The 57,671-nt window shown below is 68.2% G+C and carries 42 protein-coding genes, 2 tRNA genes and 3 rRNA genes (1 of these 47 running past the window's edge); 27 read left to right on the top strand and 20 right to left on the bottom strand.

Features of this window, described 5'->3' with window-relative positions:
• The 3 genes from HNQ52_RS04850 to HNQ52_RS04840 form a co-directional block, all read right to left on the bottom strand.
• On the bottom strand, nt 1-1,285 hold the 5' portion of the coding sequence (locus HNQ52_RS04850; protein ID WP_183960001.1) for an O-linked N-acetylglucosamine transferase, SPINDLY family protein. Its footprint begins 638 nt before the window's first position; only the first 1,285 of its 1,923 coding nucleotides appear in the window; the start codon lies at nt 1,283-1,285; its stop codon lies off the left edge, out of view.
• A gap of 63 nt (nt 1,286-1,348) precedes the next feature.
• Nucleotides 1,349-2,476, bottom strand: coding sequence for an anhydro-N-acetylmuramic acid kinase (locus tag HNQ52_RS04845; RefSeq protein ID WP_343059222.1), 1,128 nt, complete (start codon nt 2,474-2,476; stop codon nt 1,349-1,351).
• Nucleotide 2,477: 1 nt separating this feature from the next.
• Nucleotides 2,478-3,845: an OapA family protein gene (locus HNQ52_RS04840; protein WP_183960692.1), complete on the bottom strand. Its 1,368-nt coding sequence runs from the start codon at nt 3,843-3,845 to the stop codon at nt 2,478-2,480.
• Between the two features lie 286 nt (nt 3,846-4,131).
• Between HNQ52_RS04840 and tyrS the strand changes: the two genes are divergently transcribed.
• From tyrS to HNQ52_RS04800, 8 genes are all read left to right on the top strand, one after another.
• Nucleotides 4,132-5,343: a tyrosine--tRNA ligase gene (gene tyrS / locus HNQ52_RS04835; protein ID WP_183960000.1), complete on the top strand. Its 1,212-nt coding sequence runs from the start codon at nt 4,132-4,134 to the stop codon at nt 5,341-5,343.
• Between the two features lie 486 nt (nt 5,344-5,829).
• A 16S ribosomal RNA gene (locus tag HNQ52_RS04830) occupies nt 5,830-7,368 on the top strand.
• A gap of 99 nt (nt 7,369-7,467) precedes the next feature.
• Nucleotides 7,468-7,543, top strand: a tRNA-Ala gene (locus tag HNQ52_RS04825).
• 61 nt (nt 7,544-7,604) lie between these two features.
• Nucleotides 7,605-7,681: transfer RNA gene (locus HNQ52_RS04820), tRNA-Ile, on the top strand.
• Between the two features lie 205 nt (nt 7,682-7,886).
• Nucleotides 7,887-10,766, top strand: a 23S ribosomal RNA gene (locus HNQ52_RS04815).
• 171 nt (nt 10,767-10,937) lie between these two features.
• Nucleotides 10,938-11,050 (top strand): 5S ribosomal RNA (gene rrf, locus HNQ52_RS04810).
• Together the 16S, 23S and 5S rRNA genes with 2 tRNA genes alongside form the textbook arrangement of a ribosomal RNA operon.
• A gap of 185 nt (nt 11,051-11,235) precedes the next feature.
• A complete protein-coding gene (locus tag HNQ52_RS04805; protein ID WP_183959999.1) occupies nt 11,236-11,652 on the top strand; it encodes a hypothetical protein in 417 nt (138 codons plus the stop codon).
• A gap of 114 nt (nt 11,653-11,766) precedes the next feature.
• Nucleotides 11,767-12,825, top strand: coding sequence for a dienelactone hydrolase family protein (locus HNQ52_RS04800; RefSeq protein WP_183959998.1), 1,059 nt, complete (start codon nt 11,767-11,769; stop codon nt 12,823-12,825).
• A gap of 133 nt (nt 12,826-12,958) precedes the next feature.
• On the opposite strand, the gene HNQ52_RS04795 is transcribed toward HNQ52_RS04800, so the two are convergent.
• Entirely contained in the window at nt 12,959-13,894 is a 936-nt protein-coding gene (locus HNQ52_RS04795) for a carbohydrate kinase family protein (RefSeq protein WP_183959997.1), read from the bottom strand.
• 307 nt (nt 13,895-14,201) lie between these two features.
• On the opposite strand from HNQ52_RS04795, the gene HNQ52_RS04790 reads away from it, so the two are divergent.
• The 5 genes from HNQ52_RS04790 to rodA are packed head-to-tail and all read left to right on the top strand — an operon-like array spanning nt 14,202 to nt 19,724.
• Nucleotides 14,202-15,248, top strand: coding sequence for a rod shape-determining protein (locus HNQ52_RS04790; protein ID WP_183959996.1), 1,047 nt, complete (start codon nt 14,202-14,204; stop codon nt 15,246-15,248).
• 50 nt (nt 15,249-15,298) lie between these two features.
• Complete coding sequence (mreC, locus tag HNQ52_RS04785) at nt 15,299-16,225, top strand: rod shape-determining protein MreC (RefSeq protein WP_183959995.1); 927 nt, start codon at nt 15,299-15,301, stop codon at nt 16,223-16,225.
• Nucleotides 16,222-16,716 carry a rod shape-determining protein MreD gene (mreD, locus tag HNQ52_RS04780; RefSeq protein WP_183959994.1) on the top strand — a complete coding sequence of 165 codons (495 nt, stop codon included), beginning with the start codon at nt 16,222-16,224 and terminating at the stop codon, nt 16,714-16,716. Before mreC ends, mreD begins: the two co-directional genes overlap by 4 nt.
• A gap of 28 nt (nt 16,717-16,744) precedes the next feature.
• On the top strand, nt 16,745-18,598 hold the full coding sequence (gene mrdA, locus HNQ52_RS04775; protein WP_183959993.1) for a penicillin-binding protein 2: 1,854 nt from the start codon (nt 16,745-16,747) through the stop codon (nt 18,596-18,598).
• 25 nt (nt 18,599-18,623) lie between these two features.
• A complete protein-coding gene (gene rodA, locus HNQ52_RS04770) occupies nt 18,624-19,724 on the top strand; it encodes a rod shape-determining protein RodA (protein ID WP_183959992.1) in 1,101 nt (366 codons plus the stop codon).
• A 55-nt stretch (nt 19,725-19,779) separates the two neighbouring features.
• Here rodA and HNQ52_RS04765 read toward each other — a convergent pair whose 3' ends face one another.
• From HNQ52_RS04765 to HNQ52_RS04725, 9 genes are all read right to left on the bottom strand, one after another.
• Nucleotides 19,780-21,579, bottom strand: a complete 1,800-nt coding sequence (locus HNQ52_RS04765; RefSeq protein ID WP_183959991.1) for an ATP-binding protein — start codon at nt 21,577-21,579, stop codon at nt 19,780-19,782.
• 195 nt (nt 21,580-21,774) lie between these two features.
• On the bottom strand, nt 21,775-28,764 hold the full coding sequence (locus HNQ52_RS04760) for a DUF11 domain-containing protein (RefSeq protein ID WP_183959990.1): 6,990 nt from the start codon (nt 28,762-28,764) through the stop codon (nt 21,775-21,777).
• A 221-nt stretch (nt 28,765-28,985) separates the two neighbouring features.
• The gene (locus tag HNQ52_RS04755) at nt 28,986-29,720 is read right to left on the bottom strand and encodes a response regulator transcription factor (protein WP_183959989.1); all 735 of its coding nucleotides are present in this window, start codon (nt 29,718-29,720) and stop codon (nt 28,986-28,988) included.
• 53 nt (nt 29,721-29,773) lie between these two features.
• Nucleotides 29,774-31,651, bottom strand: a complete 1,878-nt coding sequence (locus HNQ52_RS04750; protein ID WP_183959988.1) for a diguanylate cyclase domain-containing protein — start codon at nt 31,649-31,651, stop codon at nt 29,774-29,776.
• Between the two features lie 95 nt (nt 31,652-31,746).
• Nucleotides 31,747-33,258: a RimK family protein gene (locus tag HNQ52_RS04745; RefSeq protein ID WP_183959987.1), complete on the bottom strand. Its 1,512-nt coding sequence runs from the start codon at nt 33,256-33,258 to the stop codon at nt 31,747-31,749.
• Nucleotides 33,255-33,899, bottom strand: a complete 645-nt coding sequence (locus tag HNQ52_RS04740) for a peptidase C39 family protein (RefSeq protein WP_183959986.1) — start codon at nt 33,897-33,899, stop codon at nt 33,255-33,257. The genes HNQ52_RS04745 and HNQ52_RS04740 overlap by 4 nt, the downstream gene beginning before the upstream one ends.
• Nucleotides 33,896-34,369 carry a GNAT family N-acetyltransferase gene (locus HNQ52_RS04735; RefSeq protein WP_183959985.1) on the bottom strand — a complete coding sequence of 158 codons (474 nt, stop codon included), beginning with the start codon at nt 34,367-34,369 and terminating at the stop codon, nt 33,896-33,898. Before HNQ52_RS04735 ends, HNQ52_RS04740 begins: the two co-directional genes overlap by 4 nt.
• Nucleotides 34,366-35,643 (bottom strand): hypothetical protein, encoded by a 1,278-nt coding sequence (locus HNQ52_RS04730; RefSeq protein ID WP_183959984.1) that lies wholly within the window; start codon nt 35,641-35,643, stop codon nt 34,366-34,368. The genes HNQ52_RS04735 and HNQ52_RS04730 overlap by 4 nt, the downstream gene beginning before the upstream one ends.
• Nucleotides 35,644-35,839: 196 nt before the next feature.
• Entirely contained in the window at nt 35,840-36,970 is a 1,131-nt protein-coding gene (locus tag HNQ52_RS04725) for a GGDEF domain-containing protein (RefSeq protein ID WP_183959983.1), read from the bottom strand.
• A gap of 183 nt (nt 36,971-37,153) precedes the next feature.
• On the opposite strand from HNQ52_RS04725, the gene HNQ52_RS04720 reads away from it, so the two are divergent.
• Nucleotides 37,154-39,295 (top strand): prolyl oligopeptidase family serine peptidase, encoded by a 2,142-nt coding sequence (locus HNQ52_RS04720; RefSeq protein ID WP_183959982.1) that lies wholly within the window; start codon nt 37,154-37,156, stop codon nt 39,293-39,295.
• A 125-nt stretch (nt 39,296-39,420) separates the two neighbouring features.
• Here HNQ52_RS04720 and HNQ52_RS04715 read toward each other — a convergent pair whose 3' ends face one another.
• Nucleotides 39,421-40,089: a hypothetical protein gene (locus HNQ52_RS04715; RefSeq protein WP_183959981.1), complete on the bottom strand. Its 669-nt coding sequence runs from the start codon at nt 40,087-40,089 to the stop codon at nt 39,421-39,423.
• Between the two features lie 41 nt (nt 40,090-40,130).
• Here HNQ52_RS04715 and lptM point away from each other — a divergent pair, with 41 nt between their 5' ends.
• The 8 genes from lptM (at nt 40,131) to HNQ52_RS04680 (ending at nt 45,593) form a co-directional block, all read left to right on the top strand.
• On the top strand, nt 40,131-40,253 hold the full coding sequence (gene lptM / locus HNQ52_RS16810) for an LPS translocon maturation chaperone LptM (RefSeq protein ID WP_221281946.1): 123 nt from the start codon (nt 40,131-40,133) through the stop codon (nt 40,251-40,253).
• A complete protein-coding gene (gene dapF, locus HNQ52_RS04710) occupies nt 40,250-41,089 on the top strand; it encodes a diaminopimelate epimerase (protein WP_246387616.1) in 840 nt (279 codons plus the stop codon). The genes lptM and dapF overlap by 4 nt, the downstream gene beginning before the upstream one ends.
• Nucleotides 41,086-41,760, top strand: a complete 675-nt coding sequence (locus HNQ52_RS04705) for a DUF484 family protein (protein WP_183959980.1) — start codon at nt 41,086-41,088, stop codon at nt 41,758-41,760. The genes dapF and HNQ52_RS04705 overlap by 4 nt, the downstream gene beginning before the upstream one ends.
• Nucleotides 41,761-41,784: 24 nt before the next feature.
• Entirely contained in the window at nt 41,785-42,681 is an 897-nt protein-coding gene (locus tag HNQ52_RS04700) for a tyrosine recombinase XerC (protein ID WP_183959979.1), read from the top strand.
• A gap of 7 nt (nt 42,682-42,688) precedes the next feature.
• Nucleotides 42,689-42,958, top strand: a complete 270-nt coding sequence (locus tag HNQ52_RS04695; RefSeq protein WP_183959978.1) for a DUF3253 domain-containing protein — start codon at nt 42,689-42,691, stop codon at nt 42,956-42,958.
• 69 nt (nt 42,959-43,027) lie between these two features.
• Nucleotides 43,028-43,567, top strand: a complete 540-nt coding sequence (gene hslV, locus HNQ52_RS04690) for an ATP-dependent protease subunit HslV (RefSeq protein ID WP_183959977.1) — start codon at nt 43,028-43,030, stop codon at nt 43,565-43,567.
• A 218-nt stretch (nt 43,568-43,785) separates the two neighbouring features.
• Nucleotides 43,786-45,117, top strand: coding sequence for an ATP-dependent protease ATPase subunit HslU (gene hslU / locus HNQ52_RS04685; RefSeq protein ID WP_183959976.1), 1,332 nt, complete (start codon nt 43,786-43,788; stop codon nt 45,115-45,117).
• A 113-nt stretch (nt 45,118-45,230) separates the two neighbouring features.
• Nucleotides 45,231-45,593: a gamma-butyrobetaine hydroxylase-like domain-containing protein gene (locus HNQ52_RS04680; protein WP_183959975.1), complete on the top strand. Its 363-nt coding sequence runs from the start codon at nt 45,231-45,233 to the stop codon at nt 45,591-45,593.
• A 6-nt stretch (nt 45,594-45,599) separates the two neighbouring features.
• On the opposite strand, the gene lpxL is transcribed toward HNQ52_RS04680, so the two are convergent.
• Nucleotides 45,600-46,523, bottom strand: a complete 924-nt coding sequence (lpxL, locus tag HNQ52_RS04675; protein WP_183959974.1) for an LpxL/LpxP family Kdo(2)-lipid IV(A) lauroyl/palmitoleoyl acyltransferase — start codon at nt 46,521-46,523, stop codon at nt 45,600-45,602.
• A 133-nt stretch (nt 46,524-46,656) separates the two neighbouring features.
• Between lpxL and hemB the strand changes: the two genes are divergently transcribed.
• The 4 genes from hemB to HNQ52_RS04655 all read left to right on the top strand — a co-directional run bounded on the left by hemB (nt 46,657) and on the right by HNQ52_RS04655 (nt 49,739).
• Nucleotides 46,657-47,646: a porphobilinogen synthase gene (gene hemB, locus HNQ52_RS04670; RefSeq protein ID WP_183959973.1), complete on the top strand. Its 990-nt coding sequence runs from the start codon at nt 46,657-46,659 to the stop codon at nt 47,644-47,646.
• A 255-nt stretch (nt 47,647-47,901) separates the two neighbouring features.
• Entirely contained in the window at nt 47,902-48,768 is an 867-nt protein-coding gene (gene aroE / locus HNQ52_RS04665; protein ID WP_183959972.1) for a shikimate dehydrogenase, read from the top strand.
• 19 nt (nt 48,769-48,787) lie between these two features.
• Nucleotides 48,788-49,066 (top strand): YkgJ family cysteine cluster protein, encoded by a 279-nt coding sequence (locus HNQ52_RS04660; protein ID WP_183959971.1) that lies wholly within the window; start codon nt 48,788-48,790, stop codon nt 49,064-49,066.
• 238 nt (nt 49,067-49,304) lie between these two features.
• Nucleotides 49,305-49,739 (top strand): hypothetical protein, encoded by a 435-nt coding sequence (locus HNQ52_RS04655; RefSeq protein WP_183959970.1) that lies wholly within the window; start codon nt 49,305-49,307, stop codon nt 49,737-49,739.
• A 13-nt stretch (nt 49,740-49,752) separates the two neighbouring features.
• On the opposite strand, the gene HNQ52_RS04650 is transcribed toward HNQ52_RS04655, so the two are convergent.
• Complete coding sequence (locus HNQ52_RS04650; RefSeq protein ID WP_183959969.1) at nt 49,753-50,286, bottom strand: gamma carbonic anhydrase family protein; 534 nt, start codon at nt 50,284-50,286, stop codon at nt 49,753-49,755.
• 98 nt (nt 50,287-50,384) lie between these two features.
• Between HNQ52_RS04650 and HNQ52_RS04645 the strand changes: the two genes are divergently transcribed.
• Complete coding sequence (locus HNQ52_RS04645; RefSeq protein ID WP_183959968.1) at nt 50,385-51,710, top strand: amidohydrolase family protein; 1,326 nt, start codon at nt 50,385-50,387, stop codon at nt 51,708-51,710.
• Between the two features lie 389 nt (nt 51,711-52,099).
• Here HNQ52_RS04645 and HNQ52_RS04640 read toward each other — a convergent pair whose 3' ends face one another.
• From HNQ52_RS04640 to HNQ52_RS04625, 4 genes are all read right to left on the bottom strand, one after another.
• Entirely contained in the window at nt 52,100-52,444 is a 345-nt protein-coding gene (locus HNQ52_RS04640; protein WP_183959967.1) for a hypothetical protein, read from the bottom strand.
• Nucleotides 52,423-53,148 (bottom strand): Dph6-related ATP pyrophosphatase, encoded by a 726-nt coding sequence (locus tag HNQ52_RS04635; RefSeq protein ID WP_183959966.1) that lies wholly within the window; start codon nt 53,146-53,148, stop codon nt 52,423-52,425. Before HNQ52_RS04635 ends, HNQ52_RS04640 begins: the two co-directional genes overlap by 22 nt.
• 229 nt (nt 53,149-53,377) lie before the next feature.
• Nucleotides 53,378-53,929 carry a response regulator gene (locus HNQ52_RS04630; RefSeq protein WP_183959965.1) on the bottom strand — a complete coding sequence of 184 codons (552 nt, stop codon included), beginning with the start codon at nt 53,927-53,929 and terminating at the stop codon, nt 53,378-53,380.
• Nucleotides 53,930-54,059: 130 nt separating this feature from the next.
• A complete protein-coding gene (locus HNQ52_RS04625) occupies nt 54,060-57,341 on the bottom strand; it encodes an amidohydrolase family protein (protein ID WP_183959964.1) in 3,282 nt (1,093 codons plus the stop codon).
• Between the last annotated feature and the right edge of the window lie 330 nt (nt 57,342-57,671).

The following is a 57,671-nucleotide window of genomic DNA, read 5'->3' as shown; positions in this document are numbered from 1 at the left end:
GTACGCGATGCGAGAAGATAGACGGATCCGGCGCCACCTCGGCGTCAAGCAGCAGCGCGTCGATCCACTCGGCGCCGTGGTCTTGGATGAAGCCCAGATACGAGACCTGCCGCGGCGCGGGCCGCAGTGCGAGCACACGGCCGTCGGCGCCCCGCGTGTAGCCGCCGAGGTCGATCAGCACGTCGAGGGCATCGGCGCCGATGGTCTGCGCGGTGGCGGCGGCGTCGTGGCCGGCGACGTCGCGGAAGACATCGCAGCCGGCGCGGATCGCGTCGGCGGTGTCGCCGCTGTGGCGCCGCTGCGAATATGCGTACACCTCGACGCGTCCGCGGTCGTGCGCCGCGAACACGTCGCGCATCAGCCCGCCGACGGCGTGGTGGCCGAGGTCGGGCGACAGGTAGCCGATGCGCAGCCGCGCGCGTGCGCCGCGGGGAGGCGACGGCACGATCGCCTGGCCGCGCACCGCGGCGCGCAGGTTGTGCTCGTAACGCGCGAGGCCGTTGCGCCGGGCCGCCGTCGACAGCGGCAGGAAGGTCAGCAGGAAGGGTTCGACGGTGTCGCCCGCGGCCGCACCGCCGAGCTCCCGCTCCAGCGCGGCGACGCTCGCGGCCTCGCCCGCAGTGTCGAACAGCCGCGCCTGCACCGCGGCCAGCCGTCCGAGCGCTTCGATCCGCTGCGGGGCGCGCCGCAGCGCGGCGTCGAAGCCCTCGCGCGCCAGTTCGAGATCGCCGGCGGCTTCCGCGCTCAGGCCCAGGTTGAAATGCAGCGCCGCGTCGTCCGGAGTGCGGCGCAGCGCCTCGCGATAGGCGGCGATCGCCTCGTTCCAGCGTCCGGCGCGATGACGGATCTGCCCGAGCACATGCCACGCCTCCGGCAGCGCCGGCTGGCGTTGCACCGCGCCCTGCAGCAACGGTTCCGCGGCCGCATCGTCGCCCGCGGCGGCGAGCAGGGTGCCGTGCAGCGCATCGAGGCCGGGGTCCGCCAGGCCTGCGGCGCGCGCCGCGGCGATGGCGGCCAGTGCCTCGCCGACGCGGCCCTGCCGCCGCCGCAGCTGCGCAAGCAACACCCACGCCGGCGGCACGTTCTGCATGCGCAGCAGGGCTTCGAGCCGTGTCTGCGCCTCGGCGTCGCGCCCGCTCTGCAGCAGCAGCACGCACAGCGCGTGCGTGATCGCGGCGTCGCCCGGTGTCTGTTGAAGCAGCGCGCGATACGCACGCTCCGCGTCGCCGAGACGGCCGGCCCGATGCAAGGCCAGCGCCTGCTCGCGCGTGGGCGTGCCGCTCATGGCGCACCGGCCGCTGGACGCGGCGCGTGCGCCGCGGGCGCCGCGCCGCGCGGAGGTTCGAATTCAGGCACCGGGGTACACCGCGCCGAGCACACGCGGCCCGCGCGCCCCCGTGACGCCGGGCAGATTGCCGGGCCGGCCGGCAAGCGTCTCGCGCGCAAGCCAGGCGAACCCCATCGCCTCCATGAAATCCGCGTCGATGCCGTAGGCCGCGGTGCCGCTCACCTCGACCTGCGGCAGCAGCGCCGCCAGCCGCGCCATCAGCGCGCCGTTGCGCACCCCGCCGCCGCACGCCAGCACGCGGCGCGTGCCCGGCAGCGCGCGCCGCACCGCGTCCGCCACGCTCACCGCCGACAGCTCCAGCAGCGTCGCCTGCACGTCGGCCGGGGCGAGGGTGTCGGGACGGTGCGCCAGCAGCCAGTCCAGATGAAACCGGTCGCGCCCGGTGCTCTTCGGCGCGGGCAGGGCAAAGTACGGATCGGCGAGCAGGCGCGCCAGCAGCGCCGCATCGACGCGACCTTCGGACGCGAACCGTCCGTCCGCATCGAAACCCGCGCCGCGGTGGCGCAGCGTCCACGCATCCATCAGTCCGTTCGCCGGTCCGGTGTCGAAGCCGGTCACGGTGCCGCTGCGCGGCAGCAGCGTCACGTTCGCGATGCCGCCCAGATTCAGCACCACGCGATCCTCGTCCGGCGACGCGAGCATCGCGGCATGGAACGCCGGCATCAGCGGCGCGCCCTGGCCGCCGGCGGCCATGTCGCGTCGACGGAAATCCGCCACGGTGGTGATGCCGGTGCGTTCGGCGATCAGGTTCGGATCGCCCACCTGCAGCGTGAACGGTGCGGCGCCGTGCGGCACGTGGCGCAGCGTCTGGCCGTGCGAACCGATGGCGCGAACCGCCTCGCGCGAAACGTCGGCGTGCTCGATCAGGCTCTGCGCGGCCTCCGCAAACGCGAGCCCGACGCGATGGTCGAGCCGGCCGAACGCATCGAGCGAGACCGTGTCCGCCGCCTGCGATACCGCAAGCAATTCGACACGCAACGCCGGTGCGTAGGGAACGATGCGCGCCGCGACCAATTCGGGCTGCGCCGCGCCGAACCGCACCAGCGCCGCGTCGATGCCGTCGGCACTCGTGCCCGAGATCAGGCCCAGGTAGAGGCCGTCGTCCACGCCCGCCCCGCGCGCAGGCACCTCAGCGCGCGGCGTAACGACGCTTGCCGTCGAGCAGATCGAGCTTGGCCAGCAGCGGCTGGGTCTGCATCTGGAAGCGCGCCAGCTCGCTGCGCGGCAGCGGTTCGGGCTTGGGCAGCGTCACCTTGAGCGGATCGCGGTGCGCGCCGTTGACGCGGAATTCGTAGTGCAGGTGCGGTCCGGTGGCCAGGCCGCTCATGCCCACGTAACCGATGGTGGCGTTCTGCGACACGCGCGTGCCGGTCTTGTATTTGCCGAACTTCGACAGATGGCCGTACAGCGTCGTGTAGCCGCGACCGTGGTCGACGATCACCGTGCGGCCGTAGCCGTTCTTCCAGCCGGCGAACGTCACGCGGCCGTCGCCGGCCGCGCGAATCGGGGTGCCGGACGGCGCGGCGTAGTCCACGCCCGCATGGCGACGCACCTTGCCCAGGATCGGGTGCTTGCGCCCGGTCGAGAACAGCGAGCTGATGCGGGTGAATTCCAGCGGCGTGCGCAGGAAGCTCTTCTTCAGCGGCCGGCCGTCGGCGTCGAAATACTCGACCCGGCCGTCCTCGAACACGTAGCGAAACGCGGTGTAGCGCTTGCCCTGGTTGACGAACGTCGCGGCCAGGATGTCGCCGCTGCGCAGGCGCTCGCCGTCGCGGTAGATGTCCTCGTACACCACGCTGAAGCTGTCGCCCACGCGCAGGTCCTGCGCGAAGTCGATGTCGTAGCCGAACACCGTGGCCATCGCCACGATGGTGCCGTTGCCCAGGCCCGCCTTCGCACCGTCGGCATACAGCGAACCGCGGATCTCCCCGCCGGTCATCTGGATGCGCGACTGCACATCGCGCTGCAGCACCGATTCGACGATCTCGTCGCCGACCAGCGTCAGCGTGACGCGCGCGCTCTCGCCGCGATCGAAGCGCAGGCCGCGCAGCGTGCCGTCGGCGGCGATGTCGAAATCGAAGGTGTTGCCCGGGCGGATCTTCGTCAGCGCCTCGCCGGCGCCGGGGCGGTCGAGCAGGCGGTGCAGTGTCGCGCCGGGCAGCGACAGCGACGCGAAGATGTCGCCCATCGTCTGTCCCGGCTGCACCGTCACCGTGCGCCAGGCCGGCGCATCGGCTGCGACGTTTTCGGCCGCGATTGCGTCATCGATGAGACCGGCGGCGGCTTCCACCGGCGCCACCGGCTCGGGCAGCGGCAGCGGCAGCGGCTGCGTCAGCACTTCGGCCTCGTAGGGCTTGAGCGTGGCGTTGGCGAAGCCCGGCACGATGGCCGCCACCAGCGTCAATGTCGTCGCGACGAGGCTGGCCAGCACCCAGTGCTCGCGCCGGATCAGTACCGGGCGGGCAACTGTTCCCACGCTTGCCTGTTCGGGCGGCATGACCGTGCCCGCATGTTGCCGCAGTACCTTGCGAATCGCCTGACGCCGGGACGCGCGCGCGGCGCGATCGAACCAACCTTTGTTGTCCACACACACTCCGGGCGCCGATCGCGCGTCACAGTCGGTGGTACAATAACCACACTCAAAAGGATGCGTCAAACCCTTGGGAATGCTGGATTTTTCCGGTCGGCGCGTTTAACGTGAGGTTAACAGTGTTCAGCCTGGGTTTAGCGCGTTGCGCCCACGCAACACACCAGCACCGGCGCGGCCCTCAGGACATTTCCACGTGACCCTACTGCAGAATGCAATCGACCAGATCGCCCGCGGCGCGGACGAACTCCTCAAGCGCGAGGAGCTGGAAGCCCGCCTCGCGGCCGGCCGCCCGCTCCGGATCAAGGCCGGCTTCGATCCGACCGCGCCGGACCTGCACCTGGGCCACACGGTCCTGCTCAACAAGATGCGGCAGTTCCAGGATCTCGGCCATCAGGTCATCTTCCTGATCGGCGACTTCACCGGGATGATCGGTGACCCCACCGGCAAGAACGTCACGCGCAAGCCGCTCACGCGCGAGGACGTCGCCGCCAATGCCCGCACCTACGAGGCCCAGGTGTTCAAGGTGCTGGACCGCGAACGCACCGAAGTGCGCTTCAACTCCGAATGGTTCGGCGCCATGTCCGCGGCCGACATGATCCGGCTCGCCGGCCAGCACACGGTCGCGCGCATGCTCGAGCGCGACGACTTCGCCAAGCGTTATGCCGCGCAGCAGTCGATCGCCATCCACGAGTTCCTGTATCCGCTGGTGCAGGGCTACGACTCGGTTGCGCTGCGCGCCGACGTCGAACTCGGCGGCACCGACCAGAAGTTCAACCTGCTCATGGGGCGCGGGCTGCAGGAGCACCACGGCCAGCCGCCGCAGATCGTGCTCACGATGCCGCTGCTCGAAGGCCTGGACGGCGTCAACAAGATGAGCAAGTCGCTCGGCAACTACATCGGCATCGACGAGCCGGCCATCGACATCGTCAGCAAGACGATGAAGATCGGCGACGACCTGCTGTGGCGCTGGATCGAGCTGCTCAGCTTCGACATTTCCCTGGCCGAGGCCGCCACGCTGCGCGCGGATGTTGCCGCGGGCGCACTCAACCCGCGCGACCTCAAGCTGCGCCTCGCGCGCGAACTGGCCGCGCGCTTCCAGGGCGGCGCCGCGGCCGAGCAGGCGATCGCGGGCTGGCAGGCGGTCGTGCGCGGCGAAGGCGACACCTCCGCGCTGGAACTTGCCGACGTGCCGGTGCCGCCCGACGGTCTGCGTCTGCCCGCACTGCTCACCGCCGCCGGCCTCACGCCCAGCAACTCCGAAGCGAACCGCAAGCTGAAGGAGCGTTCCGTGCGCATCGACGGCGAGGTGGTGGAAGACGCGCAGCGTGTCTTCGGACCCGGCTTCGAAGGCGTGCTGCAGATCGGCAAGCGCACCTTCGCCCGCGTGCGCCTGATCGCAGCGTAAGACGCCGCTTCGGCCGCGCGAGCCTGCGCCGCCCGCGCAGCGGGCGCCGACGTGCGGCCGCGAGCGAATCCATCCGGGGCCGTGCTGTGCCCCGCGAAGAATGTTCCGACCTCCCGCCTCGCCGGGGCTTGTGGGCCACGCCGAGCCCATGCATAATGGTCGGCCCACGCGACAGGGTTGAGGCGAAATGCCCGACCGCTGTTGGGAGGGGACCGAAAGAAAGTCCGTGCCGAGGTGTTGACGGACGTGAAATTCGATGTAAGATGTGCGGCTCGGTTGGACGAAACGTCCGGCTGTCGCGGATGGAGGCGAAGGCCTCTCCGCACCGTTCGAAGATCTTTGACAGTGTGCGCAGGTAATTTGTGTGGACGCCTGTGATGCGACGACGAGTCCATTGCAGAGAGTTCACGAACCAAGAGTCAGCAATGAAGCTTGGGATCGGAACGACTCGCTCAGAAGATTGAAGGTTTCGGCCTTCTGCAATTTTAAGTGAAGAGTTTGATCCTGGCTCAGATTGAACGCTGGCGGCATGCCTAACACATGCAAGTCGAACGGCAGCGCGGGGGCAACCCTGGCGGCGAGTGGCGGACGGGTGAGGAATGCATCGGAATCTGCCCAGTCGTGGGGGATAACGTAGGGAAACTTACGCTAATACCGCATACGACCTACGGGTGAAAGTGGGGGACCGCAAGGCCTCACGCGATTGGAGGAGCCGATGTCGGATTAGCTAGTTGGCGGGGTAAAGGCCCACCAAGGCGACGATCCGTAGCTGGTCTGAGAGGATGATCAGCCACACTGGAACTGAGACACGGTCCAGACTCCTACGGGAGGCAGCAGTGGGGAATATTGGACAATGGGCGCAAGCCTGATCCAGCAATGCCGCGTGGGTGAAGAAGGCCTTCGGGTTGTAAAGCCCTTTTGTACGGGAAGAAAAGCCTGGGGTGAATATCCCCGGGTCATGACGGTACCGTAAGAATAAGCACCGGCTAACTTCGTGCCAGCAGCCGCGGTAATACGAAGGGTGCAAGCGTTAATCGGAATTACTGGGCGTAAAGCGTGCGTAGGCGGTTTGTTAAGTCCGATGTGAAAGCCCTGGGCTCAACCTGGGAATGGCATTGGATACTGGCGAGCTAGAGTCAGGTAGAGGGTGGTGGAATTCCCGGTGTAGCGGTGAAATGCGTAGAGATCGGGAGGAACATCCGTGGCGAAGGCGGCCACCTGGACCATGACTGACGCTGAGGCACGAAAGCGTGGGGAGCAAACAGGATTAGATACCCTGGTAGTCCACGCCCTAAACGATGCGAACTGGATGTTGGGCTCAACTCGGAGCTCAGTGTCGAAGCTAACGCGTTAAGTTCGCCGCCTGGGGAGTACGGTCGCAAGACTGAAACTCAAAGGAATTGACGGGGGCCCGCACAAGCGGTGGAGTATGTGGTTTAATTCGATGCAACGCGAAGAACCTTACCTGGCCTTGACATGTCCGGAATCCTGCGGAGACGCGGGAGTGCCTTCGGGAATCGGAACACAGGTGCTGCATGGCTGTCGTCAGCTCGTGTCGTGAGATGTTGGGTTAAGTCCCGCAACGAGCGCAACCCTTGTCCTTAGTTGCCAGCACGTAAAGGTGGGAACTCTAAGGAGACTGCCGGTGACAAACCGGAGGAAGGTGGGGATGACGTCAAGTCATCATGGCCCTTACGGCCAGGGCTACACACGTACTACAATGGTCGGGACAGAGGGCAGCAAGACCGCGAGGTGGAGCCAATCCCAGAAACCCGATCTCAGTCCGGATCGCAGTCTGCAACTCGACTGCGTGAAGTCGGAATCGCTAGTAATCGCGAATCAGCAATGTCGCGGTGAATACGTTCCCGGGCCTTGTACACACCGCCCGTCACACCATGGGAGTGGGCTGCTCCAGAAGCAGGTAGTCTAACCGCAAGGGGGACGCTTGCCACGGAGTGGTTCATGACTGGGGTGAAGTCGTAACAAGGTAGCCGTATCGGAAGGTGCGGCTGGATCACCTCCTTTAGAGCATGAAGGCTTGGCCGTTCGTCACGGGCGTCCTCACAAGTTACCTGCATCCAGAAACAGGCTGCGACGCTGCGCGTCGTGGCCGCCTCGTTTGACGGGGCCATAGCTCAGCTGGGAGAGCACCTGCTTTGCAAGCAGGGGGTCGTCGGTTCGATCCCGACTGGCTCCACCACTGTGCGAATCCCTTCAAGACAACCGTGTACACGGTTGCCTGTCGAAGCGATCAACACATTGGGTCTGTAGCTCAGGTGGTTAGAGCGCACCCCTGATAAGGGTGAGGCCGGTGGTTCGAGTCCTCCCAGACCCACCATCTTGCGGAATGCAAGAGCGACGAAGAGCGTTCTGGATGCTGCGCACACACACGATTTTGAATCGGACAGGCGTTGAGGCCTGGCTCGAGTTCTTTGAAAATTTGGGACGTAACAAGCGTTTGAGACAACTGTCTTGAATGTGTCGTTGAGGCAAGTAAGCAAACTTGTTGTTTGACGTGATCCCGAGGCAACTTGGGGTTATATGATCAAGCGACTAAGCGCATACGGTGGATGCCTTGGCAGTCAGAGGCGATGAAGGACGTGGCAGCCTGCGAAAAGTGTCGGGGAGCTGGCAACAAGCTTTGATCCGGCAATGTCCGAATGGGGAAACCCACCCGCAAGGGTATCGTGCAGTGAATCCATAGCTGTACGAGGCGAACCCGGGGAACTGAAATATCTAAGTACCCGGAGGAAAAGAAATCAACCGAGATTCCCTGAGTAGTGACGAGCGAACGGGGAATAGCCCAAAAGTTGGCATTGATCTAGCAAAACGGTCTGGAAAGTCCGGCCATAGCAGGTGATAGCCCTGTATGCGAAAGGTCTTTGTCGATGATAAGTGAGTAGGGCGGGGCACGTGAAACCCTGTCTGAACATGGGGGGACCATCCTCCAAGGCTAAATACTCCTGACTGACCGATAGTGAACCAGTACCGTGAGGGAAAGGCGAAAAGAACCCCGGCGAGGGGAGTGAAATAGAACCTGAAACCGTATGCGTACAAGCAGTGGAAGCCCTTCGGGGTGACTGCGTACCTTTTGTATAATGGGTCAGCGACTTACATTACGTGGCGAGCTTAACCGAATAGGGGAGGCGAAGCGAAAGCGAGTCTGAATAGGGCGAATAGTCGCGTGGTGTAGACCCGAAACCGAGTGATCTATCCATGACCAGGGTGAAGGTGCGGTAACACGCACTGGAGGCCCGAACCCACTCCCGTTGAAAAGGTAGGGGATGAGTTGTGGATAGGAGTGAAAGGCTAATCAAACTCGGAGATAGCTGGTTCTCCTCGAAAGCTATTTAGGTAGCGCCTCGTGTATCACTGCTGGGGGTAGAGCACTGTTATGGCTAGCGGGACATCGCGTCTTAGCAACCCATGGCAAACTCCGAATACCAGCAAGTGCGAGCACGGGAGACACACGGCGGGTGCTAACGTCCGTCGTGAAAAGGGAAACAACCCAGACCTACAGCTAAGGTCCCAAAATTACCGCTCAGTGGGAAACGATGTGGGAAGGCACAGACAGCCAGGAGGTTGGCTTAGAAGCAGCCATCCTTTAAAGAAAGCGTAATAGCTCACTGGTCGAGTCGGCCTGCGCGGAAGATTTAACGGGGCTAAGCGGTATACCGAAGCTTAGGGTGTACACCTTTGGTGTGCGCGGTAGAGGAGCGTTCCGTACGCCTGTGAAGGTGCGTCGTAAGGCGTGCTGGAGGTATCGGAAGTGCGAATGCTGACATGAGTAACGATAAGGGGGGTGAAAAGCCCCCCCGCCGAAAGCCCAAGGTTTCCTCGCGCAACGTTCATCGGCGCAGGGTGAGTCGGTCCCTAAGGCGAGGGCGAAAGCCGTAGTCGATGGAAAGCTGGTTAATATTCCAGCACCTCGCGTGACTGCGATGGAGAGACGGAGAAGGGTAGGTGTACCGGGCGTTGGTTGTCCCGGAGAAAGGAGGTAGGCGGGGATCTTAGGCAAATCCGGGATCCTGTTAACGCCGAGCACCGAGACGAGTCCATCTGGACGAAGTCACTGATCCCACGCTTCCAGGAAAATCTTCTAAGCTTCAGGTCACGCAGACCGTACCGTAATCCGACACAGGTAGGCAGGGTGAGAATCCTCAGGCGCTTGAGAGAACTCGGGTGAAGGAACTAGGCAACATAGCACCGTAACTTCGGGAGAAGGTGCACCCTCGATCGTGGCACGTGCGTGCTACAGCGATCGGGGGTCGCAGTGACCAGGCCGCTGCGACTGTTTATCAAAAACACAGCACTCTGCAAACACGAAAGTGGACGTATAGGGTGTGACGCCTGCCCGGTGCTGGAAGGTTAATTGATGGGGTCAGCCGCAAGGCGAAGCTCTTGATCGAAGCCCCAGTAAACGGCGGCCGTAACTATAACGGTCCTAAGGTAGCGAAATTCCTTGTCGGGTAAGTTCCGACCTGCACGAATGGCGTAACGACAGCGGCGCTGTCTCCACCCGAGACTCAGTGAAATTGAAATCGCTGTGAAGATGCAGCGTTCCCGTGGCAAGACGGAAAGACCCCGTGAACCTTTACTATAGCTTTACACTGAACGTTGAGTTCGTCTGTGTAGGATAGGTGGGAGGCGTCGAAACCTGGTCGCCAGATCAGGTGGAGCCAACCTTGAAATACCACCCTGATGTGCTTGACGTTCTAACCTCGGCCCGTAATCCGGGTCAGGGACCGTGTATGGTGGGTAGTTTGACTGGGGCGGTCTCCTCCCAAAGAGTAACGGAGGAGCTCGAAGGTACGCTCAGCGCGGTCGGACATCGCGCACTGTGTGCAAAGGCATAAGCGTGCTTGACTGCGAGATCGACGGATCAAGCAGGTACGAAAGTAGGACTTAGTGATCCGGTGGTTCTGTATGGAAGGGCCATCGCTCAACGGATAAAAGGTACTCCGGGGATAACAGGCTGATACCGCCCAAGAGTTCATATCGACGGCGGTGTTTGGCACCTCGATGTCGGCTCATCACATCCTGGGGCTGTAGTCGGTCCCAAGGGTATGGCTGTTCGCCATTTAAAGTGGTACGCGAGCTGGGTTCAGAACGTCGTGAGACAGTTCGGTCCCTATCTGCCATGGGCGTTGGAGATTTGAGAGGGGCTGCTCCTAGTACGAGAGGACCGGAGTGGACGAACCCCTGGTGTTCCGGTTGTCACGCCAGTGGCATTGCCGGGTAGCTACGTTCGGAAGCGATAACCGCTGAAAGCATCTAAGCGGGAAGCGCGCCTCAAGATGAGATCTCCCGGGAGCTCGACTCCCCTAAAGGAACGATGTAGACCACGTCGTTGATAGGCTGGGTGTGTAAGTGGGGCAACCCATTGAGCTTACCAGTACTAATGATCCGTGCGGCTTGATCATATAACCTCAAGTTGTCTTGTCCTCGATGGCACATCGAGACAGTAAACCTCAGACAATACCTTGTTACGTCCCAACCCCATGAGAGCGTGAGCGCGAGTGCGTGCATGCGATCGACCATCCGGCGTCTCCGATGGCATCGATCCCACACACGACGCGACCCTCCACCCTCTCCCTGGTGAACATAGCGCTGTGGCACCACCCGATCCCATCCCGAACTCGGAAGTGAAACGCAGCTGCGCCGATGGTAGTGTGCATGCGCATGCAAGAGTAGGTCATCGCCAGGGTCTTCTCCCGCAAACGCCCCGATCCCACGATCGGGGCGTTTGTCTGTGCGGACGATAAAATCTACGACACACCGCCGAGGCCGCAGCGCCGGCTGGCGGCGGCGCTGCGTGAAAATCGGCGATGCTCTGAACTTATAATCCCCGGACGGGTCTACCAACGCTACGCCCACCACGAGACAGAATCCATGAACTTCACTGCCACCACCCTTGCACTGATTTTGCTCGCCGGTTCCGGGTCGGCGCTCGCGCAGGGCGTCCCGACGCCGTCGACCGGCGCGCCGCTCTCCACCACGTATCGCTGCGGCGCCGATCTGAGCGCCGACGTCGCGCTGCGCCCCGCCGCCCAGAACAAGGGCGCGAGCATCGCGGTCCTGAAGGTGAACGGGCGCGACGTCGATCCGGCCGTGATGCGCTACGTGAATTCCGTGGCGGCGGAGCGGATCATCGCAAACGTGGAATCCGCGTGCGAGGACGACAAGATCCTGCGCGTAACGGTGGCGTTGCCGGCAAGCGGCAACCTGCAGAAGGACGACATCGTCCTGACGGTGCGCGGTACCACGCTGAAAGTGGAGCTGGCAAGCGCCGCCAAGGCTGCACAGTAACGAGGACCGCGGCCCGGCGCGGGCCCACCGCGCCACCGGCAGCGATACCCGGCGGACTGCGCCGCGATTGCCCGTCTCGCCGTATGCAAGGCAACCAGCAACGGTCGCCATTGCATGCCCCACAGCCCGATCCGTCGCACCGCGATCTCCCTGCTCCTCGCAGCGCTCGCCGCGAGCTGCGTGTCGATGCCTGCATCCGCGGCATCGACCGGCTTCCGGGACGATTTCGAAGGCGCGCGGCGTATCCTGCTCCCGTCGTCCGATGCGGCAGCGCCGCTCGAAGCCTGGCTGTGGCACAGCACGGTCGCCGCAGCGCCGGCCGCCGCGCCCGCGGTGATCCTGCTGCACGGCTGCAGCGGCGTCTACGGCAGCAACGGCTACGGCGACGAATCGCACATCTCGTCGCGTTTCACCGACTGGGCGCGCCGGCTCAACGCCGCCGGCATCCACGCCATGCTGGTCGACGCGTTCTCGACCCGCGACGCGACGCATCCCCCCGCGACCGCCCGCCAGAACTACTGCAGCGACCGCGCCGCGATCCTCGCCATCCACGCCACGGAAGAGAATGATCGTCCGCGCGACGCACTTGCCGCCCATGAAGCGCTGACGAGTCTGAAAAACCCCGACGGCAGCGCAGTCGTCGATCCGGCGCGCGTGGCCGTCATGGGCTGGTCGCACGGCGGCAGTGCGGCGCTCGCCGCCATCGCCGCAGGCACGCTGCCGTACCAGCCATTCGTCGCCGCGCAGAGTTTCTATCCGGGATGCGGACTGTACGGGGCGTTCGGTGCGCCGGAGCAGGGGCAGTCGACGTACCGCGCCACGGCACCGGTGGACGTGTACCTCGGCTCGGCCGACACCATCAGTCGGTTCGACGCCTGCGACGGGCACCGCCAGCACTCGGATGCGGCCGCAGGCGCGCCGTTCACGGTGACGCTGTTCGACGGCGTCGGGCACAGCTTCGACGGGGCGCGCTGCGTCCAGGCCGCCGAAGGCGCGCAGGTGTCACCGTGGACCGGCGTCCGCTACGACTGCAGCGGCAGCTACGACGGCCATGCCTTCGATCTCCACGACTGGCGCGCCAAGCTCGAGGCCGACCGGCTCGCGCTGTGTGCGCTGACGTCGGCCCTGGACGTCGCATCGCCCGCGTGCGCGGCGGAGCCGATCGTTCCCTGAATTCGCGCCTGCGCCGCGGCACAGGCGCGAACATCAAGTTATCGGCCGCCCATGGGGTCGCATGACGCGCCACGCCGCATGCCAGCGGATGACCCGTACACGGCGAGGCGCACGCGCCCCACCGGCCGGCGCCTCAGCGCAGCGCGTAGCCGAACTGCTGGCGGAACTGTTCGGCGAACTGTTCGTAGTCGAAGCGCTGGTTCTGCGGGCCGAGGTGTTCGATCTTCAGCGCACCCATCAGCGACGCGATGCGTCCGGCCGTGGCCATGTCCATGTCGCGCATCAGGCCGAAGATCAGGCCGGCGCGGTAGGCATCGCCGCAGCCGGTCGGGTCCACCACGCGCATCGCGTTGGCCGACGGGATGTGCAGTTCGCCGTCGCGGCTGTGCACCTCCGAGCCCTTCGGGCCGCGCGTGATGATGTAGGCCTTCACCCGCTCGGCGATCTGCTTTTCCGACAGGCCGGTCTTTTCCTGCAGCAGGCTCGATTCGTAGTCGTTCACGGTGACGTACGTCGCCTGCTCGATCATCGTGGTCAGTTCCTTGCCGTTGTACAGCGGCATGGCCTGGCCCGGATCGAAGATGAAGGGGATGTCCCGCTCGGCGAATTCGGCCGAATTCTGCAGCATGGCCTCGTAGCCGTCGGGACCCACGATGCCGAACTTCACGCCCGGCACGTCGCGCACGTGGTTCTCGTAGCTGCGCATCATCGCGCCGGGGTGGAAGGCGGTGATCTGGTTGTCGTCGAGGTCGGTGGTGATGAAGGCCTGCGCGGTGTAGAGATCGGGGATCTCCTTGACCTGCGCGAGCGTGATGCCGCATTCCTCGAAGTGTTCGCGATACGGCGCGAAATCCTGGCCTACCGTGGCCATCGGGATCGGATCGCCGCCGAGCAGGTTGAGGTTGTAGGCGATGTTGCCGGCGCAGCCGCCGAACTCGCGCCGCATGCGCGGCACCAGGAACGACACGTTCAGGATGTGCACCTTGTCCGGCAGGATGTGGTTCTTGAACTGGTCCTGGAACACCATGATGGTGTCGTAGGCGAGGGAACCGCAGATCAGTGCCGACATGTGAATCCTTGCAGGTACGCGGAAGTTGGAGGCGCAAAACCGGCGTATCGTACCGCCAATGCGCCGCAAGGTCGCGCTGCGCCGGGTTTGCAGTCGATCGCGTGCAGCGCTGCCCGCAAATTGCCATAACCTCGAGCGTCGCTGCGGCCCGGTTGCTGCCAGACTCGTGCCTGTCCGGCCGATGCCTCGCCGTGCGCGCGCAGCGCCGTTAACACCCCGCTAACACCGCGAAAACGCTTGTTGTCCTGCAGTTTTCCGCTTGCTACGCTAGCGTGCTGTTCTGCTCTTTTTCCCCTGCGAATCGAAGATGTTCAAGACCCTCCGCGGCATGTTCTCGAACGACCTGTCCATCGATCTGGGCACGGCGAACACCCTCATCTACGTGCGGGGCCAGGGCATTGTGCTCAACGAGCCGTCGGTCGTGGCGATCCGTCAGGATCGCGGGCCCGGTTCGCCGAAGCAGGTGGCCGCGGTGGGCACCGACGCCAAACGCATGCTGGGCCGCACGCCGGGCAATATCACCACCATCCGGCCGATGAAGGACGGCGTCATCGCCGACTTCAGCACCACCGAGGAAATGCTCAAGCACTTCATCCGCAAGGTGCACCGTTCGCGTTTCCTGCGCCCGAGTCCGCGCGTGCTGATCTGCGTGCCGTGCGGCTCGACCCAGGTGGAACGCCGCGCGATCAAGGAATCGGCGGAAGAAGCCGGTGCGCGCGAAGTGTTTCTGATCGAGGAGCCGATGGCGGCCGCGATCGGCGCCGGCATCCCGATCCACGAAGCATCCGGCTCGATGGTGCTCGACATCGGCGGCGGCACCTCGGAAGTGGCGGTCATCTCGCTCAACGGCATCGTCTACTCGCAGTCGGTGCGCGTGGGCGGCGACAAGTTCGACGAATCCATCATCAGCTACGTGCGCCGCAACCACGGCACGCTCATCGGCGAAACCACGGCCGAGCGCATCAAGATCGAAGTCGGCTGCGCCTTCCCGCAGAGCGAGATCCGCGAGATGGAGGTGTCCGGCCGCAACCTCGCCGAAGGCGTGCCGCGCAATTTCACGATCAACTCGAACGAAGTGCTGGAAGCCTTGCACGAGCCGCTCGCCGGCATCACCAGCGCGGTGCGTGCGGCGCTGGAGCAGACGCCGCCGGAGCTGTGCTCGGACGTGGCCGAACGCGGCATCGTGCTCACCGGCGGCGGCGCGCTGCTGCGCGATCTGGACAAGCTCATTTCCGAGGAGACCGGCCTGTACGTGCACGTCGCGGACGATCCGCTGACCTGCGTGGCGCGCGGCGGCGGCCGTGCGCTGGAACTGATCGACATGCACGGCAACGATTTCTTCGCGCCGGAATGATGGAATTCGCGCGCGATCCGGATCGCGCGCACTGACGGGTTCGTCCGATCGTGGCCTATACCGGTAACGCCAGCGGGTCGCTGTTCGCCGAAGGCGGCGCCGGCACGCTGAAGCTGCTGATGTATCTGACGATGGCGCTGGTGCTGATGGTGGCCGACCACCGCGGCGGCTATCTCGACGCGGTCCGCGCCGCCGCCGGCATGCTCACCGGCCCGCTCTACATGATCGCCTCGTCGCCGGCGCGCCTGGTCACCGCCACGCGCGACCAGCTCGCGAGCCAGCAGGACCTGCTGCGCGAAAACCGCGAACTGCGCGAGCAGCTGCTGCGCGGCAGCGCACGCATGAACCGGCTGCAGGCGGTGCAGATCGAGAACCAGCGCCTGCGCGACCTGCTCGGCGGCACGCGCGGGCTGCAGCTGAGCGTGCAGCTCGCGGGCATGGTCGACGTGGACCTCGATCCGTTCCGCCACCGCATCGTGCTCGACGCGGGACAGCAGCGCGGCGTGCGTGTGGGTCTGGCGGTGATCGACGGTGCAGGCGTCGTGGGGCAGATCATCGCGACCACGCCGATGAATTCCACCGCGATGCTTGTCACCGATCCGAGCCATGCGATCCCGGTGCAGGTGGTGCGCTCCGGCCAGCGTTCGATCGCCTTCGGCACCGGGCGGCTCGACGCGCTGGAACTGCCGAACATTCCGCTGAGCGCGGACGTGCAGGTGGGCGACGAACTCATCACCTCGGGCCTGGGCGGCACGTTTCCGGCGGGGTTTCCGGTCGGGCGCATCGTGAGCCTGCAGCCGGACGATACGCGCCTGTTCGTCGTGGCGCAGGCCCATCCGGCGGCGACGCTCGAACGCAACGGCGAGGTGCTGCTGGTGTGGAACACCGGCATCGAAGACACACGCGACGAAATGGGCCCGCCCGCACCGGATGCCGCGCCGACGGCAGCATCGCCATCCACCGGTGGCGGGCCGTGAGCCGCTGGCGCGACGGCGTCGGCCTGCTGTGGGCGAGCATCGCGGTCGCGCTGCTGCTCGGCCTGCTGCCGGTGCCCACGTATCTGGCGCCGTTCAAACCCTACTGGCTTGGCCTGGTGTTCTGCTACTGGCTGCTCGAAACGCCGGCGCGCACGGGTCTGGGTCTTGCGTTCGTGCTGGGCCTGGTCGCGGACCTGCTCTACGGCAACCTGCTCGGCGAACAGGCGTTGCGGCTGTGCATCCTCGCGTTCATCGTGCTGCGGTTCCGCGCCAGGCTGCGCTTCTTCACGCTCACCCAGCAGGCGCTGGCGGTGTTCGCGCTCATGCTCAACGACCGGGCCGTGGTGCTGATGGTGCGCCTGCTGTCGGGCGAGGGCCTGCCGCCGTGGCAGTTCTGGCTGTCGCCGGGCGTGGCGCTGCTGCTGTGGCCGTGGCTGTTCCTGCTGCTCGACGACATTCGCCTGCGCCTGCGCGGCAAGGACGCGGGCTGATGCCCGCCCGCCGTCGGCCACGCCAGCGATGATGCGCACCCGCCGCCAGATCAAGAATCCGCAGGCCGAAAGCGCGGGCTACCGTCGCCGCGCGTGGGCCGGGTTCGCGATCGCCGCGCTGCTGCTGTGCGTGCTCGGCGCGCGCTTCGTCTACCTGCAGGTGGTGGAGTACGAGCAGTTCCACATCCGCTCCGAAGCCAACCGCATCAAGCCGCGGCCGATCGTGCCGGCACGCGGGCTGATCTACGACCGCAACGGCCGGCTGCTGGCCGACAACGTGCCGGCCTACCGGCTCGAAGTGATCCCCGAGCAGGTGAAAGACGTCGATGCGCTGCTCGCGGACCTGGGCCAGGTGCTGCCGCTGAGCGAGGACGAGATCGCCGATTTCCGCGCCGCGTTCCGGGTCAAGCGCGGGTTCCATCCGGTGCCGCTCAAGCTGCGGCTGACCGAGGCGCAGGTGGCGGCGTTCGCGGTGCAGCGCTACCGCTTTCCGGGCGTGGATGTGGCGCCCTATCTCAACCGCCGCTATCCGTACGGCGACCTGTTCGCGCACGTGATCGGCTACGTGGGGCGCATCGACACGCGCGACCTCGAAACCCTCGACGCCACGCGCTACAGCGGCGCCACGCACATCGGCAAGTCGGGCATCGAGCGCTTCTACGAGTCGCGGCTGCACGGCGATGTCGGCTTCGAGCAGGTGGAAATCAACGCGGAGGGCCGCGACCTGCGCGTGCTCGACCGCATCCCGGCGCATTCGGGCGAGCACCTGATCCTGAGCATCGATGTCGACCTGCAACGCGCGATGGTGGATGCGTTCGAAGGCCAGCACGGTGCCGCGGTGGCGGTGGATCCGCGCACGGGAGAGGTCCTGGGCATGGTCAGCCTGCCGAGCTACGACCCCAATCCGTTCGTCAACGGCATCGGTCGCCAGGCCTACGCCGACCTGCTCAACGCGCCGCCGCGGCCGCTGTTCAACCGGGTACTGCAAGGCAATTACGAACCCGGTTCCACGATCAAGCCGTTCGTGGGGCTCGCCGGGCTGGAGCTTGGCCTGCGCAAACCCGGCGACACCACGTTCTCGTCCGGTGCCTTCCGCCTGCCGGGGCAGCAGCGCGAGTACCGCGACTGGCGGCGCGGCGGCCACGGCAACGTCGACTTGCGCGAGGCGATCGCGCAATCGGTCAACACGTATTTCTACAAGCTGGCGGTCGATCTGGGCATCGACCGGCTGACCGAATACACCGGCAAGTTCGGTTTCGGCGAGAAAACCGGCATCGATCTGCCCGGCGAAACCGTCGGCGTGTTGCCCACGCGCGAGTGGAAACGGCGCGAACGCGGACAGGTCTGGTATCCGGGCGAAACCGTGATCGCCGGCATCGGGCAAGGCTTCTGGGTGGTGACGCCGCTGCAGCTCGCGCAGGCCACCGCCACGCTCGCCGCCGGCGGTCGCAAGCATCGCCTGCACCTGCTGCGCGCGACGCAGGCCGGCTTCGATTCGCCGCAGGTGCCCGAACCGATGCCGCCCGAAGGTCCGCCGCTGGTGTCGAATCCGGCCAACCTTGCCGCCGTGATCGAAGGCATGGTGGCGGTGATGCACGGGCCGACGGGCTCGGCACGCGCCGCGGCGGAGGGCGTGGACTATCTCATCGCCGGCAAGACCGGCACCGCGCAGCGCGTCGGCCGCACCTCGGACGCGCAGATCGACATCAACACGCTGGCGTTCGATCTGCGCTACCGCGCCCTGTTCATCGCCTTCGCGCCGGCCGATGCGCCGCGCATCGCGGTGATGGTGGTAGTGGAGTCGGGTGCGTCGGGGTCGAAGACGGCGGCGCCGGTGGCGCGCCGCATCCTCGATGCGTGGCTCGGGAAGAATCCCGCGTGACGACGCCCGGCAGCGCGACCGCGGCATGAACCTGTTCCTGCGACGCTGGCATCGCTGGGTCGGGCCGCCACGGGTGGATGTGCCGCTGCTGGTCGCATTGCTGCTGCTGGTGGGCATTGGCCTCGCGGTGCTGCACAGCGCCGCCGGCGGCAACGAACGGCTGGTGTGGTCGCAGGCCGCGCGCATGGGCGTGGGCCTGATCGCGCTGTGGGTGATCTCGCGCATCCCGCCGGTGCAGATGCGGTTGTGGACGCCGTGGCTGTTCGCCGCAAGCCTCCTGCTGCTCGCGCTGGTGCCCTTCCTCGGCACCGGCCGCAGCGGCCGGCACTGGCTCAACCTCGGCGTGTTCTACGTGCAGCCGGCGGAACTGCTGAAGCTGACCGTGCCGATGGTGGTGGCGGCGTTCCTGCACGCGCGTCCGCTGCCGCCGAGCTGGACCGCGATCGCGGTGAGCGGTGTGCTGGTCGGCGTGCCGTGCGCACTGATCGCGATCCAGCCCGATCTCGGCACCGCGCTGCTGGTCGGCGCGAGCGGGGCATTCGTGGTGTTTCTCTCGGGCATGGCGTGGTGGCGCATTGGCCTGCTCGCCGGCCTCGCGGCGGCGGCGTTGCCGCTGGCGTGGCCGTTCCTGCGCGAATACCAGAAGCAGCGCCTGCTGACCTTCATGAGTCCGGAGGCCGATCCGCTGGGATCGGGCTGGAACATCATCCAGTCGAAGATCGCGGTCGGTTCGGGTGGCGTGTTCGGCAAGGGCTGGGGACAGGGCACGCAATCGCGGCTGGAATTTTTGCCCGAACACACCACCGATTTCATCTTCGCGGTGCTGGGCGAGGAGTTCGGCCTCGTCGGTGTGCTCGTCATCCTGGCGCTGTACCTGTTCATCATCGGGCGGTGTCTGTGGATCGCCGCGAACGCGCGCGACACCTACGCGCGCCTGCTCGGCGGCGCGCTGGCGCTGACGTTCTTCGTCTACGTGATCGTCAACGGCGGCATGGTGTCCGGCCTGCTGCCGGTGGTGGGCGTGCCGATGCCGCTGCTGAGCTACGGCGGCACGTCGGCGGTGACGCTGCTGGCCGGCTTCGGCATCGTCATGTCGATCCACGCGCACCGGAAGTTCATGGGTTAGCGGGCGGTCGAAGAACGCACGGGATGTGCTTTCTTCGACAAACCGGCGGGCGCGTTCAGCCGTCGCGCCGCGGCCCGGCCTGCGCCATCTCCAGCAGCATCCGCACCAGCCGGTCCGGCGCGAACGGTTTGGCCAGCGTGCGGACGCGCAGGCCGCGCGAATGGCGTCGCGCCGCGCTGCGGTCGAGCGCGGAGATCAGCAGCAGATGCGCTTCGGGCAGGCGCGGGGCGAGGTCGGCGAAGAGCTCGTCGGCGGTGCCGTCGGGCAGGTCGAAGTCCGACACCACCGCGTCGATGCGTTCGGCGTCGCGCGCCAGTGCCTGGGCTTCGCGCACGCGGCCGGCGGCGAGCACGTCGCAGCCGGCGGCACGCAGGGCGTCGCGCAGCAGGCCGCGCAGTTCGGCATCGTCCTCGACCAGCAGCACGCGCAGCGTCGCGGGGCGCGTGGTCACCGCCGGCGGCGCATCGACCAGCGGCAGCAGCAGGCGCAGTGCGGTGCCGCGGCCCGGTTCGCTGTCCACGCGCACCGCGCCACCGGCCTCGGTGGCGAGCCGGTGCACCACGGCCAGGCCGATGCCGGTGCCGTGGCCGCGCGCCTTGGTGGTGAAGAACGGATCGAACATGCGCTCGATCACGTCCGGTGGCATGCCGACACCGCTGTCGGTGACAGTGATGGCGACGCTGCCGTGCTGGCGTTCGACATTGATGCGGACCGTGCCGCCATCGGGCATGGCATCGCGCGCGTTGGCCGCGATGTTGAGCAGCGCGAGCTCGAATTCGGCGCGGTCCAGCCGCACCGGCAGCGGCTCGGCCGCCACGTGCGCGGCCATCTGCACCTGCTGGCCGAACAGCTGGCGCAGCATCGGCGCGATGTCGCGCACCGCGGCGGCGGCATCGAACACGGCAACCTCGCGTGCCTCGTCGCGGCTCAGGCTCAGCAGGCGTCGCGTGACCACCGCGCCGCGCTGCGCGGCGCTGCGGATGCCGGCGAGCGAGGCGTCCGCGGCATCGGGGTCGAGTGCGGCGTCGGCGCGGCTCGCGTAGCCCAGGATCACGCCGAGGATGTTGTTGAAATCGTGCGCGACGCCGCCCGCGAGCCGGCCCACCGCTTCCATCTTCTGCGAATGCAGCAACTGCGCCTGCGACCGTTCCTTCTCCACGATCTCGCGTTCGAGCCGGTCGCGCGTGCGTGCCAGTTCCTCGCCGCGCCGGGTCGCGCTGAGCAGCGCTTCGCGCAGCGCCGAGACCGCGCGGTCGAGGATCAGCGCGACGATCAGCGTGCCGACGGACGCACGCAGCAGCGCCGCGTAGGCGGCGCTGCGCAGGGCGGGGATGTCCAGCATCATCGCAAGATCGCGCGCCGCGCCGAGCGCGAAGACCAGCAGCAGCACCGCGGCCACGCCCCACAGCGCGCGGCGTCCGAGCAGCAATCCGCCGAGGATCAGCGGCAGCGCGTGCAGGTATTGCACGTCGACCTGGATGCGCAGGCCTTCGGTGGCGTAGGTGACGCCGAGCAGCCCCAGGCTGCTGGCGATCAGCAGGCTCGCCGCGACGCGGAACTGGCCCACGCGCACGAGATAGAGGCAGGTCCATGCGAACGCCATCGTCAGCATGGCGAGCAGTTCGCGCGTGACGTCGATGCCGATGCCCCAGTCGCGCTGCCAGCGCAGCGCCGCGAGCACCGGCACGACGGTGCCGATGACCACCAGCAGCAGCTGCAGCATCGGTGCGTTGCGGCGGTCGACGGGATCGTCGATCGGCACGGTGCGCAGCCATGCCAGCAGGCGACGCAGCGGCGCGCCGACGAGGCGGTCGGTCAGTGCGCGGACGGTGGCGGGCGGGCGGGGAGCGTGCATGCGCGGGGTTCGGGTGGGCCCGCGTTCAATACCACGTCGCCGCGCCGCAGCGTGCAGTTCGACATCGGCGGAGCGGGCCACGAAGCGTCCTCGCACAGGCTGGAACAGGCCGGAAACCCAAGCGGCGCGCGGCACCCGCGCTGCCGGCACACCACGGTCGCCCCGCGCCCGTGCGGGTGCGGGGCGACCGGTCGTTCAGCCGCGCCGCCGCAGCTGCGGTCCGGCGAGCAGCAGCATCGCCAGTGCCAGCAGCAGCGTGGCCCAGCGCGCATCGACCGGGATCACGGCCGGCGACGGCACGGGAACCGGCGCGCTGCCGATCAGCGTGCTGGCCGACGACGACGTGTCGCCCGGGGTCGGATCCGGCGTGCTGCTGGTCACCGACGCGATGTTCACGATGGTGTCCGGGCCGCTGTAGTCGTCCGGCAGCAGGAAGGTCGAGACCACGGTGCGCGTGTCGCCGACGGCCAGGTCGCCGAGCTCGCACGGGAACGCCGTCGCGCAGTCGCCGCTGTTGGCGACGAACTGCAGGCCGGCCGGCGTCGGGTCGACCAGCAGCGTGTCCACCGCCGTGTTCGGGCCGAGGTTGGTCACCACGATCGTGAACGCGACTTCGTCGCCGACGTTGCTGCGCGCGGGGCCCGTCTTGAGGATCGCGAGGTCGGCCAGCGCATCGCCGACCGGCGTGCTGGTGTCGTCCTCGTCGCTCACCGGCGTGCCGGTCGGCGGCTGCGCGGTGCCGGTGGCGGTGTTCACGATCGGCGTGCCGGCGATGACGTCGGCGTCGGTGACCACGTAGCTGTACGCATCGCACGTGGCGACGGCGTCGGGCGCCAGCGTGTTTGGGGCGCAGGCGAGCGTGCCGCCGCCCATCGGATCGACCACCACGAGGCCGGTCAGGGTCACGTTGCCGGTGTTGCGCACCGCGATCGCGTAGTCGATGGTTTCGCCGGCATCGGCGGCACCGCTGCCGTTGCCGTCGTCGAGCGTGGCCGTCTTCGTCAGCTCCAGCGCCGGCGCAGGCGGGATCGGCGTGACGATCTCGTCGCTGTCGTCGACCGGCGTGCCGCCGGGCGGAATGCCGCTGGCGCTGGCGGTGTTGGTGACATCGCCGCCGTCGACGTCGTCCTGCGTGACCGTGTAGCTGCCGGTGCAGGTGACGCTGGCGCCGACCGCGAGCGTCGCCGGCAGCACCGGCTCGCAAATCAGATCGGCGATCAGCGCATCGCTCACCGTCACCTCGTCGAGCGAGACGTTGCCGGTGTTGGTCGCGACGATCCGGTACGTCAGCACGCTGCCGGCGACGATGGGCGCGATGGCGTCGGTGCGCGTCTTCACCACCGCCAGCGCCGGGCCTGCCTCGAACGTGGTCGTGGTGCTGTCGGGCGGGCTTTCGAGCGGCGGACCGCCGCCCGGCGGCGTGCCGCTTGCCGTGGCGGTGTTGACCAGTGAACCGGTGTCGAACTCGGTCTGCGTCACCGCGTGGCTGCAGGTGAACGTGAAGGCTTCGCCGACGCCGAGCGCGGTGTCGCCGTCGACATCGCCCGAGACATACGTGGCCTGGGCATCGCAGAGCGCATCGTCGATCGACGGATCGGCCAGCGTGACGTTGCCGGTGTTGCTGACGACGAAGCTGTAGACGATCGTCGCCGGCAGCGCCGTGACGGTGGCGCTGTCGGACGTCTTGGCGAGCGCGATGCCCGGCGCCGGCACGAACGTCGTCGTGGTGCTGTCCGGCGGACTTTCGAGCGGCGGACCGCCGCCCGGCGGCGTGCCGCTGGCGGTGGCGGTGTTGACCAGCGAACCGACGTCGAACTCGGCCTGTGTGACCGCGTGGCTGCAGGTGAAGGTGAAGGCTTCGCCGACGCCGAGCGCGGTGTCGCCGTCGGTGTCGCCGGACACGTAGACCGCAGGCGCGTCGCACAATGCGTCGTTGATCGACGGCGCAGAGAGCGTCACGTTGCCGGTGTTGCTCGCGACGAAGGTGTAGACGATGGTCGCCGGCAGCGCCGGGAGCGTGGCCGTGTCCGAGGTCTTGACCAGCGCAATGCCCGGGGCCGGCACGAACGTCGTCGTGGTGCTGTCCGGCGGGCTCTCGATCGGCACGCCGCTCGGCGGCACGCCGCTCGCGGTGGCGGTGTTGATCAGCGAGCCCGTGTCGAACTCGGCCTGCGTCACCGCGTGGCTGCAGGTGTAGGTGAAGACTTCGCCCACCTCCAGCACGCCGTCGCCGTCGTCGCCGCCGCTCAGCACCGGGGCGGCGTCGCACAGCGCATCGTTCACCGCCGGCGTGGCGAGCGCCACGTTGCCGGCGTTGCTCACCGCGAAGGTGTAGACGATCGTCGCCGGCAGCGCGGAGAGCGTGCTGGTGTCGGAGGTCTTGACGATGGCGATCGCCGCGTCCTGGTCGAACGTGGTGGTGGTGCTGTCGGGCGGGCTCTCGATCGGGCCGCCGGTCGGCGGCGTGCCGCTGGCGGTCGCGGTGTTGACCAGCGTGCCCGACGGCGCCTCGAACTCGGCTAGCGTGACGGCGTGGCTGCAGGTGTAGGTGAACACTTCGCCCACTTCGAGTACGCCGTCGCCGTCGTCGCCGCCGGTGAGCACCGGGGCGGCGTCGCAGAGGGCATCGTTCACGCCGGGTGCGGTCAGGTCGACGTTGCCGGTGTTGCTCACGAGGAAGGTGTACGCGATCGTCGCCGGCAGCGCGTCGATCGAGGCGCTGTCGGACGACTTGTCGATTGCGATGCCGGGCGTGACCACGAACGTGGTCGTGGTCGAGTCCGGCGGGCTGTCGATCGGGCCGCCGGTCGGCGGCGTGCCGGTGGCCGTGGCGGTGTTGAGCAGCGAACCTGCGTTGAATTCGCCTTGCGTCACCGCGTGGCTGCAGCTGTAGGTGAAGACTTCGCCCACTTCGAGCACGCCGTCACCGTCATCGCCGCCGACGAGCACCGGGGGCGCGTCGCACAGTGCATCGTTCACGCCAGGTGAGGTCAGGTCGACGTTGCCGGTGTTGCCGACGAGGAAGGTGTAGGTGATCGTCGCCGGCAGCGCCGGGATCGATGCGCTGTCGGACGTCTTGTCGATGGCGATGCCCGGCGCCGGCACGAAGGTCGTCGTGGTCGAATCCGGCGGACTCTCGAGCGGCGGTGCGCCACCCGGCGGCGTGCCGCTGGCGGTGGCGGTATTGAGCAGCGTGCCGGCATTGAACTCGGCCTGCGTGACCGCGTGGCTGCAGGTGTAGGTGAAGACTTCACCGACCTCGAGCACACCGTCGCCGTCGTCGCCGCCGCCGAGCAACGGGGCGGCATCGCAGAGTGCGTCGTTCACGCCCGGCGACGTGAGGTCGACGTTGCCGGTGTTGCTGACGAGGAAGGTGTACGTGATCGTGGCCGGCAGCGCCGGGATCGACGCGCTGTTGGAGCTCTTGTCGATCGCGATGCCCGGCGCCGGGAACAGCACCGGCGTCGGCGACGGCAGGTCGCCGTCCGGATCGGTCGGCAGCGCCGGACCATCGGTGGATTCGTCCGCCGCGATCAGGCTCACCGGCGGCAAGGGTGCGCCACCCGGGTAGCTGTAGCCCGGGTTCGGGCCGGCGCCGCTGGTGGAGCTGGCGTACGCGGTGTTTTCCTGCGTGCCGAGCGGGATGTCGGCGGCGCTCGCATAACTCACGCGCACGGTGAAATCGATCGCGCAGCTCGCGCCCGGTGCCAGCGTGTCGAGGCCCGCGAGCAGGGCGAAATCGCTCACGCCGTCGAAGCCCGGATTCACCGTGCACGGGGCCGCGGCGGTCGGTCCGGCAACGATGGCGAGCGTCGGCGCGCCGTCGGCGTAGGTGTTCGCGAGGTTGTCGCTGACCTGCACGTTCGGCACCGGCACGCCGCCGAGGTTGCCGACGACCAGGCTGTACGGCACGTCGAACGTGGTCGCGTTCACCGGCGCCACGGCGCCGGCCGCCTTCACCACGTCGATGGTCTGCGCGGTGAACGCGCAGCTGCCGCCGTCGCTGCTGCTGGCCGAATCGGAGCCGCTGACGTTGGTGGCGATACCGGTGGCAACGTCCACCGCGTAAAAGCCTGCGGTGGCATCGGCGCTGTTGTCGTACACGTAGAACGTGCCGGAGGTGTCGAAGAAGACCGAGCCGAAGGTCGTCAACGGCAGGTTGGTGGCGATGCGCGACACCGCGGCCGTCGGCGCCGCCGAGCCGGGCGCGCTGATCGCGAAGCGGTACAGGAACACCGTGCCGGCCTGGTCCTGGCGGACGCCGTAGAGGACCGTGAGTGCGGCGGTGCTTTCGCCCGGACGCGCGGCGATGTCGCCGATGACGAACGTGGCCGAACCGGTGTAGCCTGCGGGCGGTGCCGCGTCGGCCACAGTGGCGACGGCCTGCGCCGTGGGCGTGGGCGCGATGCCGCCGACGTTGTCGATGCGGAACATCGGGCCGGCGCTTTGCGACACGAAATAGCGGCCTGCGCCGTCGAAGGCGCCGCCGTCGTACGCGGCATTCGGCAGGCCGGCCACCGGCACCGCCACGCCTGCGGCCGCACCGTTCAGATCCACGACGCCGCCCGCGCCGAGGCGGTACAGCGCGTTGCCGGCGGTGGTGGGGTTGAGCAACGCGTACAGATGATCGTCGGCGCTGTTGTAGCCCATCGCGTTCAGCGTGACGCCGGCGTTGTACTGCTCCACCGCGACGTAGGGATTGCTGCTGCGGTCGAGCAGGAACAGGCGGCTGCCGCCCGCGAGCTGGCGCACCTGGTAGAAGGTGCCGTCGCACACCAGCGGATCGGCGCCGCTGCCGACGAACACCGTCGCCGTCGCGGTGTCGCACAGCGTCGGGATCGCCACCGAGCAGATCTCGTAGGTGATCGTGTACGTGCCGGGCGGCGTGCCGGGCGGCACGTCGAGCGTGCCGTCGGGATTGACCGTGACGCCGACGAGGCCGCCGATGTCCTCGATGGTCACGCTCACCTCGCCGTCTGCGAACGGCGCATCGTTCAGCGTGTCGTTGTCGAACACCGACGGCGTGGTGCCGCCGCCGGGGCCGAACGGCGTGCCGGTGAAGTCGTCGTCCACGGCATCGATGGACGGCACGACGGTAACGGCGTTCGCCGTGTTCGGCGACGGTGCGCCCGGGGTTTCGTTGGTCGCGGCGATGGTGGTGACGAGCGGGATCGGGCCCGGGTTGGCCACGCCGACCACGTAGTCGAAATTGAACGTCAGCGACTCGCCCGAGGCGAGCGTGGTCGGCATGCCGGTGAAGGTGATGGTGCACAGCGGCGCCGGATTCCACGTGGCCGTGACGCCGGCCGGCACCAGGCTGAAATTCACCGTGGCCGGGCAGGTGTCCGGTTCGGCCGGGTTGCCGAGCGTGACCGAGTACGTCACGCCGGCGGCCGGGTCCTCGCCGTTGTTGCTGAAGACGAAGGTGCCGTACGCGGTGTCGCCCGGCAGCACGGTGGCGCTGACCGAGGCCAGCGTGCCCACGTCCACGCCTTCGGCCGCCGGCACGATGACCACCGGCTCGCGTGCGGGGGCCACGCTTTCGTAGGTCCACAGGTCCAGGCCCTTGCCGTCGCCGAAGCCCTGGGTGTTGGTGCAGTCGGCGTTGTTGTTGGTATTGCCGGCCCAGCGCCGCGCGAACGTGTTCGGGCCGCCGGCGGTGGAATCGATTCCGACCAGCGAATGCGTGGGCGTGGGCTGCAGCGAGGTGTTGCCGGCGCCGCAGAGGTGGCCGTTGAGCGTGCCGACGGCGAAGTTGCTGCGCGTCACGTAGCCGCGATCGTCGAAATAGACGGTGCCGCTGCCCGCGCTCGGACCGTTGAGCTTGACCACGGTGGGGCCGCCGTTGGCATTGCCTTCGGCGTCGATCAGCGGGAAATGCACCTCGCCGTTGCGGCCGCTCAATTCGAATTCGTAGCTTCCTTCCGGGAACGGATTGCCGCTGTTGTCCAGGCCATCCCAGATCACGATGTGATCGCCGCCGAGCGCGGCGCCGGTGATGACGCGGTTGAGCACGTTGGCCGGATCGAAGTCGACGCTGTCGCGGCTGATGACGATCTGGTACGAGAGCGTGTCGATGGTGGAGAAGGTGAAGGTGCCGCCGGCGTTCACCGTGGAGGTGATGCCGCCGAGGTTGCCGTTGAACGCGACGTCCGTCACCTGCGGCGGCGTCGGCGCGAGCGGAATGCCGAGCGCGGCGAGCGTGCGCTCGACTTCGGCCTCGTTCGGACCGCCGTCGCGCACGTCGCTGAAGAACACCGGGTACTGCGGACGCTGCGCGCTGACGCCGGTGATGCCGACCGGACGCAGTTCGGCGAGCACCTGGTTGCTGCCGCGGATGTTCTTGTACAGCGGCGAGCCCTGGTCGAGGAAGCCGGCGCTGTTGGCGTAGAGCGCGAAACCGTTCGGGTCCAGGCCCTGCGCGGTCTGCTCGTAGCGGTAGCCGTCGGTGGTGACGTAGTACAGCGCGTGGTGGATCGAGCGGCTGTTGCCGCCGGTCCAGCCGGCCCAGGCGTAGGTGAAGAGGCGGCCGTCGAAACTTGCGGTGGACGTTGCGTCGGCGCGCACGCTCACATCCCAGGCCGCGACCGTGGTGTTGCTGACCGCGGGCGGATCGATGACACCGTCGGGGCCGGCGCCGGTCGTCGCGGGCGTGAAGCGCACGCCGTACACGCCGGTGACCGGCGCGCGGTAGGCGCACGGCGCAAATCCGTTCGGTACGGTGACGGTATTGTCGGCGCTGTTGGGCCCGGCCAGTTCCTGCGCGCGCGTGGCGATGGTGCCGAGCGTGCCGCCGGAATAGTGCGGCCCGGCCGCGCCGCCGATGGCGCCGCCGCTGCAGGTGAAGTCGGCCGTGCCGGGCACGGTCTCGGCACCGCGCTGGCCGAAATCCTGCGGATCGTAGACGAAGATGTCGCCGCCGTTGCTGCGGTTGCGCGACCCCAGCGCGATGTATTCGCCGGCCTGCACGTAGAGGTACAGGAACTGGCGCCGCTCGATGATGCCGGCATAGGCGCCGCTGCCGTCCATGTCCAGATTGGCGCGGAAGCCGCCCGCCGGATAGGCCCCGGCCGCGGGATAGGTGGCGGGATACAGGCTGCGGCTGCCTTCGGCCTGCACGGCACCCGCGCACAGCAGCACCAACGGGGCCAGCAGCCAGCCGGACAACAGGGAACGGATACGCATCGTCACTCTCCGGGAATCGTCGTAGGCCCGGGGGTGGCGATGCCGACGCGCACGGTTTCGCCGCTCCGGCAGGCGGAACGCAAAACCGACACATCGGACCCGGTCACCCCGGACGCCGCGCATGCTGGCGTCCGGATGCCGACAACACACGCACGCAGGCACGCGTTGGCTCACCAAAGCTCACGCGTGGGGTGGTCTAATGGGTGGCGCGGCGGCGCGATTCAGCGCGTGAAGGCGTACCCGGTGCCGCGCGCGGCCCGCAGCGGAGGCGCCTGGCCGGTGCGGTCCTCGATCTTGCGACGCAGGCGGTGCACCAGCATTTCGAGCCTGTGCGGATCGAAGGCGTAGATGTCGTCGGTGAGATCGGCGATGAGCTGGTCGCGTGCGATCGGCTCGCCGCGTTCGGCGAACAGCCGCATCAGCACGCGCCGCTCGGCCAGCGTCAACGCCACCTGCACATCGTCGGGGCTGCGCAGGCACCAGCCGTCGGGTTCGAGCCGCCAGTCGGGCGGCGTATCGCCCGCGGGCGGCGGGGTGGAGTGCGCGCGCATGCGCCGCAGCAGGCTGTGCAGCGTGGCCGCCAGCACTTCGAGTTCGACCGGCTTGGCCAGGTACACGTCCGAACCTTCGTCCAGACCGCGCACGCGGTCACGGCTGTGGGTGCGGCCGGTCAGCATCACGATGCCGATCGACATCGCACGCGCCTGCCGCAGATGCCGTGCCACGGAAAAACCGTCCTCCTGCGGCAGGCCGACGTCGAGCACCACCAGATCGAACGGGGTGCCGAGCATGGCGCGATAGAGCGCCTCGGCCGAGGCCATGCCGGAGGCGGCGAAGCCGAAGTCCGCCAGTCCCGGCACGAGGATGCGTTCGCGCAATTCCCGATCGTCTTCGACCACGGCCACCTGCGCGATCGGCGCGCTGGCGGACACGGCTGCATTGCTGGCGGTGGGCATCCTGCGCAGGCGTCCGGTTCGATCCTCGTCGAGTATACCCAGCGTTGCCTGCGCTACGCGGTGCCCGGGCCGTGCGCCGCCGGCGACCTGCCGCCGCTCGCAACGTCGATCCAGCCGGTGGCCCGCGCACGGTCCATGTCCTGCAGCAGGGTCTCGATCGGTGTGTCGATGCCTGCGGTCGTGCCCCGGATGCTTACCCACGCATCGCCACCGCGTTCCTGCGCGAGGACGGCGGCACGGTCGGCCACGCGCAGGACATCGGTCCACGACGTACCGTCAGGCTGCGGATAGAACGGGTAGGGCACCACGCCGATGGAGACGGACAGCGGCAGCGCGCTGCCGTCCGCCAACGTCGATGGCGTCGACGCGATGCCGGCGCGCAGCCGCTCGGCCAGCGCCTGCGCCTCGTCGCGCGTGCGCGGCGCGGCCGCCACCACGAAATCCCCGTCGTCCCAGCGTGCGAGCAGATCGTCCGGCGCGCACAGCGCCCGCAGGCGCGCGGCCACCGCCTGCAGTGCGCGGTCGCCGGTGGCGTTTCCGTGCGTCTGGACGATGCGTCCGAACGCGTCGACCGCGATCCGCATCAGCACCCCCGCCCGTCGTCCCGGACCGACGGCCGCAGACAGCAGGTCCGCATCGAGTCTGCGGCTCGCCTCGCGCCGGTTGAGCAGGCCGGTCAGCGGATCGGTCATGCCGCTCTCGCGCAGGCGGCGGTTGACGCGCGACTGATGCCACGCGATCCCGAGCGCGAACGCGATCACGATCAGCAGCGTGCCGAGTGCGAGGTTGCGCACCCGCGTGGCCCGGTCGATGGCCGCGCGGTCCACGTCCTGGCTGAGCTGCGACTGCAGTCCGGCGAGGCTTTTCAGATTCTGGTTGCGCAGTTGCCCGGTGGCCAGCGCGTGTTCGCGGCGGGTGAGTTCGAGCGCCGTCCCGGCGTTGCCGAGCGCGGTGTGGATGGCGGCCAGTTCGTGCAGGGCCTGTTGCTGCTCGCGCACGAAGCGGCCGGTTTCGGCGAGCTTGAGCGCGGCATCCACGTTGGACAGCGCGCTCTCCAGGTCCCCGCTTTCGCGCTGGATGCGACCAAGATGCGTGCGCGTCACCGCCTCGCCCTGGGCATCGCGCAGGCGCACCTGCTGCACCAGCGCGTTTTCGATCAACGCGCGCCCGGACGCATCGCCGCGGGCGTGCAGGATCACGCCGCGGTGCGTGTCGATGCGGGCCCGCATGCTCTCCATCGCGCCGGGCGGACCGGGCTGCTGCGCCAGCGCCAGCGCGCGATCCAGTGCCGGCAGCGCCTCCTCGTTGCGCCCGAGCAGCATGAGGTTGTAGCCGAGGTTGTAGTACAGCATCGGATGTTCGCGGCCGATCGACACCGCCAGCGCGATCGCCTCGCGCAGGGTGGTGTCGGCGAGCGCAGGATCGTCGAGGAACGAGTTCTGGATCTGCGCGATCGCGAGCAGCGCGGCGATCTGTCCGGGCATGTTGTTCTGCTCGCGCGCCTCGGCGTATGCGCGCTCGTGCAGTTCGGCCGCGCGCTGCCACTGGCCGATGGCGCCGAGCACGCCGGCCGCGGCGGCAAGCGCAGGCGGCCGCTCCGCCGCGGCCAGGCCCGGCGTCTCCAGCAATGCCAGCACGGTGCCCACTTCCGCCTCGGCCGCCGCCGCATCGCCACGCGTGGACAGCGCCAGCGAACGGCACACGTGCGCGCGCAGCGTCACGGCGGTCGGCAGGCCCGGCGCGGCGAGCAGTTCGTCGGCCGTGGCGAGGGCCACGTCGGGCCCGTCGGCGGCGTGGTGGAAGCAGCGTGCGAGCGAGGCGTCGTGCGGACCCAGCGGCGGCGCCATCGGTGCCTGGGCCGGCGTCGAGCTGGCCACGCACGCGAGCCACAGGCCGGCGAGCGCGGTGCGAATGCGGACGGGATCAACCATTCGCGGCGGTCCTTCGTTGGCGTGGCCCGCAGGCCGCAGCCGACGATGGTAGTCGCACCGCACGCCGATGCGTAACCCCGCCGCCGCGCGCGCCGTCAGTCGGCGATGCCCAGACGCTTGCGCTCCAGGCGGCGCAGGAACTCGTCCATGATGCGGCGATACAGATCCTCACCCAGATACGCGTCCTCGACGCCGGCATCGATCGACGGATTGTCGTTGACCTCGATCACCGCCACGCGCTTGCCGTCGGATTTCAGATCCACGCCGTACAGACCGTCGCCGATCGGCGCGGTGGCGCGCAGCGCGAGCTTCACCACGTCGGCTGGCGCCTCGCGCACCGGCAGGGTCTCGAAGCCGCCGGACTTCGGCATGCCCTTCGTGCCGCCGGCCCTGTTCGCGCCGGATTTGGAGTGATCGTAGATCTGCCAGTGTCCGCGCGACATGAAGTACTTGCACGCGTACAGTGCCTGGCCGTTGAGCACGCCGATGCGCCAGTCGTACTCGGTGTACATGTATTCCTGCGCGATCAGCAGGGCGGTGTGCTGGAACAGTTCGTCGGCGGCGGCGCGCAGCTGCGCGTCGGTCTCCACCTTGACGATGCCGCGCGAGAACGAGCCGTCCGGAATCTTCAGCACGATCGGCAGGCCGAGCAGTTCCGGCAGCGCGGCCAGGCGCTTGGCGTCGTCGCGGAACACGATCTCGGTACGCGGCGTCGGCAGTTTGCGCAGGCGCAGCATGTCGTGCAGGTAGATCTTGTTGGTGCAGCGCAGGATCGACACCGGATCGTCGATCACCACCATGCCTTCGCGCTCGGCGCGGTGGGCGAAGCGGTAGGTGTGGTTCGACAGCGTGGTGGTTTCGCGGATGAACAGTCCGTCGTATTCGGCCAGGCGCGCGAAGTCGTTGCGCGTGATCGGGTCGACGTCGATGCCGAGTTCCTTGCCGGCGTCGATGAAGTGCTTGAGCGCCTTCCTGTTCGACGGCGGCATCGCCTCGGCCGGGTCCTGCAGCATGGCGATGTCGTAGCGGTACGCGCGACGCGCGCGCGGCTTGCGCCAGAGTTTTTTCGAGAACGCGTCCAGGGCTTCGGCGAAGGCGTCTTCCTGCTGGTCTGCCAGGGTGGTGAGTGCGGCCGGTTTCACCGCGCTGATCTGCCACACGCGCTGGCGTTCGAACTCCAGCCGCAGGATCGGGCACGGAAACGCCTCGAACACCTGCCGCGCAAGGTCCGCGAGCGGTGCGTAGCTGGTCTGGCCGAAGTAGACGAGCAGCCCGAAGTCGGTCGCGTCGCGCGCGCCGTCGGGGAAGAACTTCGCCAGCTTCTGGTTCAGGTCCTCGATGTCAATGCCGTACAGGGAGCGGCGGCGCAGATCGTTGATCGTGCGCACCGACGGAATCACCTTGTGCCCGCGCGCCTCCGCCAGCAGCGACACGTAATACCCCACGCCCAGATACTTGTAGCTGCGGCAGAGATTGATGACCTGGGTGCGCTCGTCGCCGACGGCGTTCGCGTCCTTGAGGTAGTCGGTGGCGGAGACGACGTTCTCGGACGGATAGTACGAGCCCCAGTCCGAGGGCTTTTCCACGACGATGACAAGACGGCTCATGACGTGCTGCTGCGTCCCGCGCCAACGCTAACCAGGGCCCGCTCGCCGATGCGTCCGAAGCGCGCGATCCTGGCGAACTCGCCGTGCGCGACTTCGCGGCGCCGTGCGGTCGGTCCGCCGGTGTCGTTCCACGGATCGATGAACCGCACCGTGTCCGGGGTGATCGCATCGACCAGCACCCAGTGTGGCGCGTGCTCTCCGGTCAGACGCGCGAGGCTGACCAGCACGATCGGCTGCTCGCCGCGCGCGATGCGGTCGGACATCCGCCAGCGGTCGATGTCGGCGTGCGCGTCCCGCACCCCTGCCTGCAGCGCGGCGTGGCGCATGCGCGCATGTTCGGACGCCATGATGGCGCGGTGGGCCGGCAACCGGACCGTGGCGGCGAGGAAGACCGCGTCGGTGTTGCGCAGCACGCTGGCCTGCAACCCGCGCCGGCGCGCCGCCAGGGCAAGACCGTACGGGCCGCAGCCGGGGTGGCCGGCGCCCATGTACACGGTGTTGGCTTCGCGCCAGATACCGATCTCCTCCTGCAGGCCGGTGCCGGCCGTCGGCACCAGGCGCGCCACCGCGTACATCAGCGCGCTCGCGCCGCAGGTGAAATCCAGGCGCTGGGCCGGATACCGCAGGCGGCGCGTACTCATGCCGGCGTATCGAGACGACGAAACATCTTCAGCGCCGCCGCGCCGTCGGGATAGTAGTCGTCCACCCGGCGATAGATGACGTAGCCGCGGCGCGAGTACCGTTGCAGCAATGTGGCGTTGTCTTCGCGGATCTCGAGGTTCAGCCGATGTCTGCCCCGCCGCACGGTTTCGGCCTCGGCCCAGTCGAACAGGGCATGGCCCAGGCCGTGTCCCTGCATCGCGGCCGAAATCGCCAGCGAATAGAAGCGGCCGGCGTCCGAACCGCGGCGAAACAGGACCAGGGCATAGCCGAGCGGCACGTCGTCGCCGCCGGCGGCGACGCCCAGGGCCGCGGACGGATTGCGCGCGTGATGGCGGAACCGCGCGGCCGAGAGCAGGCTGTCGTAGTGCACCGGGTCGAAGGTCGCCGCTTCCATGCGCGCGAGTGCGTCGGCGTCGTCGGGACGTGCGGGGCGGATGCGCGCGGTCATGTGCGGCGCAGGAACAGCATGCAGCACACCACCACCGACACGAGGATCGCCGCGAGCGGAACCAACGGCACGAGGGCCGGCGCGACGAAGGCCGTGGCCAGGTCGCGCACCGGCGAATACAGGCCGACAACCGCAATGGCCGCCAGCAGGAACTGCCTGCGGCGCTCGGCGCTGGTCTCGATCGCGGCGTCCACCGTCGCAATGCGCGAACGCACCGTCCCAAGGCCCTTCTCCAGCGCATCGATCGCCCCATCCATGGCACGTGCGGCGTGCCCCCGTTCGTAGATCAGGCCGTCGAGTTCGGTGGTGCAGTTGGACGCGGGCATCGATTCGTGGATCGCGATCTGCGTCTCCGACTGCAGGCGTTGCAGCCGCGCCACGAAATCGCGCCGCGCGCGCGTGCCGTGGTCCGGAGGCGGTTCCAGCGTCGCGCCGTGCAGCGCGTCGTTGAGCAGCAACAGCAGCGAGTTGTAACTCTGCAGCAGTCCGAGCAGGAAACACGCGCGCTCCGCCGCGGCGCTGCCGTCGAGCAGCACCGTGGTGCCGGTGAAGCCGTGCGCGGCGAGTCCTTCGCCCAGTTCCGCAACGTCGTCGCCGGCGGCCTCGCCGCCCTCGTTCTTGCCGCACAGCCCGACGCCGAGTCGATCCAGGTCGCCGGGTTGCAGCGGCATCGATGCGTCCGCGGACACCGCCGGGACAAGCAACTGGTTGATGCTGTAGCTCCAGTGCATCTCCCACGGCGCCATCCGCCGTTCCGCCGGCGCAACCGCGGAGCGGCGTGCGGCAAGCGACGCCACCAGCGTATCGCGCAGCGGCAGGGAGGGCGCGGGCAGTGCAGCGGTGCCTTCGATGAGGTCGATCAGCAGCAGCCGCAGGCGTTTGAGGCAGCCGGCCAGCGAAGCGACAGCGTCGGCACCGCCGCAGGCCAGCGTCAAGTCGAGCTGGTAGTACCCCATGCCGCGCGCCAGCAGCACGAGTCGTTCGCTGGCCGCGTGCAGGGAAAATCGCGCCGAACAGCCACGAAGCAGCGTGGCGACGGCATCCGCGGCCTGCGTGGGCAACGGCGCCTCGGCACGGTCCACGTGGTCCATGCGGCGCACGATGGCATCGAGAAATCCCTGCGTCCTGAGCGAGACGACGTCGAAGCGCACGCCTGCCGCGCGCAGGTCATCCATCCACACCCGCATGTCAGCCGCCGCATCGTCGCCGATCCGGGTGAAGAACGGCACGATCGACACCACGCGGATGAGATCGCTGACAGGAAACGTGGGCATTGTCGGGACGTTGCGGTCGAAGGCGCGCAGTGTAACCGCGGGCGTCGCCGCGGCGGAGCGGGAGCGGCGCAAACGCGGGGCCGACGATGCCGCGGTTCAGGTCATCCATGCGGTCGGCTCGCCGGGCTGGGCGATCCCGTGGGACCCGCGGGTGCGCGATCACCGCGTGGACGAACCTTGCCCGGTTGCCGAACCCTCACCCCTCCGCGCAGACCACGCGGTCGCGCCCCTCGGCCTTGGCACGGTACAGCGCGCGGTCGGCGCGCAGATACATCGCTTCGCCCATTTCGCCCGGCAGCAGGTCCGCCACGCCGATGCTGGCCCGCACCGCGTCCGCACCGACGACGAGGGGCAGTGGCGAGGTGCCCAGGTCGACGCGGAAGCGGTCCGCAAGCACGGCCGCCGCGTCCGCGCGCAGACCCGGCAACAGCAACGCGAATTCCTCGCCGCCCACGCGCGCGAGCTGCACGCCGCGCTCGCCCAGCTGCTCTCGCAGCCGCTGGGCGAACGCGACCAGCGCCAGATCGCCGGCAACATGGCCGTGGGTGTCGTTGAAGCGCTTGAAGTGATCGATGTCGACGATCAGCAGTGCCAGCGGCTGGTCCTCGACGTGTGCGCGCGCCACTTCGGCGTCGAGCGCCTCGGAGAAATGCCGCCGGTTGGCGAGACCGGTCAGCGCATCGAGCCGGCTCAGCGTTTCGAAGCGGTCGCGCTGGATCCGCAGTTCCTCGTCCAGGTCCAGCCGCAGTCGGTACTCGCGATGGCTCGACACCAGCGCAAGCACCAGATACGCGAAATACACCAGCAGCGCCCAGGCCGGCCCCGCACCCGCGTCGACACGCCAGGTGACGCACAGCGCCGGAAGGTACACCAGCGTCAGGCACGCCAGCGCGCGTCCGCGGCGCATGCTCAGGGTGTGCGCGCACGCGGTGGCGTAGGCGACCGTGCACAGCAGGATCGGCACATTTGCCGCGGCAAAGCGCGCGTCCAGCATCACCAGCCCGCTCGCCACGCCCCACAGCGCGGCCGTGGCGAAAACGATGCCCCACTGCAGATTCAGCCACCGGGGGTGGGCACGCTCGTTGTCCAGCGCCGGCCGCACCACCACGCGCAGCACGGCCAGCACCAGGAACGCCGCGGCCACCGCCAGCGCATGCACCGGATACACGCTGCCGAGCGGCGAATAGGCCACGAGCAGCGTCCAGCCGAACAGGTAGAAGACGCCGCCGATACGCATGCGGCGGCGCGTATCGAACACTTCCTGACGCAGGCGTCCCGGCGCGACGACCGCCGATCCTGCGTCGGCGTCCCGGATCGATCGATTCATCCAGCCCCGCCCCTGTCACGGTGCTGCCGGCCATGTGTCGGCAGCCGCGATAGTGCCACGGTTTCGCGGGACGGCACATCGGCGGCGCGTACCGGGTGGCGCAACCGTGACTTCAGGCCGCCGGCCGGGTGGCGGCTTCGTGCTAGGGTCGTGCGCCGACCGCATCCGTTCAGGAGGACCCCCATGCGCCGTTCGTCGCTCGCCTGGCTCAGTGCCGGGCTCTTGTCTGCCGTTGCCGGAGCACAGACCGTGAACACCGAAGCCCCCGCGTCCGCCGCCCCGCCGGACGACCCCTACGTCTGGCTCGAAGACGTCACCGGCGACAAGGCGCTCGCCTGGGTGCGCGAGCGCAACGCCGAAAGCAAGAAGGCGCTGGAGGGCGACCTCGCCTTCAAGACGCTCGAAGCCGATCTGCTCGCCATCCTCGATTCGGACGAGAAGATTCCGTACGTCGACAAGCAGGGCGAGTACTATTACAACTTCTGGAAGGACAAGAACCACCAGCGCGGCCTCTGGCGCCGTACCACGCTGGCCGAGTACCGCAAGGACGAGCCGCAGTGGGAGACGGTGCTCGACCTGGATGCGCTGAACAAGGCCGAGGGCGAGAACTGGGTCTGGCACGGCGCCGACTGCCTGCGTCCGAAGGAACAGGACGCGCCTTACGTGCGCTGCCTGATCGCGCTCTCGCGCGGCGGCGCCGACGCCGACGTGACGCGCGAGTTCGACCTGTCCACCCGGCAGTTCGTCAAGGACGGTTTCTTCCGCCCCGAAGCCAAGGGCGGGCTCGGCTGGATCGACGAGGACACCGTCTACGTCTTCACCGATTTCGGCGACGGCACGATGACCAGCTCCGGGTACCCGCGCATCGTCAAGGAGTGGAAGCGCGGCACGCCGATGCAGGACGCCAAGGTCGTCTACGAAGGCACCGACGGCGACATGTACATCGCCGCGTATCGCGACCACACGCGCGGCTACGAGCGCGACTTCGTCAGCCGCACCATTGCGTTCTACAACGACGAGCTCTACCTGCGCGGCAAGGACGGCAAGCTCGTCAGGATCGACGCGCCCAACAGCGTCAACAAGGGCGCCTACCGCGACCTGCTGACCTTCGAGCTGCGCGAACCGTGGAGCGTGGGCGGCAAGGACTACGCCGCCGGATCGCTGCTGGCGGCCAGGCTCGACGACTACCTCGCCGGCAAGCGCGAGATGCAGGTGGTGTTCGCACCGGACGAGCGCAGCTCGCTCGCCGGCTTCGGCGCGACGAAGGATTACTTCTTCATCAACGTGCTGGAAGACGTGAAGAACCGCATCTATCTCGTGAAACCCGGCAAGGACGGCTGGACGCGCGAGCCCCTGCCCGGCGTGCCGGAGTTCGGCACCGTGGGCATCAGCGCGATCGACGACGAGGAATCGAACGACTACTTCCTCACCGTCACCGATTACGTGACCCCGACGTCGCTGATGATCGGCACCCTCGGCGAAGGCAAACCGCAGCCGCTCAAGCAGCTGCCTGCATTCTTCGATGCGAACAATCTGGCCATCACGCAGCAGTTCGCCACGTCCAAGGACGGCACCAAGGTGCCGTACTTCATGGTGGCCGACAAGGCGATCGAGAAGAACGGCAAGAATCCCACGCTGCTGTACGGCTATGGCGGATTCGAGGTATCGCTCACGCCCGGCTACAACGCCGGTGTCGGGCGCGGCTGGCTGAGCCAGGGCGGCGTCTACGTGGTGGCCAACATCCGCGGCGGCGGCGAGTACGGCCCGCGCTGGCACCAGGCCGCGCTCAAGCGCAATCGCCTGCGCGCCTACGAGGACTTCGCCGCGGTGGCCGAAGACCTGATCGCGAAGAAGATCACCTCGCCCAAGCACCTCGGCATCCAGGGCGGCAGCAACGGCGGCCTGCTGATGGGCAACATGACGGTGCTGTACCCGCAGCTGTTCGGCGCGGTGGTGTGCCAGGTGCCGCTGCTGGACATGAAGCGCTACCACAAGCTGCTCGCGGGCGCGTCGTGGATGGCCGAGTACGGCGATCCGGACAAGCCGGAGGAATGGGAATTCATCAAGGCGTTCTCGCCGTACCAGAACGTGAAGCCCGAGGTCGACTACCCGCCGGTGCTGTTCACCACGTCCACCCGCGACGACCGCGTGCACCCCGGCCACGCGCGCAAGATGATGGCGAAGATGAAGGAGCAGGAACACGACGTGGTGTACTACGAAAACATCGAAGGTGGCCACGGCGGCGCGGCGGACAACAGGCAGCTCGCGCACATGCAGGCGCTGGCCTACACCTTCCTCAAGCAGAAACTGTTCGTGAAGGACTGAGCGTCCTTCACGGCCGCTCCCCGATCAGCGGGCAGGACGCGGATCGGGGGCCGCGCGTCGGAGCGAGGGCGCGGGGCCGGATCGAGAACCGCCAAAGGCGGCTGCAGCGGCAGCCGCCACGGGCGTCACCAGCCGGCGTTTTCCAGCAGGCGCCTGGTCGAGTCGTTCGCCGGGCGCGCGATGAGTCCGCCGCGTCCGCCCAGCGAGATCGCGTACGTGGCGCCGTCGAGCATCGGCAGATAGGCCGCGCTGCCGTATTCGGTATCGACGAACGGCAGGTACTGCGGAAACTGCCGCTTGATCGTCCACAGATCCGGGAACGCATCCTGCGACAGCGGATGCACGCTGCGCGTGGCCTCGCGCTCCTGCTTGGGGTCGCCGTATCGCCCCGAGAGCCGTTCCAGCCGGTACAGCGGCGGCGCGCCGGCAAGCAGGGCAGGCAACTGCCACTTGATGACGCGGGCGTCGAGCTGCCACTCGTCGCCGGCGATCTCGAACGTGCGTACTCCGCCGTCGGCGGTTTTCAGCGTGGCGGTGTAGCGCTGCGGTTCCACCTGGCGCAGGGCGAGCGTGGCCACCTGCGTTTCGCCGTCGAGCTCCAGGTAGTGGTACAGCGCGGCCGAAAGCGCGGCAAGGCCGATCGCGGCCAGCGCGAATCCGATCACCAGCACCAGGCGCAACCCGGCGCCACCGTAGCGGCGCTTGCGTGCGCACTTGCGCATGCCGCCGACGAAGATCAGCGCGAACATCGCGCAGGCGAGGGCAGGAATCAGGACGAACCAGAACGGTGACATGGCAGCTCCGCGGTCGCTGAACTGGCGATTATACTGCCGGCATGAAAACCCTCCTTCGTTTCGCCGCCGCCTGCGCCCTGTTCGCCGCCATCGCCGCCTGCGGGCAGAAGGGCGACCTGGTGCGGCCGAGCCCCGCCGCAGCGGTTCCCGCGCCGGCGCGATGAGCGGTCCGCGCGGTCGGCGCTTCACCAAGATGCACGGTGCGGGCAACGACTTCGTCATGCTCGACCGCCGAACGCAGTCCGCGCCGCTGGATCCGGCCGTCGCCGTCGCGCTCGCCGATCGCCATCGCGGCGTTGGCTGCGACCAGGTCATCACCATCGAGGCGCCGCGCAGCGAGGGCGCCGTGGCCTATTACGGCATCTGGAACGCCGACGGCAGCCCGTCGCGGCAGTGCGGCAACGGCGCGCGTTGCGTCGCCGCGTGGCTGCTGCGCGACGGGCTTTCCGCGGAGCGCTTCGTGCTCGACAGCCCGGCCGGACGTGTCACCGCGCAGCGCCGCGGCGACGGCGGCATCGCCATCGAGATGGGCGTGCCGGACTTCTCGCCGGCCGCCATCGGGCTGGACGTCGAAGACGCCGCCGATCCCTATGCCTGGCAGGTCGCGGGCCGCGATGTGCGCTTCGGCGCGGTGTCGATCGGCAACCCGCACGCGGTGATCGACGTCGACGATGTCGCGGCCGCGCCACTGGCGACGCTCGGACCGGCCCTGCAGGGCGAAGCGGCGTTCCGCGAGGGCTGCAATGTCGGCGTCGCGCAGGTGCTCGCGCCCGATCGCATCCGGCTGCGCGTGTTCGAACGCGGCGCGGGCGAAACGCTCGCCTGCGGCAGCGGCGCGTGTGCCGCGGTCGCGGTGCTGGCGCGGCGCGGCCGCGTCGGCGACGCCGTGGCGGTCGAACTGCCCGGCGGCACCCTGCACATCGCCTGGACCGGTGCTGGCAACCCCATCTGGCTCGCCGGTCCCACCGCATTCGTTTTCGAAGGAGACTTCATCGCATGAGCGACGTCATCAAGGACGGTCCGGGCGCCAACGAGGTGGCCGCGTACCTGCGCCGCCACCCGCGCTTCCTGCACGAATTTCCCGACCTCGCGCTGAGCCTGGCGATGCCGCGCGACGAAGGCCAGGCCACGTCGCTCGCGAGCTACCAGCTCGACGTGCTGCGCGACAAGAACCGCGAGCTGAACCGGCGCCTGCAGGAACTGTTCACCGTCGCCAACGAAAACGAACGCCTCACCGTGCGCGTGCACCAGCTCACGCTGGCACTGCTGCGCGCCGGCGATCTGTCCGCCACGCTGCGCACGCTCGTGGCCTGCCTCACCGAGGATTTCCGCAGCGAACTGGTGCGCGTGCTGCTGTTCCGCGGCGAGGGCCTGGAGGCGGCCGACTGGCTGCGCATCGTGCCGGCGGACGATCCCGCACTGCAGCCGTTCGCAGAATTCCGCCAGGCCGCCGAACCGCTCTGCGGCCGGTTGCAGGACGACAAGATGGCGGTGCTGTTCGGCGCGCGCGCGCTCGTGGTGAACTCCACCGCGCTGATGCCGGTCGGCACGCGCGGCATGCTCGCGATCGGCAGCACCGATCCGAACCGGTTCTATCCCGGCATGGGCACGCTGTTCCTGCGCCTGATGGCCGAAGCGCTCGACGCCGCGCTGGCGCGCTTCGACGCGTGATCGCGCCGTGACGTCGTCTCGCCGATGACCGCCGCACTGCGCGCGCCGCTCGACGCGTTTCTCGCGCAACTGCGCGTGGAACGCCGGCTTTCGCCGCACACGCTTGCGGCGTACCGGCGCGATCTGGACGTGCTGCTGACGCACGCCGAGGCGCAACGGCTGCGCAGCTGGCGCGAGTTCGGCAGCGAAGCGCTGCGCAGCGTGATCGCGGCCGAGCACCGCCGCGGCCTGTCGGCGAAAAGCCTGCAGCGCCTGTTGTCGACATGTCGCGGCTTTTTCCGGTCGCAGCTGCGCGACGGCGCCATCCTCGTCGATCCCGGCGCCGGCCTGCGCGCGCCCAAGGCACCGCGCAAGCTGCCGCAGGTGCTCGACCCGGACGAGATGACGCAGCTGGTGGAGCTGTCCGGCGACGCGCCTCTCGAGCTGCGCGATCGCGCGCTGCTGGAGCTCTTCTATTCCTCCGGCCTGCGCCTGTCCGAGCTGTGCGGCCTGCGCTGGCGCGACCTCGATCTCGCCGACGCGGTGGCGCGCGTGCGCGGCAAGGGCGACAAGGTGCGCGTGGTGCCCGTGGGTTCGCACGCGCGTACCGCGCTGGAGGCCTGGGGCGCCGTCGGCGGCCGTGCGCCCGAGGCACCGGTGTTCGCCGGCCGCGGCGGCGCACCGATCAGCGCACGTGCGGTGCAGCAGCGCGTCAAGCTCGCCGCGCAGCGCCAGGGCATCTTCAAGCGCGTGCATCCGCACCTGTTGCGGCACTCGTGCGCGAGCCACGTGCTCGAATCCTCCGGCGACCTGCGCGGCGTGCAGGAACTGCTCGGCCATGCCGACATCGCCACCACGCAGATCTACACCCATCTCGATTTCCAGCATCTGGCGCGCGTGTACGACGCAGCGCATCCGCGCGCGCGGCGCAAGCCGGCCTAGTGCATCGATGCGCGCCGTCGACGATGCGCGGATCGAACACGTCATCTTCGACCTGCTCGCGGCGCGCGCGGACGGAGCCTCGATCTGCCCGTCGGACGTCGCCCGTGCACTGCACGACGACGAGCGCGCATGGCGCGCCCTGCTGCCGTGCGTGCGCGACGTCGCCATGCAGCTGGCCCGCCACCGACGCCTGCGCTTCACCCGCGGCGCCGCCACGCTCGATCCGGAAGCGCCCGGCCGCGGCCCGATCCGGCTGCGGCTGCCCGCACGCGCGTGACGGCCGACCCCGGTTGATCGCTGCCGCCCGCACCCCATATCTGCCCGACCGAACGAACGGACTTCCCACGTGAGTCAGGACACCTTCCACGCCACCACCATCGTCAGCGTGCGTCGCGGCGACCGCGTCGTCATCGGCGGCGACGGGCAGGTGACGCTCGGCAACACCATCGTCAAGTCGAACGCACGCAAGATCCGCCGCCTCGGCAACGGCAAGGTGCTCGCGGGCTTCGCCGGCGCCACGGCCGATGCCTTCACGCTGTTCGAGCTGTTCGAAGCCAAACTCGAAAAACACGGCGGGCAACTGGTGCGCGCGGCGGTGGAGATGGCCAAGGAATGGCGCACTGACCGGCGGCTCGGCCGCCTCGAAGCCATGCTCGCGGTCGCCGACCGGGAGGCCTCGCTCCTGCTGTCGGGCAACGGCGACGTGCTCGAACCGGAAAACGGCCTGATCGCGATCGGCTCGGGCGGCCCCTTCGCCCAGGCCGCGGCCAAGGCGCTGTACGACAACACCGAGCTCGATGCCCGCCAGATCGTCGAAAAGGCGCTCGCCATCGCCGGCGACATCTGCATTTATACGAACCGCAACACGACGATCGAAGAGCTTTGAAGGCGGTGATTCGGGATTCGTGATTCGGGATTCGTGATTCGTGATTCGAAAGAGCGTGTACGGGCAATTCCGAAGACGCCTTCTGTTCCGAACCGCGTTTGCGAATCACCAATCCCGAATCTCGAATCACGAATCACGAATCCCGGAATCCCGGAATCCCGGAATCCCGGAATCCCGGAATCCCGAATCACGAATCACGAATCACGAATCACGAACCCATGAGCTCACTCACCCCGCGCGAAATCGTCAACGAACTCGACCGCTGGATCGTCGGCCAGAACGCCGCGAAACGCGCGGTCGCCATCGCCCTGCGCAACCGCTGGCGCCGCATGCAGCTCGAACCGGAGCTGCGGCGCGAAGTCACGCCGAAGAACATCCTGATGATCGGCCCCACCGGTGTCGGCAAGACCGAAATCGCGCGCCGTCTCGCCACGCTCGCCAACGCACCGTTCGTGAAAGTGGAGGCGACGCGCTTCACCGAAGTGGGCTACGTCGGCAAGGATGTCGAGCAGATCATCCGTGATCTCGCCGACACCGCGGTGAAGATGCAGCGCGAACAGGCCAAGCAGCGCGTGCGCAGCCAGGCCGAGGACCGCGCCGAAGACCGCATCCTCGATGCACTGTTGCCGCGCCGACGCGATGCCGCCGGTTGGCCGCAGAACGACGATGCCGCAGAAACCGACACGCGGCAGAAACTCCGCAAGCAGTTGCGCGAAGGCAAGTTGGACGAGCGCGAGATCGAGCTCGAAACCGCCGTCAACGCCGGCATCGACATCATGGCCCCGCCCGGCATGGAGGAGATGGGCCAGCAACTGCGCCAGATGTTCTCGCAGCTGGGCAGCGGCAAGACGCAGAAGCGCACGCTGGCCATCAAAGCCGCGCGGCCGCTGCTGATCGAGGAGGAGGCCGGCAAGCTCGTCAACGAGGACGAGATCCGCGAGCGCGCCATCGATCTGTGCGAGCAGAACGGCATCGTCTTCATCGACGAGATCGACAAGGTGGCCAAGCGCTCGGAAGGCTACGGCGCCGATGTGAGCCGCGAAGGCGTGCAGCGCGACCTGCTGCCGCTGGTGGAAGGCTCGGTGGTCAGCACCAAGTACGGTGCGGTGAAGACCGACCACATCCTGTTCATTGCTTCGGGCGCGTTCCACGTCGCCAAACCGTCGGACCTGATTCCCGAGCTGCAGGGCCGCTTCCCGATCCGCGTGGAACTGAACTCGCTGACGCGCGACGATTTCCGGCGCATCCTGACCGAGCCGCACAGTGCGCTGACGCGCCAGTACCAGGCCCTGCTCGGCACCGAAGGGCTGACGATCGAATTCACCGACGATGCGATCGATCGTCTCGCCGGCATCGCGTTCGAGGTCAACGAGACCACCGAAAACATCGGTGCCAGGCGCCTGCATACGGTGCTCGAAAAGCTGCTCGACGTGTTGTCGTACGAGGCGCCGGATCGGGACGGCGACGCCGTGCGCATCGATGCCGCGTACGTGGACAGGTACCTGGGCGAGCTGTCGCGCGACCAGGATCTGAGCCGCTACATTCTTTGAGGCGGTTGCGTCTGTTTCGCCGCGCTATCGACTGGCCGTCCCAGCCCCTGCTTTGAGCCCTTCCCCCTTGACGGGGGAAGGACTTTGGGTCCAACACAGAAGACCAAGCACGCGTGACAACCAACCCGCATCCCACCGACATCACGCTGCACAAGGCCTCGCACCGCCTCGACATCGCCTTCGACACCGGAGAGACCTTCGCGCTGCCGGCCGAGTACCTGCGCGTGCATTCGCCATCGGCCGAAGTGCAGGGACATCACCCGAGCCAGAAGGCGCTGGTCGCAGGCAAGCGCCACGTCAACATCGCGGGCATCGAACCGGTCGGCAACTACGCCGTGCTTCTGCGCTTCGACGACGGTCACGCCAGCGGCATCTTCAGCTGGGTGACGCTGCACACGCTCGGCCGCGCGTTCGATGCGAACTGGCGCGACTACCTCGCCGCGCTCGACGCCGCCGGGCTATCGCGCGATCCCTGAGGTGCGTCAGCGGTACGGCGACGGCGCGCCGTCCGGCCGGCGCTTGAAGCGCTGGTGCAACCACAGGTACTGGCTGGGGGCGGCGCGAATCATCGCTTCCACCTCGGCCATCACGCGCGCGGTATCGTGCGTTGCATCGCTGCCCGGGAAGTCCGCCAGCGCCGCCTTCACCTCCAGCGTGTAGCTGCCGTCGGCCTCGCGCCGGTGCGCGAACGGCAGCACCGCCGCACCCGACAGCCGTGCGAGCTGGTGCGTCGAGGTGAGGCTCCACGCCGCATGCCCGAAAAACGGAACGAACACGCTGTCGCCGCGCATCGTTTCCTGGTCGGGCGCAAACCACAGCATGCCGCCCTGCTTGAGGTGGCGCAGGGCGGGACGCAGCTCCTCGCGCGTGAACATGGCGCTCGCATAACGCAGGCGGCCGCGCTTGACCGCCCACTCCAGCGCGGCCTGATCGTGTTCCCGGTACATCCCGGCGAGCTCGATGTGATCGCACAGCAGGCGTCCGCACAACTCCAGCGTCATGAAGTGGCCCGAGATCAGCATCACGCCGCGTCCGCTCGCCTGCGCCGCGCGCAGATGTTCGAGCCCGGTGATGCGCACTGACGCGCGCATCGGCGCGACCGAACCCCACCACGCGCGCGCGAATTCGAACAGGCCGATGCCGATGCTGGCGAAGTTGTCGTGCAGCAGGCGGTTGCGCTGCGTCTCGTCGAGCTCGGGAAAACACAGCGCAAGATTGGTTTCGACCACGTGGCGCCGACTGCGCATCGTGATGCGCATGAGCGCACCGAGCGCGACGCCGAGCGCGCGCTGCAGCGGCCACGGCAGCTTCGCCAGCACCCACACGATGCCGACGCCGATCCATACCGGCCACTCGCGCGGTGCGAGCGGCGGACGCGGGAGCGGGAGCGTGGGAGGCAGCGGCATCCGGCAATTCTAAGGCACGGTTCGAGCCTGGAGCCGCCAGCGTGTCGCAAGCCCGCGCAACGCTGCGACGTGCTGCGGACATGCCGCCTGCCGGCGCAGGCGTACAATGCCGATTTGCCTCTCGGCCCCCGCCATGACCTTCCCGCACCACCGCCCGCGCCGCATGCGCCGCGACGACTTTTCCCGCCGCCTCATGCGCGAAACCGTGCTCACCGCCGACGATCTGATCTATCCCGTCTTCGTGCACGAAAAATCCGGTCGCGAAGCCATCGCCTCGATGCCCGGTATTGAGCGCGTGTCCATCGACGAACTGCTTCGCGTCGGCGAGGAGGCAGCATTGCTGCGGGTGCCCGCATTGGCGCTGTTCCCGGTCACGCCGCCCGAGGCCAAGTCGCTCGACGCCGCCGCCGCCTGGCATGAGGACGGCCTCGTGCAGCGCGCGGTGCGAGCGCTGAAAGCGCGTTTCCCCGAACTCGGCGTCATCACCGACGTGGCGCTCGATCCCTACACCACGCACGGCCAGGACGGCCTCATAGACGACAGCGGCTACGTCGTGAACGACGCCACCGTCGAAGCGCTCGTGAAACAGGCCGTCTCGCACGCGCAGGCCGGCGCCGACATCGTCGCGCCATCGGACATGATGGACGGCCGCATCGGCGCGGTCCGCGCCGCGTTCGAACGCGACGGCCACATCCATACCCGCATCCTTGCCTATTCGGCGAAATACGCATCGGCCTTCTACGGCCCGTTCCGCGATGCGGTCGGATCCGCCGCGAGCCTGGGCAAGGGCAACAAATTCACCTACCAGATGGACCCGGGCAACAGCGACGAGGCGTTGCGCGAAGTGGCGCTCGACCTCGACGAGGGCGCCGACATGGTGATGGTGAAACCCGGGCTGCCGTACCTCGACATCGTGCGCCGCGTGAAGCAGCGCTTCGGTGTGCCCACGTTCGTCTACCAGGTCAGCGGCGAGTACGCGATGTTGGTCGCCGCGGCGCAGAACGGCTGGCTCGACCGTCGCGCCTGCGCGCTCGAAGCGCTCACCAGCATCAAGCGCGCCGGTGCCGACGCGGTGCTCAGCTATTTCGCGCTCGATGCCGCGCGCTGGCTGAGAGAGGGATGAGTCTTTGCTGTTTCGTCGTCCCGGCGAACGCCGGGACCCAGCGACGCGGCTCTGTTCGCCTGCGTCGAATGCCGGATCGAAGCCAACGTCTCCGGGTTCCGGCTTTCGCCGGGACGACGACCGGAGCATTGCTGCGAAAGGCATCTCGACCGGGCGATTCTTGACCCGCTGCCAGAATATCGGCGCGTGTTGGCCGCATCGCCGAACGCACATGATGCGCCGATACCCCGACTCACCTCGCAGACAGGAACGACCATGCAGCAAGCTCACTCGCTTTCCGGCACCCCGCGTTACGCCGTGTTCGGTCAACCCATCGCGCATTCGCAGTCGCCGGCGATCCACCGGCATTTCGCCGACCAGTTCGGCATCGTGCTGCGTTACGACGCCATCGAAGCCGCGCCCGCTCAGTTCGCGGACGTGCTTGCACAGTTCGCGCACGGCGGCGGCATCGGCGCCAACGTCACGCTGCCGCTGAAGGAACTCGCCGCGTCGCTGTGCGCCGAACTCGGCGACGCCGCACGCATCGCCGGCACGGTGAACACACTCACGCGTCTTGGAGACGGCTGGCGCGGCGACAACACCGACGGCGACGGCCTCGTGCGCGACATCACCGATCACCTGGGCCAGGACCTGCGCGGCCGTCGCACCCTGCTGCTCGGCGCCGGCGGCGCGGCGCGCGGCGTGGCGCCGGCCCTGCTCGACGCTGGCATCGACGAGCTCGTCATCGCCAACCGCACGCCCGAGCGCGCAGACGCACTCGCCGACCGCATCGGCCAGCCCGACCGCGCGCACAGCCGCTACTGGGCCGACCTCGCCCATGCCGGCGCGTTCGACCTGATCGTCAACGCCACCTCCGCCGGACGCGGCAGCGCGGCGCTGGCGCTGCCGTCGTCGCTGCTCGGCGCGCGCTGCCTGTGCTACGACCTCAGCTACGGCGAAGCCGCGACCGGCTTCCTCGCGTGGGCACGCAGCGGCGGCGCGCTGCAGGCGGTCGACGGCCTCGGCATGCTGATCGAGCAGGCCGCGTCCGCGTTCGAACGCTGGCACGGCCAGCGCCCGGACACCGCGCCCGTGCATGCGGCACTGCGCGCCCGCGCCGCCGCGCTGCACACGGCCGACTGACGCGCCGCATCGCCCCGCCGTGGACTGCCGTCCCGCCTGCGGCGCGTGCTGCATCGCGCCGTCGATCTCCTCGCCGATTCCCGGCATGCCGCACGGCAAACCCGCGGGCATGCCGTGCGTGCAACTGCGCGACGACTTCGCGTGCGCGATCTTCGGCCGGCCGGAGCGTCCGGCGGTGTGCGCGTCGCTGCGCCCGCATCTGTCGATGTGCGGCACGACACGCACCGACGCCCTCGGCGCCCTGCAACACCTGGAGGCGATGACGGCGCCGGACGGCGTCGGCGCTCTGCGGCGATGACGCCCGGCGTCCGCGCAGCGGCGCGCCGTCGCCGGTCGCCCGGCCACACTGCCGGAGCTGCGCGTAAACACGGGACGTGTTTCGCACATACGCAGAATTCGGCATCACGGTGCGGCCGCCCGACGCTCGCGTTCGCACCGGGCACAGCTTCGGTCCCCGCGCGGCAAATCCTTGCCGCCGATCGTTTTTTTGCCGGACAGACAGCCGATGTTCATTGATTCGGCACTACGGTTCGGCAATGAAACCGACCCGTTCCCCACTCCCGCGCCGCTTGCGCAAGCGCCACTGGTTCGCAGCCGCCGTGGCGCTGTCTTCTTCGTCCGCGTTTGCGGCCAAGCGCCCGGAACCGGTGATCCTCACCCTCGACGGCAAGCACTACGTCAGCTACCAGACCGTCGAATTCGACCCCGCCAACCACCTGGTGCTGGCGCCGGACGCGGGCATGAGCAACTGCCAGCCGACGCCGGACGACGGCGGCGCGCCGGGCAGTTTCGATCTGGTGTATTCGGATGCCGGCGATCTGGTCTCGGTCGACACCATCGCGCTGCATTTCGCGCCGACGCAGCTGGTCATGACGACGGCGCTCGGCAACGTGGTGTGCGAGGGCCAGGCGCTGGGCTGGCAGACCGGTTTCGATCGCATCTACGCCGACGAGTTCGACGCCGACCAGTGACGCACGCCGGCCGTCAGGCCATCGCGAGATAACGGTCCTTGAGCCGCACGTAATGCTGCGCGCTGTAGTGCAGCTGCTCGATCTGCCGATCGTCGAGCTTGCGCACGAATTTCGCGGGGTTGCCGAGCCACAGCTCCGCCTCGCCGACGGTCTTGCCCGGCGGCACCACGGCACCGGCGCCGACGAACCCGTACTTCTTCACCGTCACGCCGTCGAGCACGCGGGCGCCCATGCCGATCAGGACGAAATCCTCGACGGTGCACGCATGCAGGATGGCGCCGTGGCCGACGGTGACATCGTTGCCGACGAGGGTCGGAAAGCCGCCCGGCGTGTACGGACCGTCATGCGTCACGTGCACGATGGTGCCGTCCTGGATATTGCTGCGCGCGCCGATGCGGATGTGGTGCACGTCGCCGCGCAGCACGCACAGCGGCCACACCGAGGCATCGTCGCCGAGTTCGACATCGCCGATGACGGTGGCGGCCGGATCGACATAGACGCGCGCGCCGAGACGCGGCATGGCGTCGAGATAGGGTCGCAGAGGCATGGGCCGTATCGTACCAGCGCATCGCCGCGCGGCAAGGCGGCGCGGCGATGCGTGGCTCCGTTACGATAGGGCGGGGTCCGAACATCGAAGGGGTTGCCATGCGTGCGCCGCTGCTTCTGCTGTGCCTGTTGTCCGCCGGCGCGTCCGCCGCGGACGTGACCGCGCTCGTCGGCGGCACCCTCGTCGACGGCACCCTGCGCGAGCCGATCGCCGATTCGGTGGTGCTGATCGAAGGCGAGCGCATCGTCGCGGTGGGCAGCGTCGACAGCCTGCCGGTGCCGGCGGGTGCCACGGTCGTATCGACGGAAGGCATGACCGTGCTGCCCGGGCTGTGGGACATGCACGTGCACCTGATGATCAACGGCCACGCCGACTACGCGCACTGGGACAAGACCTACCCGGCGCGCTTCCGCAGCGAGATCATGCCGGCGTCCGCGCTGCAGCTGCTGCACGCCGGCATCACCGGCGCGCGCGATCTCGGCGGGCCGCTGGAGGATTCGATCGCGATCCGGGATGCCGTCAACAGCGGACGCATTCCCGGCCCGACGCTGTTCGTCTCCGGTCCGTTCATCCAGAAAACGCCCTATCCGGGCACCGAAGCCTTCCGCTGGGGCGTGGATTCGCCCGAGGACGCGCGCGCGAAGGTGAAGCGCCTTGCCGACGCCGGCGTGGATGTCATCAAGCTCATCGACCAGGACCAGATGAGCGATGCCGAAGTGAAAGCCGTTATCGACGCGGCGCACGCGCGCGATCTGCCGGTCGTGGCGCATGCGCACCGGCCCGAGGAAGTGCGGCGCGCGCTGAAATACGGCGCCGATTGCCTGGAACACACCGGCTTCGCCGCGGCACCCGAGTACCCGCCAGACATCATCGAACTGCTGCGCGAGCGCACCGCCAACATGGCGCGCGGCCCGCTGTTCTGGACGCCCACGATCGAGGGCCTCTACAACTTCCCGTACACGGTCAAGCACCACGAACACATCGACGACACGCGCTGGCACGAAGGCCTGCAGCCGGACACCATCGCCGACATCCGCGCCTCGCTCGCACATCCGGAGCGCATCGGGTACTTCCAGCAGACGCCGCAGCGCTGGCCGACGCTCGCGCGCAAGTTCTCGCAGCTGCGCGAATCCGGCGCGATGCTGCTGGTGGGCACCGATTCGGGCATCCCGATGAAGTTCCACAGCGACAGCACCTGGCACGAGCTGGAGGTGTGGGTGAACAAGCTCGACGTCGACCCGGTCGATGCGATCCGCGCCGCCACGTACTGGCCGGCGGTGGCGATGAAGGCCGACGCGGACTACGGCACCGTGGCCGAAGGCAAGTACGCCGACCTCATCGCGGTGCGCGGCGATGTGCTGCGCAACATCGCGCTGCTGCAGCGCGTGGACGTGGTCATCAAGCACGGCAGGCGGGTGAGGTAGGCCGGGCATCGATCCGGAACTGCCTGCGCGTCCGGGCGCGCCGTCTGCGCCGCGCAATGATCCCGGGACGCCGGACACGGAGCCGGGCAAAGCCCCTCTCCCCGTGGGAGAGGGGTTGGGGAGAGGGTCCGGCGAAGCCTCGCTGCGGCAGTCTTATCTTGGTCCAACACGCCGTACTGCTGCTGCAGCAAGATGCGTGAGCCCATCGGTCTACGTCCGCTCGGACGAAGCCCACCAACTCGATTCGACCGCACCCTCATCCGGCGCTGCCGGTTCGGCATGCGGTAGCTGCCTCACCCTTCTCCCGGCAGGAGAAGGGCAGGCATGCTCACGGATGCGGCGAGGAATCGGCCGCCGCAGTGGCCGCCCGCCGCGATGGCAGTGCGCCGTTACGCCGCCGACACATCCTTCAGCTGCCACGCGCTCCCGGCCAGCATGCGCAGGCGATGCTTGAGGATGTTGCCCGACAGCGTCGTCGTCGCGATCAGGTCGATCTTCAGGTCGCGCTGCTCGCCCGTCACGGTGGCCGACGGATCGGTCGCGCCCATGGCCTCGTCGACACCGTCCGGATCGTCCTGCTGGTTGCGCCAGCGTTCGAACAGCGCGGTCGAACGCAACGCGTCCTGCAGTTCGGCGGCAAAGCCGTCGGCACCGTTGGAGCGGAACGAAAGCCCGGCGTCGCTGCCGCGCGCGGCGGCGGGGTCGGGCAGGGTCAGGTGGTAACGCTGGGCCATGGCATGTCTCCGTGAGGATCGTTCGCAGACTCTAGCGTCTCCGGCGTCGCATAGATGAATCGCGCATCACGCGTGATGCGGTGCGTCGCGCGCAGCGCGATCGGCGCGGCGAACATCGGGCCGCCACGGACGGCGGTGTGGAACTCGCCCTGTTCGCCGCAGGGATCGATCCGGGGTGGCAGCGCATCGAGCAGGCCGTGGTCGAAGTCGCGCCCGGCAAACGCGGCATCCAGTTGCGTGGTGTCGACACAGCACAGCGTCGCGCGCAGGCTGCCGTCGATCATCTCGCGCGCCAGCGCCGCGGTGTCGCTTGCCCACAGCGGAAAGACCGCGTTCCAGCCCAGGCGTGCGCACAGTGCTTCGCGCCAGGCGCGCACGTCCGCGAGGAACAGGTCGCCGAAGGCAATATGCCGCAGCGCCGGCCAGCGCCGCCGCAGCGTGGCGAGCGCGGCCGCGAACGCGGCTTCGTAGGCGGCGTTGTCCGGGTTCGCAGGCAACGGCATCGCGAGCAGCGGCAACGCGGCCGCTGACGCCTGTGCGTCGAGCAGCGCGCGCGGCAGGCGGTGCACCGCGACAGCGCCGCTGCCCGCGTCCACGCTCGTCAGCAGCGCGCACACGTGCCAGCGCGGATCGGCACGCAGCATGTGCAGCATCCACGCCGAATCCTTGCCACCGCTCCAGGCGAGCACGATCGGCTGTGTCATGCGCGTGCGGTCATTCGCGGAGGCTCAAGCGCGGCGCGCAAGGCAGATGAGAGACAAGGCCACACACGATGTCGCGGTTGCACGGCAGACAACGCCTCGGTGAACACGGAGCACCCCAATCGATAGGCCTTCTCCCTGCGGGAGAAGGTGCCGGCAGGCGGATGAGGGCGGCACCTCGCACGCCGACCTCAACGACACATGCACGCCCCGTCCCTGCAACGCGTACAGCTCAGCCCTCGCCCGCGTCGGTGGCCGACGCGCCGGCGCCGTGCCGCTGCGGCAACCGGTCCGGTCCCAGCAACCGTTCGATGCGATGGAACACTTCCGAGCGCGAGAACGGCTTCTTCATGAAATCGTCGGCGCCGATGCGCTGCGCGTAGAACTGTTCGGTGGCCAGCTCGTTGCCGCTGATCATGATGACCGGCAGATCGCGCGTGGCCGCTTCGCGCCGCAGACGGCGCAATGCCTCGAAGCCGTTCATGCCCGGCAGCACGATGTCGAGGAACACCAGGTGCAGCGGTCCGCTGCGCGCGATGTCCAGGCCGGCCTCGGCGTCGCCGGCTTCGAGCACCTCGAAGCCGTTCTGCTGCAGCATGCGCCGCAGCAGCGCGACGATGGTGGGCGAGTCGTCGATCACCAGCACGCGCATGCCGGCCGCGGCGTGGATGCGCGGTTTGCCGCGGCGGTCGATGCCGTCCGGGCCCACCTCCACCGGGCCGACGAAGTCGCCTTCGTCGGTGTGCGTCGGCGGCTCGGGCGCACGCGCCGGGGCACGGCCCATCCAGTTCCTGAGCGAATCGATCAATCCCACGGCGTCCGTCCCCCACGGCAGTTGCCGCAGTGTCCTCCGCGGCGCGGGGCTTGGCAACGCATGCGGTCGGGCGGCGCGCGCCGCCCGACCGCAGCGCACGTCAATGCCGGTGCGCGGCGCCGGATTTCGGGCAGTGGCACGGCATCGTCGGGCCGTATTCGAGGCCGTAGGTCTTGCCGTCGCGGTGACGCTGCCAGAAGAACGTCGGTGCCGGCACGGCGCGGTTGCCGATCTCGGCCATGTCGGCGTCCACATCGAACAGGCGGCCGTTGACCATCACGTAGCGTGTGTCGGCGGTGGCGCGGATGTCGTCGAGCGGATTGGAGTCGAGCACCACGAGGTCGGCCTTCTTGCCCGCCTCGATCGACCCCAGCTCCTTGCCAAGTCCCAGCAGGTCGACGCCGTCGAAGGTGAAGGCGCGCAGCGCTTCCCAGTTGCTGAAACCGCCCTGGGTCAGCATCCAGGTTTCCCAGTGCGGCGACAGGCCCTGCAGCTGGCCGTGGCCGCCGACCTGGATCTTCACGCCGGCGTCGCGCAGCGCCTTCGCGGCCTTGGCCACTTCGATGTGGTAGTAGTCCCAGTCCGGCGCTGTCTCGCGGCGCACGCTGCGTGCGTCGAGCGTCTCGCGCGGGAAGAAGCGGTTGAGCTTTTTGTCTTCCCACACGTTGTCGCGGGCGTACCACCAGAACTCGCCGGAGAGGCCGCCGTAGCTCACCACCAGCGTCGGCGTGTTGCGCACGTCGGTGGCCTTCCACAGGCCGATCACGTCCTTGTACAGCGGTGCCACCGGAACGTTGTGTTCGATGCTGGTCACGCCGTCGAGGATCATCGGCAGGTTGTGGTACAGCGTGGAGCCGCCTTCCTCCACCACCAGCATGCCGAGTTCGCGCGCGGCCTGGTTGATCTGCTGGTGCTGGTTCCGGCGCGGCTGGTTGTAGCTCTTGACGCTGAAGGCGCCGTTGGCTTGCATGCGGCGCAGGTGCGAGCGCGCGTCGTCGAGCGAATCGACCACGGCCTTGAAGTCGCCGTCGGCGCCGTAAAGGATGGTGCCGGTCGAGAAGATGCGCGGGCCCACCATCGTGCCGGCCTTCACGAGTTCGCCCTGCGAGAACACGAACTCGGTGGTGGCGGACGGATCGTGCGTGGTGGTGATGCCGAACGCGAGGTTGGCGTAATAGGCCCAGTTCTGCTGCGGGATCACGCCGCTGCCGAAATGCGCCACGTGCGCGTGCACGTCCGCGTAGCCGGGCACGATGGTCTTGCCGGCGGCATCGATCACGCGCGCATTCGACGGCACCGACACATCCTTGCCCACGGCGCGGATCGTGTCGCCGTCGATCACGACGGTGCCGTTCTCGATCACCTCCTGCGTGGTCTCGGAGTCCCGCATCGTCACGATGCGTGCGTTGGTGAAGGCGACCACGTCGCGTGGCGTGTCCACCGGTGCCGACAGGCCGAGCTTCATGCCCTTCGCCGATTCGGGCTTGGGCAACTCCTTCGCCGCGCCGGGCACGAAGGCGAACAGATCGGTGAGGTCGCGGCTGAAGTATTCGTCGCCGACGGTCCAGTGCAGCGACTTCGAATCCGCCGCCCAGTGCAGGTACGAACCCGCATCGCGGCTCACGCGCGTGACCGGAATGCCCTTGCTGTCCTTGGACAGCTCGATGCTGCCGCCGGTGCTCGGCAGCGGCGCCACGTAGGCGTTGAACAGCTCGGTGAACGCCACCCACTTGCCGTCCGGGCTCACGCTGACGAGGTCCGGATACTTGAGCGAAAACACCTCGCGCGATTGCTCGCCGTTGAGGCCGGCGGACATCAGCTTCTTCGTGAGTCCGCCGCCGGTGAAATACAGGATGCGCGAGCCATCGGCGGAAAACTGCGGACTCTCGCCGGTGTTCGCGATGCGTCGCGGCGTGCCGCCCGCCGCCGGCATCACGTAGATGCCGCGATCGCCCGACCACATGGCGCCGGTGAGCCCGCCGCCGCCGGATTTCGCATACACGATGTTACGTCCGTCCGGCGAGTAGCGCGGGCCGTAGTAGAAGCCCGGCTGCGTCGTGATCCTGCGATCGGTGCCGGCCGCGAGATCGCGTTCGTGGATGGCGACGAGGTCCGCGTCGTTCCACACCGTGTAGAGCAGCTTGCGGCCGTCCGCGCTGAAGCTGGGCTGGTATTCGTACACGCCGGTGCTCGCGGTGAGCCGCTTTGGCGTGCCGCTCGGCAGCGCGCGCGTCCACAGCTGGCCCAGCGCATGGAAGACCACGGTCCTGCCGTCCGGGCTCGTGGCCACGTCGCGGATCATCTTCGGGGAGAAATTGCCTTCATCGAGCGTGCGGTCGAAACGCAGCGGCTGCGCCAGCGTCTGTTGGACCTGTGCGGTGAACGGGATGTTGGTCTGGCTGCCGTCGGCGGCATCCACGCGCCACAGCTTGCCTTTCGCCCACACCACGAGGGCGGACGCATCGGGCGTCCAGTCGTAGTTCGCGTACGGGCCGAAGATCGCCCAGGCCTCCTGCATGTCGTGGCTGAGGCCGTCCCACAGCGGGCGCACTTCGCCCGATTGCAGATCCAGCACGTGCAGCACGGTCTTCTCGCGGATGCGCTTGACGAACGCGAGCGATTTTCCATCCGGCGACGGCTGCGGACGCACTGCGCCGCCGGGCGTGGACACCACGTCCTCGATCTCGCCGGTGGTGCGGTCCAGGCGACGGATCGCGTAGATGGTGTCGTGCGGATTCTTGTTGTACTGGAAGAACGGGCCGTCGCTCACGTCCTCGGAAAAATACACGTAGCGGCCGTCCGGCGAGACCGCCGGTTCGCCCTGGTCCTGCTGGTCGTTCTTCTGCTTGGTCAGCTGCAGGCCGTCGCCGCCGCTCACGTGGAACATCCACAACTCGCCCGCGCCGAGCGAACGCTGGCCGGTGAAATGCTTGCGCCCGATGATGTACTGCCCGTCCGGCGTCCACGCCGGATTGTTCATCAGTCGGAAACGCTCCTTCGACACCTGCGTGGTCTTGCCGCCGTCGATCGCGATGCGCCAGAGGTTGTTGCCGCCGTCGCGATCGGAGGTGAAGGCGAGTTCGCGGCCGTCGGGCGAGAAGCGCGGCTGCACGTCGAACGCGGGGCCGGAGGTCAGGCGCGTGGCGCGGCCGCCGTCGATCGGCAGCAGATAGATGTCGCCCAGCAGCGTGAACGCGATGCGCTTGCCGTCCGGGCTCACATCGAGATCCAGCCACGTGCCTTCGTCGGTCTCGAAGGAGACGGAACTGGTCTTGCCGTGCGCGGCATTGACGTCCCACGTGGCGTCGTCGTCCTTCTTCGTGTCCGCCGCGAACGCCGCGCCGGTGGCCAGCGCAAGCAGGCCGAGTGCCAAGTATCGCATCGGAGATCTCCGGTGTTATGGCCGTTTTCGGCCGGCGTCCCAGTCCAGCACCGTAGCTGAGTCGGTTGGGTCATGCCATATCAACAGCCCTATTTGATGACACAGCACACATCGTGCGCTTTGAGCGCATGGCATTGCGTAGGAAGGACTATTACGAGCTGGCACGCGCCTAGTACCAAGGAAGGAACTCAGATGCAAACGGGAATTTTGAAGGCATGGAACGGGCGTTCGGGCTTGCGGTCGTTGCTTGCGTGGACGGTGCTGGCGGCGGGGCTGTCGGGATCGACGCTGGCGCCGGTGGGCTGGGCGGTGGCCCGCATGGATGGCGCT

This window comes from Chiayiivirga flava, assembly GCF_014202825.1.
Taxonomy (GTDB): domain Bacteria; phylum Pseudomonadota; class Gammaproteobacteria; order Xanthomonadales; family Xanthomonadaceae; genus Chiayiivirga; species Chiayiivirga flava.
The sequence above is the reverse complement of the archived record's forward strand: the minus strand, read 5'-3'. Positions and strand labels throughout refer to the sequence as shown.

What these genes read in the sequence shown, in the direction of transcription:
- HNQ52_RS04635 (WP_183959966.1), bottom strand. Translation starts at nt 53,148, where the DNA reads ATGACACAGCCGATCGTGCTCGCCTGGAGCGGTGGCAAGGATTCGGCG.
- HNQ52_RS04730 (WP_183959984.1), bottom strand. Translation starts at nt 35,643, where the DNA reads ATGCCCACGTTTCCTGTCAGCGATCTCATCCGCGTGGTGTCGATCGTG.
- HNQ52_RS04840 (WP_183960692.1), bottom strand. Translation starts at nt 3,845, where the DNA reads ATGCCGCCCGAACAGGCAAGCGTGGGAACAGTTGCCCGCCCGGTACTG.
- HNQ52_RS04805 (WP_183959999.1), top strand. Translation starts at nt 11,236, where the DNA reads ATGAACTTCACTGCCACCACCCTTGCACTGATTTTGCTCGCCGGTTCC.
- HNQ52_RS04655 (WP_183959970.1), top strand. Translation starts at nt 49,305, where the DNA reads ATGAAACCGACCCGTTCCCCACTCCCGCGCCGCTTGCGCAAGCGCCAC.
- HNQ52_RS04645 (WP_183959968.1), top strand. Translation starts at nt 50,385, where the DNA reads ATGCGTGCGCCGCTGCTTCTGCTGTGCCTGTTGTCCGCCGGCGCGTCC.
- HNQ52_RS04705 (WP_183959980.1), top strand. Translation starts at nt 41,086, where the DNA reads ATGAGCGACGTCATCAAGGACGGTCCGGGCGCCAACGAGGTGGCCGCG.
- HNQ52_RS04760 (WP_183959990.1), bottom strand. Translation starts at nt 28,764, where the DNA reads ATGCGTATCCGTTCCCTGTTGTCCGGCTGGCTGCTGGCCCCGTTGGTG.
- mrdA (WP_183959993.1), top strand. Translation starts at nt 16,745, where the DNA reads ATGATGCGCACCCGCCGCCAGATCAAGAATCCGCAGGCCGAAAGCGCG.
- hslU (WP_183959976.1), top strand. Translation starts at nt 43,786, where the DNA reads ATGAGCTCACTCACCCCGCGCGAAATCGTCAACGAACTCGACCGCTGG.
- hemB (WP_183959973.1), top strand. Translation starts at nt 46,657, where the DNA reads ATGACCTTCCCGCACCACCGCCCGCGCCGCATGCGCCGCGACGACTTT.
- lpxL (WP_183959974.1), bottom strand. Translation starts at nt 46,523, where the DNA reads ATGCCGCTGCCTCCCACGCTCCCGCTCCCGCGTCCGCCGCTCGCACCG.
- HNQ52_RS04715 (WP_183959981.1), bottom strand. Translation starts at nt 40,089, where the DNA reads ATGTCACCGTTCTGGTTCGTCCTGATTCCTGCCCTCGCCTGCGCGATG.
- HNQ52_RS04625 (WP_183959964.1), bottom strand. Translation starts at nt 57,341, where the DNA reads ATGCGATACTTGGCACTCGGCCTGCTTGCGCTGGCCACCGGCGCGGCG.
- lptM (WP_221281946.1), top strand. Translation starts at nt 40,131, where the DNA reads ATGAAAACCCTCCTTCGTTTCGCCGCCGCCTGCGCCCTGTTCGCCGCC.
- rodA (WP_183959992.1), top strand. Translation starts at nt 18,624, where the DNA reads ATGAACCTGTTCCTGCGACGCTGGCATCGCTGGGTCGGGCCGCCACGG.
- HNQ52_RS04765 (WP_183959991.1), bottom strand. Translation starts at nt 21,579, where the DNA reads ATGCACGCTCCCCGCCCGCCCGCCACCGTCCGCGCACTGACCGACCGC.
- HNQ52_RS04750 (WP_183959988.1), bottom strand. Translation starts at nt 31,651, where the DNA reads ATGGTTGATCCCGTCCGCATTCGCACCGCGCTCGCCGGCCTGTGGCTC.
- dapF (WP_246387616.1), top strand. Translation starts at nt 40,250, where the DNA reads ATGAGCGGTCCGCGCGGTCGGCGCTTCACCAAGATGCACGGTGCGGGC.
- HNQ52_RS04800 (WP_183959998.1), top strand. Translation starts at nt 11,767, where the DNA reads ATGCCCCACAGCCCGATCCGTCGCACCGCGATCTCCCTGCTCCTCGCA.
- HNQ52_RS04725 (WP_183959983.1), bottom strand. Translation starts at nt 36,970, where the DNA reads ATGAATCGATCGATCCGGGACGCCGACGCAGGATCGGCGGTCGTCGCG.
- HNQ52_RS04650 (WP_183959969.1), bottom strand. Translation starts at nt 50,286, where the DNA reads ATGCCTCTGCGACCCTATCTCGACGCCATGCCGCGTCTCGGCGCGCGC.
- HNQ52_RS04640 (WP_183959967.1), bottom strand. Translation starts at nt 52,444, where the DNA reads ATGGCCCAGCGTTACCACCTGACCCTGCCCGACCCCGCCGCCGCGCGC.
- HNQ52_RS04720 (WP_183959982.1), top strand. Translation starts at nt 37,154, where the DNA reads ATGCGCCGTTCGTCGCTCGCCTGGCTCAGTGCCGGGCTCTTGTCTGCC.
- HNQ52_RS04745 (WP_183959987.1), bottom strand. Translation starts at nt 33,258, where the DNA reads ATGAGCCGTCTTGTCATCGTCGTGGAAAAGCCCTCGGACTGGGGCTCG.
- HNQ52_RS04790 (WP_183959996.1), top strand. Translation starts at nt 14,202, where the DNA reads ATGTTCAAGACCCTCCGCGGCATGTTCTCGAACGACCTGTCCATCGAT.
- HNQ52_RS04700 (WP_183959979.1), top strand. Translation starts at nt 41,785, where the DNA reads ATGACCGCCGCACTGCGCGCGCCGCTCGACGCGTTTCTCGCGCAACTG.
- aroE (WP_183959972.1), top strand. Translation starts at nt 47,902, where the DNA reads ATGCAGCAAGCTCACTCGCTTTCCGGCACCCCGCGTTACGCCGTGTTC.
- HNQ52_RS04795 (WP_183959997.1), bottom strand. Translation starts at nt 13,894, where the DNA reads ATGTCGGCACTGATCTGCGGTTCCCTCGCCTACGACACCATCATGGTG.
- HNQ52_RS04755 (WP_183959989.1), bottom strand. Translation starts at nt 29,720, where the DNA reads ATGCCCACCGCCAGCAATGCAGCCGTGTCCGCCAGCGCGCCGATCGCG.
- HNQ52_RS04735 (WP_183959985.1), bottom strand. Translation starts at nt 34,369, where the DNA reads ATGACCGCGCGCATCCGCCCCGCACGTCCCGACGACGCCGACGCACTC.
- HNQ52_RS04630 (WP_183959965.1), bottom strand. Translation starts at nt 53,929, where the DNA reads ATGGGCCGTGCCCCGGCGCGTGCGCCCGAGCCGCCGACGCACACCGAC.
- HNQ52_RS04695 (WP_183959978.1), top strand. Translation starts at nt 42,689, where the DNA reads ATGCGCGCCGTCGACGATGCGCGGATCGAACACGTCATCTTCGACCTG.
- HNQ52_RS04740 (WP_183959986.1), bottom strand. Translation starts at nt 33,899, where the DNA reads ATGAGTACGCGCCGCCTGCGGTATCCGGCCCAGCGCCTGGATTTCACC.